General features: G+C 71.3%; 46 protein-coding genes and 1 pseudogene (1 of these 47 running past the window's edge). 26 read left to right on the top strand and 21 right to left on the bottom strand.

Annotated features, from left to right (window positions below; genetic code table 11):
• The 5 genes from ACFP1K_RS08595 to ACFP1K_RS08575 form a co-directional block, all read right to left on the bottom strand.
• A protein-coding gene (locus ACFP1K_RS08595; RefSeq protein ID WP_380748798.1) for a glycosyltransferase crosses the window boundary here: on the bottom strand, nucleotides 1-302 show its start. 694 nt of this gene lie to the left of the window's left edge; 302 of the gene's 996 nt are visible here — the first part of the coding sequence; its start codon is at nucleotides 300-302; its stop codon lies off the left edge, out of view.
• 74 nt (nucleotides 303-376) lie between these two features.
• Nucleotides 377-7,720 carry a hypothetical protein gene (locus ACFP1K_RS08590; protein ID WP_380748796.1) on the bottom strand — a complete coding sequence of 2,448 codons (7,344 nt, stop codon included), beginning with the start codon at nucleotides 7,718-7,720 and terminating at the stop codon, nucleotides 377-379.
• Nucleotides 7,721-7,729: 9 nt separating this feature from the next.
• On the bottom strand, nucleotides 7,730-9,055 hold the full coding sequence (locus tag ACFP1K_RS08585) for a hypothetical protein (RefSeq protein ID WP_380748794.1): 1,326 nt from the start codon (nucleotides 9,053-9,055) through the stop codon (nucleotides 7,730-7,732).
• Between the two features lie 9 nt (nucleotides 9,056-9,064).
• Nucleotides 9,065-10,471, bottom strand: a complete 1,407-nt coding sequence (locus tag ACFP1K_RS08580; protein WP_380748792.1) for a hypothetical protein — start codon at nucleotides 10,469-10,471, stop codon at nucleotides 9,065-9,067.
• Nucleotides 10,472-10,786: 315 nt separating this feature from the next.
• A complete protein-coding gene (locus ACFP1K_RS08575; protein WP_380748790.1) occupies nucleotides 10,787-11,767 on the bottom strand; it encodes a cation diffusion facilitator family transporter in 981 nt (326 codons plus the stop codon).
• Between the two features lie 27 nt (nucleotides 11,768-11,794).
• On the opposite strand from ACFP1K_RS08575, the gene ACFP1K_RS08570 reads away from it, so the two are divergent.
• Together ACFP1K_RS08570 and ACFP1K_RS08565 are read left to right on the top strand one after the other, a co-directional pair.
• Nucleotides 11,795-11,935 (top strand): hypothetical protein, encoded by a 141-nt coding sequence (locus ACFP1K_RS08570; protein WP_380748788.1) that lies wholly within the window; start codon nucleotides 11,795-11,797, stop codon nucleotides 11,933-11,935.
• 2 nt (nucleotides 11,936-11,937) lie between these two features.
• On the top strand, nucleotides 11,938-12,294 hold the full coding sequence (locus tag ACFP1K_RS08565; protein WP_380748786.1) for an ArsR/SmtB family transcription factor: 357 nt from the start codon (nucleotides 11,938-11,940) through the stop codon (nucleotides 12,292-12,294).
• Here the strand turns inward: ACFP1K_RS08565 and ACFP1K_RS08560 are convergent.
• Together ACFP1K_RS08560 and ACFP1K_RS08555 are read right to left on the bottom strand one after the other, a co-directional pair.
• Complete coding sequence (locus ACFP1K_RS08560; protein ID WP_380748782.1) at nucleotides 12,261-13,271, bottom strand: hypothetical protein; 1,011 nt, start codon at nucleotides 13,269-13,271, stop codon at nucleotides 12,261-12,263. The two genes, ACFP1K_RS08565 and ACFP1K_RS08560, sit on opposite strands and share 34 nt — an antisense overlap.
• Before the next feature lie 413 nt (nucleotides 13,272-13,684).
• Nucleotides 13,685-14,317: a class I SAM-dependent methyltransferase gene (locus ACFP1K_RS08555; protein ID WP_380748779.1), complete on the bottom strand. Its 633-nt coding sequence runs from the start codon at nucleotides 14,315-14,317 to the stop codon at nucleotides 13,685-13,687.
• Between the two features lie 85 nt (nucleotides 14,318-14,402).
• On the opposite strand from ACFP1K_RS08555, the gene ACFP1K_RS08550 reads away from it, so the two are divergent.
• The 4 genes from ACFP1K_RS08550 (at nucleotide 14,403) to ACFP1K_RS08535 (ending at nucleotide 20,751) form a co-directional block, all read left to right on the top strand.
• A complete protein-coding gene (locus ACFP1K_RS08550) occupies nucleotides 14,403-14,999 on the top strand; it encodes a helix-turn-helix domain-containing protein (RefSeq protein WP_380748775.1) in 597 nt (198 codons plus the stop codon).
• Between the two features lie 277 nt (nucleotides 15,000-15,276).
• Nucleotides 15,277-18,282, top strand: coding sequence for an AfsR/SARP family transcriptional regulator (locus ACFP1K_RS08545; RefSeq protein ID WP_380748772.1), 3,006 nt, complete (start codon nucleotides 15,277-15,279; stop codon nucleotides 18,280-18,282).
• A 94-nt stretch (nucleotides 18,283-18,376) separates the two neighbouring features.
• The gene (locus ACFP1K_RS08540; RefSeq protein ID WP_380748769.1) at nucleotides 18,377-19,978 is read left to right on the top strand and encodes a hypothetical protein; all 1,602 of its coding nucleotides are present in this window, start codon (nucleotides 18,377-18,379) and stop codon (nucleotides 19,976-19,978) included.
• A gap of 131 nt (nucleotides 19,979-20,109) precedes the next feature.
• Nucleotides 20,110-20,751 (top strand): M15 family metallopeptidase, encoded by a 642-nt coding sequence (locus ACFP1K_RS08535; protein WP_380748766.1) that lies wholly within the window; start codon nucleotides 20,110-20,112, stop codon nucleotides 20,749-20,751.
• Nucleotides 20,752-20,768: 17 nt separating this feature from the next.
• Here the strand turns inward: ACFP1K_RS08535 and ACFP1K_RS08530 are convergent, their stop codons facing one another.
• Nucleotides 20,769-21,725, bottom strand: coding sequence for a glutathione S-transferase family protein (locus ACFP1K_RS08530; RefSeq protein ID WP_380748763.1), 957 nt, complete (start codon nucleotides 21,723-21,725; stop codon nucleotides 20,769-20,771).
• Nucleotides 21,726-21,899: 174 nt separating this feature from the next.
• Between ACFP1K_RS08530 and ACFP1K_RS08525 the strand changes: the two genes are divergently transcribed.
• On the top strand, nucleotides 21,900-25,538 hold the full coding sequence (locus tag ACFP1K_RS08525; RefSeq protein ID WP_380748761.1) for an LGFP repeat-containing protein: 3,639 nt from the start codon (nucleotides 21,900-21,902) through the stop codon (nucleotides 25,536-25,538).
• A gap of 98 nt (nucleotides 25,539-25,636) precedes the next feature.
• Here the strand turns inward: ACFP1K_RS08525 and ACFP1K_RS08520 are convergent, their stop codons facing one another.
• Both ACFP1K_RS08520 and ACFP1K_RS08515 read right to left on the bottom strand, forming a co-directional pair.
• Nucleotides 25,637-26,683: a hypothetical protein gene (locus tag ACFP1K_RS08520; RefSeq protein ID WP_380748759.1), complete on the bottom strand. Its 1,047-nt coding sequence runs from the start codon at nucleotides 26,681-26,683 to the stop codon at nucleotides 25,637-25,639.
• Between the two features lie 147 nt (nucleotides 26,684-26,830).
• Nucleotides 26,831-29,743: an ATP-binding protein gene (locus tag ACFP1K_RS08515; RefSeq protein ID WP_380748757.1), complete on the bottom strand. Its 2,913-nt coding sequence runs from the start codon at nucleotides 29,741-29,743 to the stop codon at nucleotides 26,831-26,833.
• Nucleotides 29,744-29,944: 201 nt separating this feature from the next.
• Between ACFP1K_RS08515 and ACFP1K_RS08510 the strand changes: the two genes are divergently transcribed.
• The gene (locus ACFP1K_RS08510; RefSeq protein ID WP_380748755.1) at nucleotides 29,945-31,624 is read left to right on the top strand and encodes an alkaline phosphatase D family protein; all 1,680 of its coding nucleotides are present in this window, start codon (nucleotides 29,945-29,947) and stop codon (nucleotides 31,622-31,624) included.
• A gap of 54 nt (nucleotides 31,625-31,678) precedes the next feature.
• On the opposite strand, the gene ACFP1K_RS08505 is transcribed toward ACFP1K_RS08510, so the two are convergent.
• The gene (locus ACFP1K_RS08505; protein ID WP_380748753.1) at nucleotides 31,679-32,698 is read right to left on the bottom strand and encodes an FkbO/Hyg5 family chorismatase; all 1,020 of its coding nucleotides are present in this window, start codon (nucleotides 32,696-32,698) and stop codon (nucleotides 31,679-31,681) included.
• Between the two features lie 281 nt (nucleotides 32,699-32,979).
• Here ACFP1K_RS08505 and ACFP1K_RS08500 point away from each other — a divergent pair, with 281 nt between their 5' ends.
• On the top strand, nucleotides 32,980-33,786 hold the full coding sequence (locus tag ACFP1K_RS08500) for a class I SAM-dependent methyltransferase (protein WP_380748751.1): 807 nt from the start codon (nucleotides 32,980-32,982) through the stop codon (nucleotides 33,784-33,786).
• 17 nt (nucleotides 33,787-33,803) lie between these two features.
• On the opposite strand, the gene ACFP1K_RS08495 is transcribed toward ACFP1K_RS08500, so the two are convergent.
• The 4 genes from ACFP1K_RS08495 to ACFP1K_RS08480 form a co-directional block, all read right to left on the bottom strand.
• Nucleotides 33,804-34,130 carry a DUF1048 domain-containing protein gene (locus tag ACFP1K_RS08495; protein WP_380748749.1) on the bottom strand — a complete coding sequence of 109 codons (327 nt, stop codon included), beginning with the start codon at nucleotides 34,128-34,130 and terminating at the stop codon, nucleotides 33,804-33,806.
• Between the two features lies 1 nt (nucleotide 34,131).
• Complete coding sequence (locus ACFP1K_RS08490) at nucleotides 34,132-34,488, bottom strand: DUF1048 domain-containing protein (RefSeq protein ID WP_380748747.1); 357 nt, start codon at nucleotides 34,486-34,488, stop codon at nucleotides 34,132-34,134.
• A complete protein-coding gene (locus ACFP1K_RS08485) occupies nucleotides 34,485-34,811 on the bottom strand; it encodes a PadR family transcriptional regulator (RefSeq protein ID WP_380748745.1) in 327 nt (108 codons plus the stop codon). Before ACFP1K_RS08485 ends, ACFP1K_RS08490 begins: the two co-directional genes overlap by 4 nt.
• A gap of 110 nt (nucleotides 34,812-34,921) precedes the next feature.
• Complete coding sequence (locus ACFP1K_RS08480; RefSeq protein ID WP_380749024.1) at nucleotides 34,922-35,395, bottom strand: metallophosphoesterase family protein; 474 nt, start codon at nucleotides 35,393-35,395, stop codon at nucleotides 34,922-34,924.
• A gap of 123 nt (nucleotides 35,396-35,518) precedes the next feature.
• Here ACFP1K_RS08480 and ACFP1K_RS08475 point away from each other — a divergent pair, with 123 nt between their 5' ends.
• From ACFP1K_RS08475 to ACFP1K_RS08465, 3 genes are read left to right on the top strand one after another with little or no spacing between them, the layout of a single operon-like run.
• Nucleotides 35,519-36,121 carry a sulfite oxidase-like oxidoreductase gene (locus ACFP1K_RS08475; RefSeq protein WP_449329147.1) on the top strand — a complete coding sequence of 201 codons (603 nt, stop codon included), beginning with the start codon at nucleotides 35,519-35,521 and terminating at the stop codon, nucleotides 36,119-36,121.
• Complete coding sequence (locus ACFP1K_RS08470) at nucleotides 36,091-36,846, top strand: ferredoxin reductase (protein WP_380748741.1); 756 nt, start codon at nucleotides 36,091-36,093, stop codon at nucleotides 36,844-36,846. Before ACFP1K_RS08475 ends, ACFP1K_RS08470 begins: the two co-directional genes overlap by 31 nt.
• Nucleotides 36,843-37,112, top strand: a complete 270-nt coding sequence (locus ACFP1K_RS08465) for a DUF6510 family protein (RefSeq protein WP_380748739.1) — start codon at nucleotides 36,843-36,845, stop codon at nucleotides 37,110-37,112. Before ACFP1K_RS08470 ends, ACFP1K_RS08465 begins: the two co-directional genes overlap by 4 nt.
• Nucleotides 37,113-37,124: 12 nt before the next feature.
• Here ACFP1K_RS08465 and ACFP1K_RS08460 read toward each other — a convergent pair whose 3' ends face one another.
• Both ACFP1K_RS08460 and ACFP1K_RS08455 read right to left on the bottom strand, forming a co-directional pair.
• Entirely contained in the window at nucleotides 37,125-38,177 is a 1,053-nt protein-coding gene (locus ACFP1K_RS08460; protein ID WP_380748736.1) for a sulfite oxidase, read from the bottom strand.
• Between the two features lie 83 nt (nucleotides 38,178-38,260).
• Nucleotides 38,261-38,950: a GntR family transcriptional regulator gene (locus ACFP1K_RS08455; protein WP_380748734.1), complete on the bottom strand. Its 690-nt coding sequence runs from the start codon at nucleotides 38,948-38,950 to the stop codon at nucleotides 38,261-38,263.
• A 313-nt stretch (nucleotides 38,951-39,263) separates the two neighbouring features.
• Between ACFP1K_RS08455 and ACFP1K_RS08450 the strand changes: the two genes are divergently transcribed.
• From ACFP1K_RS08450 to ACFP1K_RS08430, 5 genes and pseudogenes are all read left to right on the top strand, one after another.
• Nucleotides 39,264-40,538, top strand: a complete 1,275-nt coding sequence (locus tag ACFP1K_RS08450; RefSeq protein ID WP_380748732.1) for an MFS transporter — start codon at nucleotides 39,264-39,266, stop codon at nucleotides 40,536-40,538.
• 76 nt (nucleotides 40,539-40,614) lie between these two features.
• Nucleotides 40,615-41,367: pseudogene (locus ACFP1K_RS08445) on the top strand (LamB/YcsF family protein); the annotation flags it as partial.
• Nucleotides 41,368-41,663: 296 nt separating this feature from the next.
• A complete protein-coding gene (locus ACFP1K_RS08440) occupies nucleotides 41,664-42,281 on the top strand; it encodes a 5-oxoprolinase subunit B family protein (protein ID WP_380748730.1) in 618 nt (205 codons plus the stop codon).
• A 543-nt stretch (nucleotides 42,282-42,824) separates the two neighbouring features.
• Nucleotides 42,825-43,709 carry a 5-oxoprolinase subunit C family protein gene (locus ACFP1K_RS08435; RefSeq protein WP_380748728.1) on the top strand — a complete coding sequence of 295 codons (885 nt, stop codon included), beginning with the start codon at nucleotides 42,825-42,827 and terminating at the stop codon, nucleotides 43,707-43,709.
• Between the two features lie 1,250 nt (nucleotides 43,710-44,959).
• Nucleotides 44,960-45,739 carry a putative hydro-lyase gene (locus tag ACFP1K_RS08430; RefSeq protein ID WP_380749022.1) on the top strand — a complete coding sequence of 260 codons (780 nt, stop codon included), beginning with the start codon at nucleotides 44,960-44,962 and terminating at the stop codon, nucleotides 45,737-45,739.
• A 54-nt stretch (nucleotides 45,740-45,793) separates the two neighbouring features.
• Here ACFP1K_RS08430 and ACFP1K_RS08425 read toward each other — a convergent pair whose 3' ends face one another.
• Nucleotides 45,794-46,618: an SGNH/GDSL hydrolase family protein gene (locus ACFP1K_RS08425; RefSeq protein WP_380748726.1), complete on the bottom strand. Its 825-nt coding sequence runs from the start codon at nucleotides 46,616-46,618 to the stop codon at nucleotides 45,794-45,796.
• 160 nt (nucleotides 46,619-46,778) lie between these two features.
• On the opposite strand from ACFP1K_RS08425, the gene ACFP1K_RS08420 reads away from it, so the two are divergent.
• The 4 genes from ACFP1K_RS08420 to ACFP1K_RS08405 all read left to right on the top strand — a co-directional run bounded on the left by ACFP1K_RS08420 (nucleotide 46,779) and on the right by ACFP1K_RS08405 (nucleotide 49,787).
• On the top strand, nucleotides 46,779-47,708 hold the full coding sequence (locus ACFP1K_RS08420) for a (2Fe-2S)-binding protein (protein WP_380748724.1): 930 nt from the start codon (nucleotides 46,779-46,781) through the stop codon (nucleotides 47,706-47,708).
• Nucleotides 47,705-48,472: a helical backbone metal receptor gene (locus ACFP1K_RS08415; protein ID WP_380748722.1), complete on the top strand. Its 768-nt coding sequence runs from the start codon at nucleotides 47,705-47,707 to the stop codon at nucleotides 48,470-48,472. The genes ACFP1K_RS08420 and ACFP1K_RS08415 overlap by 4 nt, the downstream gene beginning before the upstream one ends.
• 63 nt (nucleotides 48,473-48,535) lie before the next feature.
• A complete protein-coding gene (locus ACFP1K_RS08410) occupies nucleotides 48,536-49,234 on the top strand; it encodes an MgtC/SapB family protein (RefSeq protein WP_380748720.1) in 699 nt (232 codons plus the stop codon).
• Between the two features lie 37 nt (nucleotides 49,235-49,271).
• Nucleotides 49,272-49,787 (top strand): DUF6789 family protein, encoded by a 516-nt coding sequence (locus ACFP1K_RS08405; protein ID WP_380748718.1) that lies wholly within the window; start codon nucleotides 49,272-49,274, stop codon nucleotides 49,785-49,787.
• A gap of 80 nt (nucleotides 49,788-49,867) precedes the next feature.
• On the opposite strand, the gene ACFP1K_RS08400 is transcribed toward ACFP1K_RS08405, so the two are convergent.
• A complete protein-coding gene (locus tag ACFP1K_RS08400; protein ID WP_380748716.1) occupies nucleotides 49,868-50,131 on the bottom strand; it encodes a hypothetical protein in 264 nt (87 codons plus the stop codon).
• A gap of 176 nt (nucleotides 50,132-50,307) precedes the next feature.
• Between ACFP1K_RS08400 and ACFP1K_RS08395 the strand changes: the two genes are divergently transcribed.
• Entirely contained in the window at nucleotides 50,308-50,517 is a 210-nt protein-coding gene (locus ACFP1K_RS08395; protein WP_380748714.1) for an EF-hand domain-containing protein, read from the top strand.
• 50 nt (nucleotides 50,518-50,567) lie between these two features.
• Here the strand turns inward: ACFP1K_RS08395 and ACFP1K_RS08390 are convergent, their stop codons facing one another.
• Together ACFP1K_RS08390 and ACFP1K_RS08385 are read right to left on the bottom strand one after the other, a co-directional pair.
• Nucleotides 50,568-51,848, bottom strand: coding sequence for a hypothetical protein (locus tag ACFP1K_RS08390; RefSeq protein ID WP_380748712.1), 1,281 nt, complete (start codon nucleotides 51,846-51,848; stop codon nucleotides 50,568-50,570).
• Nucleotides 51,849-51,998: 150 nt separating this feature from the next.
• Nucleotides 51,999-52,643, bottom strand: coding sequence for a helix-turn-helix domain-containing protein (locus tag ACFP1K_RS08385; RefSeq protein ID WP_380748710.1), 645 nt, complete (start codon nucleotides 52,641-52,643; stop codon nucleotides 51,999-52,001).
• 132 nt (nucleotides 52,644-52,775) lie between these two features.
• On the opposite strand from ACFP1K_RS08385, the gene ACFP1K_RS08380 reads away from it, so the two are divergent.
• The 4 genes from ACFP1K_RS08380 to ACFP1K_RS08365 all read left to right on the top strand — a co-directional run.
• Nucleotides 52,776-53,951, top strand: a complete 1,176-nt coding sequence (locus ACFP1K_RS08380; protein ID WP_380748708.1) for a homogentisate 1,2-dioxygenase — start codon at nucleotides 52,776-52,778, stop codon at nucleotides 53,949-53,951.
• Nucleotides 53,952-54,889: 938 nt separating this feature from the next.
• Nucleotides 54,890-56,095, top strand: a complete 1,206-nt coding sequence (gene fahA, locus ACFP1K_RS08375; RefSeq protein ID WP_380749020.1) for a fumarylacetoacetase — start codon at nucleotides 54,890-54,892, stop codon at nucleotides 56,093-56,095.
• Between the two features lie 109 nt (nucleotides 56,096-56,204).
• Nucleotides 56,205-56,636, top strand: a complete 432-nt coding sequence (locus ACFP1K_RS08370; RefSeq protein ID WP_380748706.1) for an NfeD family protein — start codon at nucleotides 56,205-56,207, stop codon at nucleotides 56,634-56,636.
• A 17-nt stretch (nucleotides 56,637-56,653) separates the two neighbouring features.
• On the top strand, nucleotides 56,654-57,671 hold a 1,018-nt coding region (locus ACFP1K_RS08365), incomplete at its 3' end, for an SPFH domain-containing protein (RefSeq protein WP_380748704.1).

Raw genomic sequence — 57,671 nt, 5'->3', positions numbered from 1 at the left:
CCGTGCCAGATCCCGGGGATCCCCGCCCGGCGCGCGGCGACCGCCGCCCCCGGCACCCCCCACCCGTGGACGACGAGATCGGGCCGCAGGCGCGCCAGCTCCGGCGCGAGGTCCTCGGCGTACACCTCGTAGAACGAGTCGGCGGGACGGAACGGCCGCAGCCCGTTCGCCGCGAGCGACGCGTGCACGTCCTCCCCCGCGGCGAAGTGGACCTCGTGCCCGGCGTCCCGCGCGGCGATCGCGAGCGGGACCATCGGGTAGGTATGACCGACCGTGGCAAGACTGACGAACAGCACACGCATGCCGACGAACCTATGCCCGCCGGCCCGGTGCCCTGAGCCTCGTTCGCTCAGGGCACGCGTTCGGCGAACGGCGTTCAGAGGACGCCGTCCGCCTCCGCCGCCGTGAGCACCCCCTGCCCGGTCAGGAGCCCGGCCATGCGGCGCAGCAGGGTCAGCGGCAGGTCGGGAGTGTCGGTGAAGGCCAGCCAGTTCCTGTTCTGCGGGGAGGGCGTGTAGAGCGCGGCCCGGTCCTCGGCGACGCCGAACACCACGCTTCCCCTGGCCCCCGGCAGGGCCGTGCCGGAGAGGTTCGTGGCCGTCCCGAACGCGACGCAGACCAGGGGACCGGTGCCCTCGCGGGCGAACGGGAGAGTGAGGGTGCCGTTGAAGACGTGGTACGGCGCGTTGCTCGTGAGCACGCCCTTGGCGGTCAGCACGCGGTCCAGCCGCAGGATCGCCTCCAGCGCATCGGCCGGTGTCGTGTAGTCGTGGTTCCCGGACGGCTCCCGCATGTCCCCGTCGCGCAGCGCGGCGTACATCCGGGCCTCGGTGACCTGCGGCGTCCTGATGGCCGCCGCCAGCAGCGCGAGCACCGACAGGGGCCCGCCGGGTCCCCGCACCGCCGCCACCCAGCCGGTTCGCGGGTTGGTCTGCTTGGGTTTGTACAGGCCGTCGAGGTCGCGCTGGGAGACCCGTAGCACCGTGGGCTCCTGCCCGCTCAGCGACAGGCAGGTGTACCTGGCCACCGGCACGGCCGCCGACCACGGCTGTGCGACCACCCTGACCTGGGCGGACACCCCGACCCCTGTGATCTCGGCACTGGTCTCGCCGGTCACCACGGACACGACCACGCCTCCCTGGGCGTTGAGCAGCCTGACCCGGTACCGCTCGGCTCCCGGGACGGGAGACCAGGTCAGCCGGACGGCGATCCCGTCGTGGTCGGCGGTCAGGCCCGCGGGCGGGTCCAGCATGTCGAACGTCGCGAGCGGCGAGTCGGCGGAGGCGAAGCCGTCGAACATCGCCGCGACCCGGACGCCGAACCCCCGGCCGCGCGGCAGGTCACCGGCGTCCAGGGCGACCGGGCCGCCGATCTCCTCCTGGACCCTGAGCACCTGGCCGCCGGAGTCCAGCACCGTGACCCGGTAGCGCTGCGCGCCCTCGGCCTCCTGCCAGCCCACGGTGATCTGACCGTCCGCGTACGAGGCGGTCACCTCGGCCGGCGGGTCGATCACCGGGACCTGGGCGGGCGGGTCGCTCCAGCCGCCGACGTCCTCCCCGATGACGGCCCGGACCCGCAGGTCGTGCAGGGCGCCCCGCGTCAGCAGGTCGGCGGCGAACTCCATCGAGGTGTCCCCGGTGGGCACGAGCACGTCGCCCGGCGTCAGCATGACCTCGTACGTCGCGTCCTGGATCGGGTACCAGGACAGCTGGAGGGCCTCGGAGGTGTAATTCGCCGCCAGGACGGACGGCAGCTCCAGCAACCGGCCCTCCAGCGTGGCCCACGGCCCGGCCCGGTCCGGCAGGGTGAAACGCACGCGGATCGCGGTCGAGTTCGCCGCGAGCGTCGCGCCCTCGCCCGTGTCCGGGCCGGTGGACTCGCTCTGGACCACCTCCCAGAAGGACGAGCCGCTGTCGATCACGTTGCCGTTCTCGTCCACGGTCACCCAGCCGTAGCCCATGCCGTAGTACGTCTGCGCCTGGTACGACAGGGGCTCGCTGAAGACCGGCGGCGTCCAGGTCAGATGGAACATGTCGCCCCGCTGGCGCACGGCCAGCCCGGAAGGCGCGGGGATGATCTCGAACCTGGCCGGCGCGCTCCACCCGCCGGGGATCTCCCCGGCGCGCACGGCGTGCACCTCCGCGGTCACCACCCCCGATTCCGGCGCGGGCAGCACCAGCTCCCGCAGGGTTCCCGCGACCTCGGTCACCACCCCGTCGACCCTGACCTGATACCGGTCGGCGTCCACCGCGTCGGTCCAGCCCACCACCAGACCCGCGTCGCCGAGCGTGATGCCGACGGCGGGAGGGGCGGTCTTGACCAGCGGCAACGTCGCCCATCCGCTCAGCGCGGACTCCCTGCGGGCGCGCACCCTGCCGTGGTGCACGCCGGTCGCCAGCCGGTCGGGGTCCACCGGCAGGCTGCCGGTGAGCGCCATCTTGACGTCCTGCGAGCCCAGGCCGACCCCGTCCGGGTCGAGCAGCTCGAACGTGTAGCCGTTGGCCCGCGCGGCGGCGTCCCAGACTGCGGTGACGTTCTCCGCGGCGTACCTGAGGCTCTTGAACACCGGCACCGCCGGCACGGCCGTGCCGGAGCCGCCCCCGGAGCCGCCTGAGTCGCCTGAGTCGTCGTCCGAGTCGCCGGAGCTCGAATCGTCGTCGTCAGAACCGCCGCCACCTCCCGACCCTCCGGACCCCCCGGAGTCGTGCGACCGCGAGTCGGCCAGGGACGCCGTCACCACGGCGAGCACCGCCGCCGCGCTGAGCGCCGCCGCGCCGCCCACCGCGGTGGCGGCGGCGTCGGCCGCGGCCTTCGCCGCCGCGGCGACCGCGCCCTCGACCAGGTCCTCGCAGACGAGTTGGAGCGCCGCCTCCAGGGCCTTCTCGCCGACCAGCATGCCGACCAGGACGGCGACCTTCTCGGGCTGCTTCAGCAGGTCGGCGGCCAGCCGGGGACCGGCGAGCACGAACTCCTCGGCCAGCCGTTCCGGCAGCTGCTCCCAGCGGGTGTCCGTGGCGATCTCCACCCGCAGCGGCGGCAGCGTCACGTCGAGGAACGGTTCCCGCGCGCCGTCGATCCGGAAGGAGTACGTGCCGGTGAGCAGGAAGACCAGTTCGTCCCCCTCCATCGTCACGTCCGGCCGCAGCTGGAACGTCGTGTGGTACCCGATCGTGGGCACGAGCCGGGCCAGCTGCCCGCAGAGCGACGAGCCGCCGCCGAGCGACCTGATCGCCCGGAAGACGTCGAACAGCTCGCGCGCCCAGGTGAACGAGGGCCAGTCGAGGACCGTCAGCTCGCTGTCCCTGCCGGGATGCGTGATGTACACGAACCGGCAGTCCAGCGCCCCGAACGGCGCCAGCTCGGCGGTGAAGTGCCCGTCGAACCTGTTGCCGCCGTCGGCCCCCTTCCGCACCGAGACGCCGGTGGTGAGCAACGGCGCGCCGAGGAAGCTGACCCCCGTGCTGAGCTCGAACGACGGGTTCTCCCCCGTGTCGATCGCGAGCACCGGGCCGCCGGTGAACGCGGGACCGGACAAGGTGATGAACACCAGGTCCAAGGGTTCGACCAGGGAGATCTCCGCGTGCATGCCCACGTACCGGTCGCCACTGCGCCGGAACGTCAGGACGGCGCGCAGGTCGAGCGGGACCAGCAGCATGAGCCGCACCCACGCGTCGACCGTCAGCCCGGCGGTGAACGACGGATCGGCCAGCGCCCCCGCCGCCGTTGCGTACATGATCCGGGTGCCGTCGTGGACCACGACGTCGACGTAGCCGGACGGCCAGCCGGCTCCCCGCCCGGTCACCAGCGACGCCAGCAGGCGGCCGATCGACAGGTCGCGGTCCAGCTCCACCGAGAACAGCGCGGGAGACCCGTCGAGCAGCGCCAGCCGGGCGAGGCACGAGATCCGCTCGTCGGTCTCGCCCGCCTCCGGCACCGGCCCGAGCAGGACATGGCCGGTCAGCGCGTACGACGAGGTGCCCGCGACGGTGCCGTGCGCCCAGACGTACACGATCTCCACGCCGAGGCCGGACAGCACGACGCCGGGCAGCAGGAACGGGTTGGCGATCTCCTGGCTGGTCTGCCCGGCCACGGCGGTCAGCCCGGCGTCGTCCACCACCATCGTCACGGCGAACCGGTAGTCGTCGCCGAACACGCCGGTCAGCGCCAGTTCCCCGGTCAGCTCCAGCCGGTCCCGCCTGCTCGGCCGGTAGGCCAGGTGGACGCCGGTGAACGCGACCGTGTCCAGCACGACGATGTCGGGGAGGTCGGCGGCGAACACCGTGTTCGCGGCGTCGGCCCGGTCGACCAGCGCGGACACCCGGACGGACGGCGGGGTGCCGTCCCGGCCGATCTGGAGAATCCTGGAGAACAGCGCACTGCCGAAGTCGAGCGTCGCGGTCACGTACACACCTGTGGCCAGGGCGAGCGGGTCGGCGTCCAGCCCGGCGAGCGGGGAGACGGCCGGCGGGTCGACCGCCGCCAGCGCGCCCGTCGTGTCCGCGGCGACGGCACCGAGCGTGCCGCCGGGCAGGTCACAGACCACGAGCCGCGCGTCGCGGACCCGCAGGACGTCGTCCACCACGGCCAACGCCGTGAACAGGTCCCCGAACCGGAACCCGTCCGCGAGCCCGAGCGCCACCACGTACGACCACCCCGTGGGGTTCGGCGCGCAGAAGACGAGCCCGCTCGCCGTGCGGCCGGTGCCGTACGAGACGGCGCCGTAGAGGAGTAATCGCCGTCCGGTGAGATCCAGCGCGAACGCCGCGTCGGAGAACCCGAGCCCGGGGAAATCGGACGGCACCACCTCGGCCCAGCCGCCGTCCGCCGCCCCCATCGCGGTGACCGAGGCGACGTCGAGCGCGTCCAGGTCGGCCGGGAGGACGACGCCGGTCAGGACGGTGGGGGTGTCGCCGGTGCCGAGCGTCACCGAGACGGCGGCGCGGATCGTGGCGAAGTCGAAGACGCCGGTCAGCGCGGCGACGAGAGGTTCGTCGCGTGCGGCCACGTCGACGGTGCCGCCGACGGACCTGACCGCGAAGTCCGCGCCGCCGATGGTGAAGTGCCAGTCGAATCCGGCGGTGCCCTCGAAGTGGAACCGCCCGGTGTCCGGGACCGCGAGCACCTCGGCCCGCTCGATCGTGATCTCGGCGGGCAGGCCGTACGTCACGGCGTCGCCCGGCAGCGCTAACCCGCCGGAGATGCCGTTCGCGGCCCCCACGAGGTCGATCGTCAGGCCCTCCAGCAGCGACCCGGTGAACTCCCACGGCCCGTCCGCCGGTTTCACGGCCGTGATCCCGATGTCGACCCCGGCCAGGGTGACGACCCCGCCGAGGACGGCCACGACGCCCTCGGCCCGCACCGGCCAGGGCAGTTGTAACTCCGCCCGGACGCGGGTCAGCGCGAGCTGGTCGCGGACCACCGTCCACAGCTCGGCGGCGTGCAGTGTGAACCCGAACGCGGACAGCGCCCCGGTCTCGCCCGTGAACCGCAGCCAGACCCGCGACACGTCGAACCCGTCGTCGAGCGGTAACCCCACGGGCAGCGCCCGGGTCACCGGGCCGGCCGACAGCCAGTCCTCCAGCCCCCGCCACCCCGGCACGGTCACCCGCTCGCTCCACCCGGCGCGCAGCAGCCAGTCGCCGGCCGGGTCGTTCTTCACCAGCCCCGCGTCGACCGGCGTGCCGCCGACGACCAGCGTGCCCGCAAGGAACCCGGCCGACCCTTCGGGTGTCATCGACAGCGCGGCGGTGAAATCGTCGAGCGCGAGCATCTGCGTCCCCGCGCCGGGCACGATCACCCAGTCGGACGCCTGCTCGATCCGCAGGAACAGGTACGCGACCCGGGTGAGACCCGGGTCGAACGCCACCTTGAACCCGGTGATCTCCAGGTCGCCCAGGTTCCCGATCCCCGCGGGCAGCCGCGGCGCGGCGGTGCCGAACAGGCCGAGCAGGTCGGTGACCGACGGCAGCCGCACGACGGCGTCCTCGTCGAGTTCCAGCATCCACAGCCGGCCGTCGCCCGGCGGGGCCGAGACGGAGATCGCGAAGTCGGCCCCGCCGACGGCGACCGTCCCGGACAGCACCGCCGACGGGCTCCACTCGCCGTCCTTGCCGCGTTCGATGGAGATATCCGCGGCCCAGCCGGTGACCGTGACCAGCCCGCCCGCGATCAGCCACGGTGTGGTCTGCGCGACCGTGAGCTCGACCACGAGCACTTCGGCGGCCACGGGATCGGCCAGCACGGCCGCGTGGGTCAGCGTCAGCGGGAAGCCCTCGAACAGCGCCTGCGGCAGCACGCCGGTGGCCACCGCGGGGGACATCCCGGCCAGCCCGGTCAGGTCGCCGGCCGAGATCCCCTCCTGGTCGATCTCCAGGTACCAGGTCCCGTCCCCGACCGCTCCGGCCCTGACCTCGTACGCGCCGCCGCCCACGGCCAGCGTGCCCGCGAGGACGACCGCGCCGACCGGCTCGTACCCGGCTGCCTGCCGTACGGACGCCTCCAGCCGGAAGCCCGACAGCGTGAGGCCCGGCACCGGCGACCAGTCCGTCGTGCCGAAGTCGAGCACCACGGCCGTGACCGTGGGCTCGATCCCGTCCGGGGAGTACGTGATGCTCAGCTCCCGGACGCGCACCCCGGCCAGGGTCAGCACGTCCGCGGGCAGCCGCGCGCCGACCGCGTCCGCGAGGCCGGCGGCGGCCAGCAGCGCGCCGGAGGTGGTGCCGGTCAGCGGCGGCTCGGTGAGACGCAGCGTCGGCGCCGGAGTGGCCGCGGTCGGGAGGTCGAGCACGGCGGGCACCGCGACCCCGTCCACCGGCACCTCGCCCCGGATCTCCAGCCGGTCCGGGGTGAGGGTCACCAGGCCGCCGGTCAGCGTGAGCGCGGGCCGCCCGATCGGGGTGATCGTCAGCGCGCCGAGGGCCGCCGCCGCGGTCCAGGAGAACGCGGGCCCGTCCTCCAGCGCGCCGCCGACCAGGACCGGCGTGCTCCCCGGCACGGTGATTCCCGCCTGGAACGACAGGCCCGGCCGGACCTCGAAGAAGATCCCCGGCTCCCGGTGCGCGTACGTCGTGGCCACGAAGACCGGCCCGGCCAGGTCCAGGTAGTCGTAGGGGCCCTCCTCGAACGTCTCGTAGGTGTGCGCGAGCAGGTACCCGGGGGCCGGACGGGCCGTCCAGCTGGCCTGGAGCGTGTAGGCGGGTGAGACCGTGAACACCAGCTCGACCGGGGCCTCGATCACCGCCGGCCAGGTGGAGGTCCCGGCGAGGGTCAGCGTGACGGCCTGCTCGTCGAGCACGGGATCGGCCGTGGCCGTGAGCGAGTACGCGCCGATCAGCGCCCGCACGCCGGCCTCGGCCACGACCTCCTCGCCGAAGGTGTGCACGCCCTCGGCGGTCCTGGACGCCGCCAGCCGGTCCCGGAGCTCGCGCAGGAGCGTGATCGCGTCGGGGGTGGTCAGCGTGGCGACCTCGCTCGGCATGCCGAGCACCTCGACCGTGGCCGAATACGTGATCCCGCGCCCGGGGACGAAGTCGCAGACCAGCGGGGGCTCGGCGACCTCGGCGCGGTACTCGGACCCGCCGGCGGCGGCGACAACCACGCGGTAGCCGAAGGCGGCGCCGACCGGCGGCCACGACACGATCAGCCGGTCGCCGGCGAACCTCAGGGTCACCTCGGGCCGGAGCGCGAGCCGTGGATCCGGGTCAGGTGGGGGAGTGCTCATGCCCGTGCCTTAGATGTAGGTGAGTTTGGTGCCGGCCGCGAAGTTCTCCCGGGCCATGGCGGCCTTGGTGAAGTTGCTGACGTCTATCCGGTACTTCTCCCGCAGCGGCGACCTCCTGGCGGCGAGATACGCGGCGCCGGTGGGACCGCCGTCGAAGCCGGTCACCGCGACCGGCTTGCGGATCGCGGAGCACTGCATGATCTGGGAGTCGTCGTTGTACCGAAGCACCGCCGACCAGGTGAAACCGGACAGGAACCTGCCGGACCGCGTCAGCCGCGACTTCGCCGCGCCCACCAGCGTCGTGTACTTCAACTCGATCGCGGCGTCCGCCGGCTTCAGGTCGAACGGGTCGGCGTCCAGGCCGCCGCGGCCCCGTCCCCGCTGGTCCGTCTTGATCGCCTTGTCGAGCAGCTCGTCGCTCAGCAGGCCCTCGTCCTTCAGCCACTCGTAGATCCGCCAGAACGCGGACGTCGCGACCCCCGCGTTGAGCGTCGCCATGTCGTGCTGGGCGACCAGGTGGACGATCACTCGCCTCGTCCCCGACTGGGACAGGCGGATGACCAGCGTCGGCCCGAACCCCTCGTCGGAGGGGAGCGTGAGCAGGACGTACTCCCCGACGACCTTCGCCGACATGTCCGCCTTCTCCACCCCGTCCAGCAGCGGCGCCTCGTCCACGTCGTCGCTGTCCACGTTGTTGTCCGCGAGGTGGGCGATGGCGATCTGGTACGGCTCCCTGTTGTCGCCCGTCACGATCGGGATCTCCACCAGCGGCGGCAGGTCGGCGATGAGGACGCCGATGTCCTTCTCCACGATGAGGTCGGCCGACACCTCGGCGACGATCGACGCGCACCGGCTCACCCGGGTCTCGGGCTTGCACGAGTACAGCGACCCGTTCGGCCGGGGATGGTGGTAGAAGTGCGCCTCGGTGGACAGCCGGTCGTCCCGCAGGACGCCGTTGCGGGCGTAGAACGGCACCTCGATCCCGTTCTCCGCGGCCTCTCTCGGGTCCATGAAGTCGATGAACATCTGCTGGTCGGTGGCGTAGAGCGCCCGGGAGGCCAGCCTGGGGCTGAAGACGTCGGGCGGGATCGGCTGGCTGCCGAAGTTGATCTGCACGTACTGCAGGTAGCCGATGCTGACCCAGCCCGGGTCCAGCGTGAGCCCCGACGGGTCGTAGAACGACCGCATCACCAGCGGGTCGGCGAAGCTGTCGTCGAAGCCGATGTAGTGGTCGCCGACCTTGAAGGCCCTGGTCCCCAGATAGGTCACCGCGTCTCCGGCGGTGACGCCCCGCACGTAGTACTGCCCGCGGTCCTCGAACGACGAGAGTGGCACCGGCGCTCCTCAGCTGGCGGGGTGGTAGTAGGGGCCGATCGGATAGTGGCCCGAGGTGGCCCGCGTCACGCCGGGGAACAGGACGTTCGTGCTGTCCACCGTGTCGGTCCTGTCCCCCGTGCCGTACACCTGGACCTTGACGATCTTGTCCGCCTGCAGGACGGCGGACGCGGCGCGGGCGGCGACGATCGACTCGTCCACCGGGCGGATCACGATGTCGCCCAGCAGCCGTCCGTCGTGCACGTCGGTGTCGTACGTCACGCCCTTGCGCTTCTGGATGACCTCGGTGAGATAGAGGCCCTTGACCGAGTTCGCGATCTCTCGGCTCGTGTCCTTGCGCACTCCCCACTTGGGGGTGAGGGTCTTGTCGAGCCGGTCCAGCACCGGCTGGGTCGGATGGTCGTGCGGCCTGGCCTTGAACCCGCACGAGATGGCCACCACGACGGGCTGGATCGTGGCCAGGAAGAAGACGTCCACGCTCGACGCGCTGGCGTGGTGGCTGGCCTTCATGACGGTGCAGTGACCCGAGTTGGGGTACTTGTCGACGCCCGCCTTGTAGCCCATGAGCGGTGTCCTCGGGAAGCCCTGCTCCAGCGCCGGGCCGAGCACCGACTCGACGTCGCCGTGGCTGCTGGACGCGCCGAGCTTCTTGTTCTTCTTCTTGGTCTTGTACTTCTTGCCCTTGGGCGGGTCGGGCATCGCGTTGGTGCCCTTGTTGCCGCCGCCGATGCGCCCGTCGCCCGCGATGTCGCCGCCGCCGAAATATCGGAACGATCCATACGTGAGGACGAAGCACAGCGAGCGGTCGTTCATGTCCACGGCGTTCTTCTTGCCCTTGGGCGGCACGTCCTCCAGGTAGCCGGTGTCCGGCATGTACACCTTCTGCCCGGAGGCCACCATCCTGATGGTGATGGGGATGGCCACGCCGTTCTTGTCCTCGACCCCGTTCCCGAAGTGGATGCTCAACGGTGTTGGCGTCAGGAACTCGGAATCGAGCCCACCCGGCTGCACCTCGACGATCTCGGTCCGCTCGGTCCCCCTGGACAGGGAGCTGACCTCCTCCAGAATGCGGCGGAACGCCGGAAAGATGGTGTTCTTCGGCACCGACGCCTTGTCGTACAGCGGATTCAGGAAGATCTTCCCCGGAACGAACCGCGGCACGACCGCCGCCTTCTTCTTCTTGACCTTCGACACCTGCTTGACCTGCAACACCCCGTGCAGCCCCGCCTGATGGTCGGCGTGGAAATGGCTGACCATCAGGTACAGGTCCTTGTAGAACCCCCGCCCGGACACCACACCCTGGGTCTTCAGCATCCTGACGACGTCGTCACTGTAGGAGCTGTCGCCCCCGTCGATCAGCAGCGCCTTCTTCACCGTCCCCGCCAGCGGCACCCCTTTGGCCACCGCGAACGGCACGTAATCGATCGGTTCCCCTGGAACGCTCCAACCTTTGCCCTCGATCTTCCCCTTCACCGCTTCCACATCCCGGTGAATGATCAGAACCGAGTCCCCTTGACTGACATTGATGATGTGAATTTCCAGGCACGCGGTAACAGCCATCAAGGCCCCTCACAAATCACCCCCGATGGCGAACTATCCCCATAAGCCCCCCCGCGCCCAGACCATACGTTGGCACGTGCCAACGCGTCCACGTCCGCATCCGGACCTACCCGGCCCCCGGCTTTTCGTGGTATTTACCTGCTCATCCGCACAAAACAGCCGCCTGTGGCGTCAGCGGTGGGTGCTCAGGAGGGCGTGATGGTCGGCGCCGGTGGGGTCGTGCGGGTCGATGTGGACGGTGGCGGCGCGGAGGCGGGGGAGGTCGTGGATGAGGCGGTGCTCGGCCTCGACGGCGACCGCGTGCGCGTCGACCAGGGAGAGGTCGTGGTCGACGAGGATCTCGACCTCGGCGTGCAGGGCGTGGCCGATCCAGCGCAGGCGGATCGAGCCGGCGTGGCGGACGCCGGGGACGGCCAGGAGGATCCGCTCGGCCGCGTCGATCAGCGCGGGGTCCACGGCGTCCATCAGGCGGTGGTAGATCTCGCGGGCGGCGTCCCGCAGCACGAAGCAGATGGCCGCGGTGATGAGCAGGCCGACCAGGGGGTCGGCGAGGGGGAAGCCGAGCGCGGCACCCCCGGCGCCGAGCAGCACGGCGAGTGAGGTGAAGCCGTCGGTGCGGGCGTGCAGGCCGTCCGCGACCAGGGCCGCCGAGCCGATCTCCCGGCCGACCCTGATCCGGTACCGGGCCACCCACTCGTTCCCGGCGAACCCGATCACACCCGCCACCGCCACCCAGCCCAGGGCATGCACGTCCTGCGGGTCGATCAGCCGTTTGACGGCCTCGTACCCCGCCAGCCCGGCCGAGACCGCGATGACCAGCACGATGGCGATCCCCGCCAGATCCTCGGCCCGCCCGTAGCCGTAGGTGAACCGCCGCGTGGCGGCCCGCCGCCCGAGTGAGAACGCGATGGCCAGCGGCACGGCGGTGAGCGCGTCCGCGAAGTTGTGCAGCGTGTCGCCGAGCAGCGCCACCGACCCGGAGACCCCGACGATCACCGCCTGGACCACGGCCGTCACCACCAGCACGGCGAACGAGACCCCGAGCACCCGCAGCCCCCGCTCGCTGGACTCCAGCGCCGCATCGGTCTTGTCCGCACTGTCATGACTGTGCGGCGTCACCACATGCCCCACCTTGGCCAGCAACGCCCCCACCCCCCGCCCCGCCCCACGCCCGTCCGCATGGCCATGCCCGTGCCCGTGGCCGTGATCGTGCCCCTGACCGTGATCGCGTCCATCGCCGGAGTGACCGGAGCCGTGCCCGTGACCATGCATGAGGGTTCCTCGTTTGCCAAAGACGTCGAGGCCGACCAGTATATGTAGTCATGTACGCACGCGACAACGTATCAGGTGCCAACCCTTCGCAGGAGCAACCCACCTCCGCCCAGGTGGACACCGCCGTGGAGGCGTTCCGCATGCTCAGCGACCCCACCCGCCTGCGCCTCATGTGGCTGCTCTCCTCCGGCGAGTACGACGTCGGCTCCCTCGCCGAGGCCGTCGGCGCCCCCCGTCCCTCGGTGTCGCAGCACCTGGCCAAGCTGAGGCTCGCCGGCCTGGTCGACACCCGCAGGGAGGGCCGCCGCGTGCGCTACCGCGCCAGGGACGCCCACGTCCGCGCCCTCATCGCCGAGGCCCTCTTCCACGCCGATCACGAGGTCTCCGGCCTGCCCCGCCACGACTGATCCCGGACGGAACGGCGCGCGACACGAACGGTGACGAACAGGAGCGCGAGCATGGCGACGACCAGAACGGTCTGACCTATCAGGTTGGCCGTGGTCGCGACGCCCGAGAGGTACAGCAACACGTAGCCCGTCCACATATAGGTCAACAGCGCGCCGCCGGCCACGGCGACCCGGTGCACCGCGGTCCACCCCTGGCGTCCGGACCACCGGACGACCAGGACCCCCATCGCCGCGAGCAGCAAGCCCCCCATGACGGCCCCCGCCACGCTCTCGGGCCGCGCGACGAACGCCCCGGTCAGCACGAACATCAGCCCACCGGCCGCCCACGGACGGGGAGTCCGCCGATCGGCCATGGGCCCCTCCCGCCGCCTGACGGCGAACGCGGCGACGACCAGGACGGCCGTCACCACCCCGGCGCCGATCAGCTGCGGGGCGGGCGCGACGAAGCTCCTCGCGTGGTCGTCGAGGATGATCCAGCAGCCGAACAGGAACACCACGCCGGTCACGACCAGCCCGGTCCGCCCGAGCCACGGCGTCGTGCTCCGCCTCGGCACCAGCGCCTCCATGATCGCGATCGGGATCCCGATGCTCCATATCGCGTGCCCCGCGACGAAGGTCTCGGCGTAGAAGGCGCTGAATCCGAGCCCCGGGACGGCGGCGAGACTCGTGAAGTCGTACCGCCCGTCATAGTTGGAGTTGAACAGCGCCTGGTCCAGCAGCCCCGGCTGGAACACGCCGTACGCCGCGGCGAGCAGCAGGATGGCCGTCCACCCGCGCCCGGCCCGCCGCGCGGCCTCCCGCACCAGGATGGCCCCGCCGCCGTACATCGGGGCAAGGAAGATCACCCCGGCGATCTCCGAGGCCGGGACGTTGCCGAGCAGGTACTCCCCGGTCAGCGGCGCCAGGAAGAACAGTCCGAGAGCAGGCGCGACACGTGCCGCCATCCTCGGTCGCACCACGGCGGAGGTCTCGTGCATGACCGAACGCTAGGCACCCACCGTCCACCCGCACATCGGCCATCAGCATCGTCCGAACCGACCGCGGTAGCCCGTGCCACACCCCCCACCCGACCAAAGTAGGCGACCCGCGCGACTTAGGTTCCCCGTCAGGCCATTCGGGTGTGATTAGGCTCGCCGGGTAAGGAATGTCGGGGCGAGCAGAAAAGCACCACCACGTCGCTCAGCATTTCAAACCACTGAACGTGCCCAAGGCCGGGCTCGCCTGATGTGTCGCACAAGTATATTTGCCGGCGACCGCCCCACTGGTGATCGTGACAGCCGCACCCCCGGACCCCGTACATCACAATTGACAATGATGTCCTTTTCCGGACTTATCCCACCCAGAGAATATGAAACCAATTCACTGCGGACGCGTACGGCTACTGGTGCGATCAGTGGAGGCGGGTGGCGCGTACGACGACGTCGTGGAGGGGGACCGTTCGGCCGTCGGGGGCGGTGGGTGTGCGGAGGTGCTCTTCGGCGGTGGCGATGGTCCACTGCGTGTGGTCCAAGCGTGCGGTGATGGCCGCGGGGGTGGCGGACGCCTCGGCGGGAGGGTGGTGCGCGTGGCCGGTGGCGTCCGGGGTGTGCAGGTGGCCCACGATGAGCAGGGTGCCGCCGGGTGCCACCCAGCCGGCGATGCGGTCGTAGAACTCCAGCTGGGGCATGGCGGGGTGGGCGTAGTGGGTCGTCACCAGGTCGAACCGCGTGTCCGGGCTCCAGACGCTCAGATCGGCCTCGACCCACCGCAGGCGCTCGGGGGTCGAGGTCGACCTCGCGCGCTCGGCGGCGCGGGCGAGGGCCTCGGACGAGATGTCGGCCGCGGTGACGTGCCAGCCGCGGGAGGCGAGCCAGATCGCCTCGGCGCCGCTGCCGCAGCCCGCGTCCAGTGCCGTGCCCGGCGTCAGGGCGCCGGTCTCACTGGCGAGGTACGGGTTCGGCGGGTTGCCGTCCATGGATCCGGGGCCCCCGGCACGCCCCTGCCAGTGCCGCTCCCAGTAGTCCTTGTCGAATTCGTGCGTCATAGGTCGTCCTCCCCGTTTCGTGCTTCATGGTGCCGACGGAGAGGGCTGATGTGCAAACGTTGTTGCCGAATGGCAAAATGGCGGGGTGGACGAAGCCATCGATCGCACCCTTGACGCCGTCGGACCGAGGTTGAAACGCCTCCGGCTGCATCGCGACGTCACCCTCGCCCAGCTCGCGGAGGAGACCGGCATCTCCACCAGCACCCTGTCCCGGCTGGAGGCGGGCCTGCGACGCCCCACGCTCGAACAGTTGCTTCCGCTCGCCCGCGCCCACAGAGTCACCCTCGACGAGCTGGTAGACGCGCCACCGACCGGCGACCCCCGCGTCAACCTGCGTCCCATCCCCTCCGGCGACGGCTCGGTCATCCTGCCCCTGACCCGTAGCCCGGGAGGAATCCAGGCCTACAAGTTCATCCTCCCGACCGGAACCGACGACGCCGAACCCGGCCTGCGCACCCACGAGGGCTACGACTGGGTCTACGTCCTCAACGGGACACTCCGCCTGGTACTCGCGGAACACGACCTGATCCTCAAACCCGGCGAGGCCGCCGAGTTCGACACCCGCACCCCGCACTGGTTCGGAGCCACCAGCGCCGGCCCCGTCGAATTCCTGAGCCTCATCGGCAAACAAGGCGAACGCGCACACCTCCGCGCGGCCCCGAGACCGGGCCCGGCCGAGTAGGAAGGCTCAGCCACAGGCCGAAGTCGCCGGAATCCGCCACACCGCGATGCCTGTCCGAGGGGGATGCGGGCGATCGGCCGGGCGGGTACCGGCTCGGCCGGTGAGATGGCACACTGGGCCACGACGAGGCTCCGCGCGAGTGTTCCGTGAGAAGACCCTTGCCGGCGGGAGTCTCGTCTCAGGGGGAAACACCTCAAGCGTGATCAGGTCGCGGTCTCGCTCGCCAGGCCTTCCGCACGCGCACACGCACGATCCTTGAACGGCCGTGGGGTGAACGGTGACGGTGGAGTTTCGGCTGCTGGGGCTGGTCGAGGTCGTATCCAAGGGTGTAGCCGTCCCGCTGGGCGGGTCCAAGCCGCAGACATTGCTCGCCACGCTCTTGTTACAGCGCGGGCAGGTGGTTCCCACCACGCGATTGGTCGATGTGATCTGGCCGCACCACCCGCCGGAAACCGCACGGGCGGTGATCCAGACCTACGTCAAGTCATTGCGCCAGGCATTGGCCCGGCACGGTCTGCTCGAGGTGATCGTCACCAGGGCTCCCGGCTACATGGCCCAGGTTTCCCCGGGAGAGCTGGATCTGGAGATCTTCGAGCGGCTGGTCGGCGAGGGCCGGCATGCGGCGACGCCGCAGGTGGCGGCCGACCGGCTGGAGGCGGCGCTGGCGTTGTGGCGCGGTCCGGCGCTGGCCGGGCTGGAGGATTCGCTGCTGGCCGGTGAGGCAGCCCGGTTGGAGCAGTTACGCCTGACCGTCACCGAGGAACGTATCGCGGCCGACCTGGAGCTGGGCCGCCAGGAGCGGGTGGTGACCGAGCTGGCGGCTCTGGTGGCCGGGAATCCCGCCAACGAGCGGCTGCGCGGGCAGTACATGGTCGCTTTGTATCGGCTGGGGCGGCAGTCAGACGCGCTGGCCACCTACCGGGAGGGCCGGAAGGCGCTCATCGACGAGCTCGGCGTGGACCCGGGCCCGGAGTTGTCAGGCATCCACACCTCGATCCTCCGCGCCGACACCGGCCTGCTGGGCAAGCCCGCCGAACCAGTGGCGCGCGACGTCATGCCGGCGCAGCTGCCGGTGGTGCCGGCCGACTTCACCGGCCGCGCCGCTCAGATCGCCGCTCTGGCCGAGGCGCTGATGCCGCGTCCCGGCAGCTGGGCGGGACCCGTACAGGTGGTCGCCGGGCAGGGCGGGAGCGGCAAGTCCACGCTGGCCGCCCGGGTCTGCCGCCAGCTCGCCGCGAGCTTTCCCGACGGCCAGTTGTACGCCGAGCTGCGCGGCACGAGCGAGGCGCCCGCCGATCCGGCCGAGGTGCTCGGCAGGCTGCTGAAGGCACTGGGGATGGACACGGCGCGACTGCCGGTGAGCCTGGAGGAGCGCACCGAGCGTTACCGGAGCATCCTGGAGGGCCGCCGGGTGCTGGTCCTGCTGGATGACGCCGCTTCGGCGAGCCAGTTGCAGCCCCTTCTGCCCGGCAGCCCCGCCTGCGCGGTGCTCATCACCGCCCGGGATCGGCTGGGTGACCTGGCCGGAGCCGGCCATCTGGATCTCGACGTCCTGGATCTCGAAGAGGCCGTCGAGCTGCTGGAGCGGATCGTCGGCGCCGGCCGGGTACGCGCGGAACAGGGCGCGGCCCGTCAGATCGTCGAGTATTGCGGGCGGCTTCCTCTGGCGATCCGGATCGTCGGCGCCCGCCTGGCCACGCGGCAGCGCTGGCCCCTGCGGCTGCTCGCGGATCGGCTCGCCGGCGAGCACCGCCGCCTCGACGAGCTGGTCCTGGCGGATCTGGCCGTACGGGCGAGCCTGCACCTCAGTTACCAGGGCCTGGAGCCCGGTGCGCGGAGCGCGTTGCGGCGCCTGGGCTATCTGGGCGTGCCCGCGTTCGGCAGGTGGATCGTGGCCTGGCTGCTGGACTGCGGTGAGGAGAAGGCCGAGGAGCTCATCGAGTGCCTGGTGGATGCCCACCTGGCGGACATCAGCAGCGTCGACGATCTCGGCGTGGTGCGGTACCGGATCCACGACCTCGTACGGATCTTCGCCAGGGAGCGCGCCGAGGAAGAAGATCCGGCGGCGGTGCAGACGGAGGCCGTGGCCCGGGTGCTGCGTAACTGGCTGGGCATCATCGACCAGGCGGTGGCCGACTCGCCGCCGGATGAGATCCAGTGGCAGCGCCCGGCGGTCGACGTCCTGGGTACCGGCACGGTGCCCGCGACCCCGGACTGGTTCGAGGCCGAGCAGCCGGCCCTGGTGGTGGGCGTGGAACGGGCGGCTTCCCTGGGGTTGCACGACCTGGTGTGCCACTTCGCCTCGGCCCGGCTGGGTCCGTCGTTCCTGGGTGTCAACCGCTTCGAGGCGCGCGAGCGGATCAACGCCGCGGCCCTGGCCGCGGCCCGACGCGCCGGCGACCTGCGCGGCGAGGCCATCCTGCTGGCCGAGCTGGGCCATCTTCGCTACCTTCAGGACCGCTTCGTCGAGGCGCAGCGCCACTACACCCAGGCGCTGGACGTCTTCCGGCAGCTCGGCGAGCCCCACGGACAAGCCGTGGCGCTGGTCGGCCTGGGGACCACCTGCCGCGAACCGGGCCGCCTGCCAGAGGCCTCCTACTTCCTGGAACAGGCGAGTGCCCTGGTACAGGAGATCGGGGACAAGGCCGGGATCGCCTATGTTCAGCGCCTGGCCGGCTCGGTGCGGCTGGAACGCGGTGACTTCCCGGGCGCCTGGACCAGGCTGGCGGAATCCCTCGATGCGTACCGGCAGCTGGGCAGCAGGCGCGGAGAGGGAACGACGCTGCGGACCATGAGCCTGTACCATCGCGCGGTCGGCGAGCTCGATGAGGCACTCACGACGGCCGGCGCGGCCCTCACCATCTTCCGGCAACTGGGCGACCGTCTCATGACGGCCTATGCCGTACGCACCAAGGCCAAGGCCGAGCTGCGGCTGGGCCGGGTGACCGAGACGCTGGAACCCCTGGAGTGGTGCCTGTCGGTCTGTCAGGCCATGGGCGACCGCTGGGGTCAGGCGATCAGCCTGCGCACCCTCGGCGAGCTGCATCTGGCCGCCGGCCGGCTGGACGACGCCGAGGACTGCCTGACCTCCGCGATCGAGCTGTGGGAGGAGATGGACGCACCCCTGTGGCGAGCCCGGGCCGAACGAGATTTGGCGCTTCTGCTGGAGGCACGTGGTCTCGGCGCGGCCGCCGCAGACGTACACGCCCGAGCCCTGAAAACCTTTTTCGACCACGGAGCCCGCGAGTACACCGAGCTCACCGCCGTGGGAAAAGCGCTGTAAACGGCCGCTCCACGCACTTACAGAGAGGTTTCAGCGGCAGCCTCGATTCTTTCCGGTGTCAGCGAAAACAAGCGCTCACCGGAAGGAACCCGTCATGAAGAGCTTGCGCCTCGCCCTCGGCGGCATCATCGCGATCACGGTCGGCCTCATCGGAGCCGTGGTGACGACCACCCCTGCCGACGCCTCTGCCGTAGGGGGCCAGATCTCCCGCTCCGAGGTGCTCGACCGGGCCCGTCACTGGTACAACCAGGACCCACCGCGCTACGACGGTTCGGATACCAGCCAGTGGCTCGCCGACGTGGACGGCGGCCATAGATACCGGCGTGACTGCTCCGGGTTCGTGTCGATGTCCTTACATCTGGCGTCGAGCCCGAGTTCATTCCAGCTCAGCACCTCCACGTACGGGGTGCCGATCAGCTGGCAGGACCTGCGACCCGGCGACTACCTGACCGTCGACGACGGTGTGGTCGGCGACTTCGAGGACGGCCACGTGATCCTTTTCGAAGGATGGGCGCCCGCCTACCCGAAGTTCACCTACTACGGATTCGGCGGCACCGACGGGCAGCGCAACGGCTTGCGGCACCGGAGGGGCGACTTCAGCGGCGCGGCGACATCCGCCCTCGGCGGCGCATGGCCGCAGTCGGATGACGGCGGCAACGGCGCCGGCAACACCGACGGCCACCCCACCGCTAAATACAAGGCGTACAAGTACAAGAACATCGTCGAGGACTCGGGGTCGGGGATCGCGACGCTCTACAACCCGAACAACCACAACATCGAGGTCTACTACAACTCCGGCGGCGTACTCACCGAGAGCTACTGGAACCCCACGTCCGGCTGGGTGGGTTCACACACCGTAGGCGGCCCCATCACCGGCACCCCCTCCGCGCTGATCAACCCGAACAACGGCAACGTCGAGATCTACTACAACTCCGGCGGCGTACTCACCGAACATTTCTGGTCGCCGGTGAACGGCTGGCAGGGACCCGTCTCCCTGGGGAACATCACGGGTAGCCCCACAGCCATCCACAACCCGAACAACGGCAACATCGAGATCTATTACAACTCCGGCGGCACGCTCACCGAACATTTCTGGTCGCCGGTGAACGGCTGGCAGGGACCCGTCTCCCTCGGGAGCATCACGGGCAGCCCCACAGCCGTCCACAACACGAACAACCACAACATCGAGGTCTACTACAACTCCGGCGGCGTACTCACCGAGAGCTACTGGAACCCGACGTCCGGCTGGGTCGGCTCACACACCGTAGGCGGCCCCATCACCGGCACCCCCTCCGCGCTGATCAACCCGAACAACGGCAACGTCGAGGTCTATTACAACTCCGGCGGCACGCTCACCGAACATTTCTGGTCGCCGCTGAACGGCTGGCAGGGACCCCTCCCCCTCGGGAACATCACGGGCAGCCCCACAGCCGTCCACAACACGAACAACCACAACATCGAGGTCTACTACAACTCCGGCGGCGTACTCACCGAGAGCTACTGGAACCCGACGTCCGGCTGGGTCGGCTCACACACCGTAGGCGGCCCCATCACCGGCACCCCCTCCGCGCTGATCAACCCGAACAACGGCAACGTCGAGATCTACTACAACTCCGGCGGCACGCTCACCGAACATTTCTGGTCGCCGGTGAACGGCTGGCAGGGACCCGTCTCCCTGGGCGCCGTCACCAGCTGATCTCTCGCGGACAAATGCCCGGCCCTGGCTTATGCAGGGCCGGGCCTTGTCGCAGCGACCATTTCCGGTCCGAAGACCGGGACGAAACGATCAGCGCCGAACGCCGGCCGGTCCAGATGGGAAGTCAATCGATGTCGAATTTCATTTTGCTGTCCGATCACGTCATTCTCCGGCTGCCCGTCGTCGAATCCGGCGAACCGCTGGTGGACCTGCGAGTCATCGACGCGTTGCGCGTCGACCCACGCCTGGCCGACGCGGCGGGGGCGTACGCTCACCTACGGGTCGGAGTCGCCGATCGACTGGTCGCCGCACAGACGTTTCTTCCCCGGGCCCTGCGGTTTCTCGTCATCGAAGGGTTCCGCCCGCTGAAGTTGCAACAGCAGTACTTCGATTCCCACGTCTCCCGGCTGCGCCAGTCGGAGCCAGGGCACGATCCGGGGTGGTACCACGAACGTGCCAGCGCTTATATCGCCCCGCACGAGGTCGCACCGCATGTCGCCGGCGCAGCGGTGGATCTGACGCTGTCCAGCACCGACGGGACAGAGGTGTGGATGGGCACCGAGGTGAACGACACCGACACCGAGGCGTGCCACACGGCCAGTACAGCGATTTCCGCTGAAGCCATGGAGCATCGCAGAACTTTGAGCCGGGCACTGAGTGCCGCGGGAATGATCAACTATCCCACCGAGTGGTGGCATTGGTCCTACGGCGACCGTTATTGGGCTTATGCCACCGGCGCGGCTGCCGCCCGCTACGGCCCGACGACCCTCTGATGGCCGGCGCGCTCCGGTTACCAGGTGAGGATGGGACCCAGGGGGACTATCCGGGAGGGGTTCAGTTGGGGGTGGGTTCGGTAGTAGTGGGTTTTGATGTGGGTGAAGTCGGTGGTTTCGCGGAAGGCGGGGATTTCGTAGAGGTGGCGGGTGTAGGCCCACAGGGACTTGTAGTCGGTCAGGCGGTGGAGGTTGGTCTTGAAGTGGGTGTGGTAGACGGTGTCGAAGCGGACGAGGGTTACCCAGAGGCGGATGTCGGATTCCGTCAGGTGGTCGCCGAGGAGGTACTGGGAGTCGGCCAGGCGGGTTTCCAGGGTGTCCAGGGTGGCGAAGAGGGTGGTCACGGCCTCTTCGTAGGCGCTTTGGGTGGCGGCGAAGCCGGCGCGGTAGACGCCGTTGTTGATGGTTCTGTAGATGAGGTCGTTCAGGGTGTCGATTTCGGGGCGGAGGGGCTCGGGGTAGAGGTCCAGGGAGGTGTCGGACCACTGGTTGAACTCGGTGTTCAGGTCGATGGTGATGTCGGGGAAGTTGTTGCTGACGATTCTCCCGGTCTCGCGGTCCCAGAGGACGGGGACGGAGACGTGGCCGTCGTAGCCGGGCTCGGTCGCCTCGTAGGCCTCGCGGAGGAGGCGGAAGCCGTTCACCGGGTCGGGGGTGTGACCGTCGCCTTCCCTGAAGGCCCAGCCTCGGCCGTCACGGAGGGGGTCGACGGCGGACAGCGTCACCACGTTCTCCAGCTTCTTGAGGGAGCGGACGATTATGGCGCGGTGGGCCCAGGGGCAGGCGTATGAGACGTAGAGGTGGTAGCGGCCGGGTTCGGCTTTGTAGCCGCTGGAGCCGTCGGCGGTGATCCTGTCTCTGAAGCGGTACACGGGGCGGTTGAAGGCGCCAGTGGGGGCGGTGGAGGCCTTGACCACGTAGTCGCCGTAGGTGTCGAAGTCGACGGGGGTCGCGACGGCCGATGGGGTGCTCATCGGGAGTACTCCTTCGCAGGGGCTGGGCCCGCCGGAGGTGGCCGGGGCCTGGTATCCACCTCTACACCATGGCGCGTCCGAAATGAGTAGGGGGCTACTCATGTCCCGGGATGCGGCCCGGCCCATAGTGAGGCCAAGACCTTTCACGGCGGGGATCACCACGGGGTGTGGGCATTGAGCATGCGTTCGCGGCTGATCGCCGTGTTATGTGTCTTCGTCTGTATGGCCTCCGGTACGGCGCTCGGCGCCGCCGGGGCCGAGACGACCAGAGCTGCCGGGATCGCCACCGCCACGGGGGGCGGGGCGGTCCCGGCGAAGACGGCCGCCGCGGCGGCCGCCCCGGCCGGGATGACGGCCGGGGCGGGGGGAGCCCCAGCCGGGACGTTCACTGGGGAGAGTACGGTCCCGGCTGGAACCACCACCGGCACGAGGGCGGCCCCGGCCGGCACCACAGCCGGCCCGAGGGCCGCCCCGGCCGATGCCAAGAGGGCGGCCGACTGTGAGACCACGCCCACCGGGGTGTTCGAGAAGCGGTGGAAGGAACTGGACGCGCGGCGGGGACCGATGCGGTGCCCGAAGGGCGAACCGGTAGGGGTGCCGGGGGGCACCGCGTTGAACTTCGAGAACGGGCAGATGGTGCACTCGCCTGGACAGGGCGGGGAGATGGTCGTGGCGGCGTACTCGCAGGACGACAACATCATCGTCAACTGGGGACCCACCACGCCGTTCCACTACGACAAGTTCCTGGTGCGGTGGGATCGCGGGGACGTCAACCTCGGCCAGGTCACGGTGGACTCCTACATCGACCGGGACCGGGGCTTCTACGCCATCCCGGTGTCCGCCAAGGGCCGGTACCGCATCGTCGTAGAGGGCTGCGACAACAAGGGCGGCAGCACCTGCCGCCAGAGCTGGACCGCCCCGGCGTTCGTGGACCACGAGGTGCCCGTCCCCCGCTTCCGCTGCCACACCGACCCGCCCACCGGCGCGATCGGCCAGCGCTGGGCGTACGTCGGCGGCGGCGAGGGGGCCATCGGCTGCCCGACGGGGGCGGAACGGGACGTCACGGGCGGCAAGGCCATGTCGTTCGCGCACGGGGAGATCGTGCACAGCCCGGCGCAGGGGCCGGACATGGCGGTCGCGGTGTACCAGGACGGCGGCACGCTGCACGCCGACTGGGGCGACACACGGCCGTTCCACTACGACAGGTTCCTGGTGCGCTGGGATCTGAACGGCCGCAACGTCGGGCAGACGGACGTCGACGCGGACACCTACGCCAAGAGCTGGTCGGGTCACTGGAGCACGCCGGTGGGCACGCCCGGCAGGTACACCGTCATCGTGGAGGGCTGCGACGGGCGGACCCTCCAGTCGTCCTCGTGCAAGCAGAAGTGGACGATCCCGGCGTCGGTGCAGGTGACGTTCCCCGACCCGAAGCCGCCGTCGCAGGACTGCCCGATCAGGCCCGTCACCAAGCTGCTGCTGGACCGCTGGGTGATGACCGGCGCGAAGACCGGCCCGCTCGGCTGTCCCACGGGGGAGGAACGCGTGGTCCAGGCCGGCCGGTCCATGCCGTTCCAGCACGGCACCATCGTCACCAGCCCCAAGCAGGGCACCAACATGACGGTGGCCGTCTACCAGCGGGACGTGGACCTGGTGGTGGACTGGGGCGACACCTACCCGTTCTCCTACGACCACTTCCTGATCCGGGTCGACCGCGCCGGCCGCAACCTCGGGCAGGTGGAGGTCGACCCCGACGACGACGAGAAGGAACGGTGGGGGTCGCGGGCGATCCGTCCCCGGCACTACGACGACAAGGACGAGGACGACCCGATCGTGGACAGCGTCGGGACGTACTCGGTGATCGTGGAGGGCTGCGACGGCGGCGGCCTCGGCAGCGACGACTGCAACCAGGGCTGGACCGTCCCGGCCGAGGTGCCGTACATCGCCAAGGGCCACCTGGACTTCTCCAAGATCCCCGTGCCACGCACCGCGCAGGAGGCGTACGCGGTCGCCCCGGAGCGCAGGGCGGGCTTCGAGCGCACGTACACCGAGGAGCGGGTCAGGGTCGCGGCCGCCCACATCGCCTGCCCGGGGCCGATGCCCCTTGAGGTGTTCAACAACGAGGACAACTTCGTCACCACGGCCCTCGCCAAGCTGTACATGCAGTACGACGACCACCTCAGCGACTCGCAGCTCCGGTGCGACGGCATCAGGTTCCGCTGGGGCACCGAGGTCAACAACGCGCTGCGGCTCCAGACGATCAAGAGCAACGCGGGCACCGAGTCGGGCTTCCCGTGCAAGCGGGAGGGCGAGTACGACGTGGCGCTGAAGGGCTACGTGCTGCTCGCCTACGCCTTCGAGTCCGCGCTGGACCCGGACGTGCGCTACCGGCTGCTCCACCTGCTCAACAAGCGCGGCCCGCACAACCCGGGCGACGACACCATCTGCGGCCTGCTGAACGTGGACGAGAGCGAGAACCACCGGCTGCTCATCGAGACCTCCCGGTACCTCACCAACCAGCTGCTCGCCCGCACCGACAAGAGCAGCAGGTACGACAACGCGCGCAACGGCATGAACACCTTCATGCTGAAGTGGCTGCAGAGCTTCCTGAAGAACGACTTCATCGAGTACAACGCCCGCCCCTACCAGCGCTACAGCCTGGCCGGCATCCAGAACCTGTACGACATGGCCGAGGACAAGCGGGTCAAGCTGGCGGCCCAGATGGTGCTGGACTACGCGAGCGCCAAGTACGCGGTGTCCGCCAACGACGGCCGGCGCGACAGCCCGTTCCGCAGGCTGACCACCGACTGGCACCCCGACCTGTTCCACTCGCAGAGCGACGCGCTTCGCGACCGGATGATGGCGTACTTCGGCCCGACCGCGGCGATGGGCGACCTGGACCCGCCGGGGTTCGTGCCGGCGTCGTCGGCGGGTGAGATCCTGCTGGCCGGGATCAGCCAGTACCGCCCGCCGGAGATGATCGCCGACCTCGTCCTGAACCACGAGCACCGCAGCTTCTTCCAGCGGATCACGCACGCGGGCATCGAGGTCTACTCCGCCGAGCCCGACTTCCTGATCACCGCGGGCGGGGCGTACACCGGGCCCGCGTACAAGGTCGCCGGCCGGGGCCGGAGCGTCGACTCGGGCACGGTGGTGCCCACCACGCTGATGCCGACCGGTCACCTGGTGAGCACCGAGCAGATGATCCGCATCTCCACCTTCCTCGGCAACGGCTGCGTCGCCCCTGGGTTCGCCTGCGGCGCCGGAGTCGTGATCCCGGACCACTACCTGCGGGCCGACCGGCCGCAGTGCTGGATCAGGAAGGGCCAGTGGGTGTTCGTGGACGCGGCGACCGCCGGCTGCACGGACTCCGGCCGCGGCTTCTACGTGGCGGCCCGCAGGAGCGCGAACGGCAACGAGATCGGGTTCTTCGAGGCGGTCCCCAAGACCGTGATCGCCGGGGTGCCGCTGGCCGACTTCGCGCGGCGCACCCTGGACCGCAACGAGAAGCGCTCGTTCGGCATCGCCCGCTCCGAGTACACCAAGTGGGACGGCACCGTGGTGGTGTTCGCCAGGGACACCGCCACCCCGCAGGCCAACACCTGGAACTACTCGGTCGTGCGCACCGGGGTGCCGCAGATCGACAAGGTGCCGTGGTCGGCGCGCGGTGCCGGCCCGCTGGCCGCGGGGACCGTCATCAACAGCCGGGGCCACACGGGTTACGTCACCGTGGACAACCCCGCGCTCGGCACCCGCCTGACGCTGGACTTCACCAGGGCGCTCGATCCGGCGCGGACGGAGGGCCGCGGCCCGTAGGCCCTCCGTCCACGCTCCTTCCGAGAGGCGCCGGCATGCGCCTCACGGATCCCCGATGGGCACCGGCCCGACCGCCGGTGCTCATCGGGGCCGTCGGGTCACCGTCTGGGCTTGCCGTAGTCCATCGGCAGCGCCTGGAGGCGCTCCACCGGGATCTCGCCCAGGACCACGTACTTCTCCGAGCCGTCCGGGACCAGGTCGTCGGGGTCGAAGAGCTTGGTGTAGGGGTCCACGCCGCCGTTGCGCGCCATCTCCAGGCGGGGGTCCTCGGCGTAGGTGACGAGGGCGCCGGCCTTGTCGGTCATGATCAGGCCGTATTCCTGCATGGCGCGGGCGATGGTACGCGCGGCGGGGCTGGTGAGGGTGCGGATGTCGAAGGCCGGGTCGAGACGGAAGCGCTGGCCTTCGCACGGGATGTCCGCGCCCTCGACGTAGCCGTCGTCACGGGTGGCGGGCCAGGAGTGGCAGTCGAGCCGGGTGCGCACCGTGGCGATGTTGACCGCGTGGTCGATGTACCCCCGGCGCAGCTCGTCGATCCGGATGGCGAACGCCCCCATCGGCAGGCCGGTGGCGGTGGCGCCCAGCGGGTTGTCGAAGATGCCCGGGTTGCGGGAGTAACGCTCGATCTTGCCGCCCCAGCAGGCCGACCAGTTGCCGGCCGCGTCCTTCTCCGCCCGCCAGAAGTCCCAGTAGGTGTCGGTCGACGGCTGGTAGATGGTGACGGCCGAGTCGGTCCCCATGGACGTGATCATGTCCGGCGGGGTGGGCACGGCGGCCAGGCTGTCGGCGATCACGGGGGCGAGTTCTGGAAGATTCAGGCAGTCGGAGAACGTCCAGCGCTTGCGCGGCGTGTGGCGGCCGACGTAGTAGACGGGCGTCGAGTAGGTGTCGGTGTTGATCGCCCAGCTGCCGTAGTTGTTCTCCTTGTCGAGTTTGATGTTGTTGACGATGGCCTGCGAGTTGGGAGCCAGCGGGACGTGGCGGGGCAGCTTGGTGTTCCACGGGCCGGTCCGCGAGAAACCGTTGGTCGGCGTCCCTTGACCGTTCCCGTGACCGTGGCCGCTCGCCAGCGACGGGGCCGCCGCGACGACGCCACTCGTCATCGTCAGCACGCCGGCCGCCAGCACGGAAATCACGTACCTCACGCTTGTACGCATGACAGATCGTGCCTTCCAGTGGTGATTGGGGGGCGCGCGCCAGCGTAGATCGGGTGGTCCCCTGCATGCTTCGGGGTCGGCCCCGGGACATTTCGGCATCCCACCCTGGGAGTCCGCGCCCGTCACCCTGGGCGGTCACTCGTCCTCGGCCACCACCCGCCGCAGATCGGCCCGCGTGGTGATGTCGAGCCTGCGGAACACGTTGGTCAGGTGGAACTCGATCGTCTTGCGGCTCAGCACCATGCGTTCGGCGATCTCCCGGTTGGACAGCCCCTCGCAGACCAGCGCCACCACGGCGCGCTCGGCGGGGGTGAGGGTGCCGAGCGCGGCGGGCGGGCCGTCCAGGCTCAGCCCGGCCCGCTCGGCGGCGTGCCGGGTGCGGGCCGCGTACGCGGCGGCGCCCATCGCGGTGAACCGGTGATGGGCCGCGCGCAGCGCCCGCTCGGCCGCCGCCCGCCGCCCGGCGGAGTCCAGGTAGCCGCCCATCAGCAGGTCGATCCGTGCCATCTCCAGCCGCAGCCCGGCGGCGCGGGCCAGCGGCATCGCGCGGCGGCAGTGGCGCAGGGCCTCCTCCATGTCGCCGGACGCGGCGGCGATCTGTGCGCGCACCCGTGCCACGCACACCTGCACCGACAGCCGCGCGGGCGGCATCGGCCGGCGCAGGAACTCGTCCAGCGCCTCGCACGCCTCGGCGGGGTGGCCGAGCAGGGACAGGGCGTCGGCGCGCAGCGGGCCGAGCAGGTGGGTGCCCGGCTCGGGGGACGGGTACTCCTCCGGCATGTCCTCGGCGACCGCCAGCAGCCGGGGCGCGTCGTCGTGCGCCTGGGCCAGGGCGGCCTCGGCCGCGGCGGCGTAGGCGAGGCCGGCGGGGGTGCCGACGTGGCGGGCCCAGCGGGCGGCCTGCGCGGCGTGCGCCTCGGCCCGGTCCCATACCGCCTGGGCGGCCAGCGGGTACGCGGCGAGGGCGTGCACCAGGGCGTAGTCCCAGATCCGGTCGTTCTCCTCGGCGTCCCCCACGGCGGACTCGGCGTGCAGTACGGCGTCGGCGAGCGCGCCCATGCGGTACTCGGCCTCGGCGAGGAAGGCGAGTGCCTGCCCGATGCGCAGCGACTCGCCGCGCGCCGCGCGGTCCACGGCGGCGGCGAGGTCGTCACGGGCGCCCGGCAGGTCGTCGGCCCATAATCGGATCATGCCGCGCGCCACCAGGCCTTCCAGCCCGGACGGCGCGCCGGGGGCGTCCGCGCGGGCCAGCACGGACAGGGCGCGCGGCGCGTTGCCGGACAGCGCGAGCCCGACGCACTCGGCGAACCACCCGAACGCGGCCACCCAGGGTTCCCGGGCGGCCGAGACCGCGACCGAGCCGTACTCGATCATCTCCGAGGGCGTGGCGGTCAGCACCGCCATGATCGCCAGCTGGGTCGCCACCCGGGCCTCCAGGTCGCGGGGCCGGCCGGGCTCGGGCGGGGTGTCGTCCCTGATCGCCGCCAGGGAACGGAGCAGCAGCCGCCGGGCGTCGCCCATGCGGCCGTTCAGCAGGTGCTGGTAGCCGGACACGTAGTCCGGCCAGGCGCCCGGCACGACCTCGGCCACCTCGGCCTGGTACTCCCGCGCGGTGGCGGCGTCCCCGGCGACCAGCAGCGCCTCCACGGTGGTGAGCAGCCGCGGCACGCGGGCGGGCCCCGCGGGGGTGAGGTCCAGGGCCTGGCGCAGGTAGACGGCGGCCAGGGCGGGACGGCCCCGGGTCCGCTGGGCGCGCGCCTCGTCCTCGACGTCCGCGGCGAGCTCCCCGTCCGGGCCGTCGGCCGCGGCGATGCGGTGCCAGATCTCGGCGGGGCCGCCGCCGAGCGACGCGGCGCGGCGGTGCAGGGAGCGCCGTACCGCCATGTCCAGGTCGTGGTACGCCACCCCGCGCACCAGGGTGCCGGTGAACACCAGCTCGTGGCCGGCGGAACCGGGCACCTCCTCCAGCAGCCCCGCGCGGATCGCCTCGGCGGCGGCCCCGGTGAGGTCCGCCTCGCAGGTCATCTCGCGGATCCTGGCCAGGCCGAACCGCCGCCCGAGCACCGCCCCGGCGGCCACCAGGTCCCGGGTGGCCGGGGCGCAGGACACCAGCCGGGCACGCACCGCGGCGGACACCCCGCGCGGCGCGGGCAGCGGGCCGTGCCCGAACGCGATGGAGTGCATCGGCAGCTCGTCGAGCAGGTGCCGGACGTGCAGGGGGTTGCCGCCGGTGTGCTCGTGCAGGCGGGCGGCCCCCGACGGGGACAGGCGGGGGTGGCCGCAGACGGCGGCCAGCCGCACCAGGTCGGAGGCGGGCAGGCCTTCCAGCCGCAGGCGGGTGCCGCGCCCGGAGTCGAGCAGCCGCTGCCAGCCGTCGCCGAGCTCGGGGAACGGGCGGCCGGAGAACTGGTGGGACAACTCCCCCGGCGTCTGGTGGATCACGACGACCAGCACCATGGCGTCCGCGAGCCGCCGCACGGCGAGGCGCAGCGCGGTCATGGACGACGGGTCGCCCCAGTGCGCGTCGTCCACCACGAGAATGAACGGTTCACGTTCGCGCAGCAGTCTGGCCAGCGACCGGCCGACCTGACCGACGTCGGCCTCCCCGGTCTCGGGCACCGCCCGGGTGATGGGCGGCGCCTGGTGCCCGAGCAGGATCTGCGGCGCCCCGCCCATCTGCCCGAACACCTCCGCCCCGGCCTGGGGGACCGGCAAATGCTCCAGGTGTTCGAGCCGGACCATCCCCAGGGGCGCCGGTTGCCTCGGCTGCCGCGCGGCGCGGCCCGCGCTCTGGGAGATCTGGGTGAGCAGGGTCCAGGGGTAGGCGGCCTCGTCCTCGTCGGCGTCCGCCCAGATGACGGCGGCAGGGCGGGCGCGCAGGAGGAACCGCCGGACCAGGGTGGTCTTGCCGATGCCGGGATCGCCTTCGACGCCGACGACCCGGGGCAGCCCGGCCGACGCCTCCTCCCAGGCCTCGTCCAGTACGGCTAGTTCGCGTTCCCTGCCGACGAAGCCGTCGGCCGCACTCGTGCCCGCGCTGCCACTCACGCGTGCCCCTTTTCTCTCTCGCCCGCCCGGTGCGCTCCTGGTCGCTTACCCGTACGGCCGTCCGGTCCCGTGGTGGCGACGAATACGGACGGTCTCAAAGGAGTATGTCGCCTTTTCCATGACTTTTGGGGTTAACCAGATGGTCACGAAACTGAGCAAGGCTACCGGCGTTTCCATCCTTGATCGCCTGGGAGTCCCCCCATGCCGCACCTCGACCGCCGATCTTTCCTCGTGACCGGGCTGGCCGCGGGCGCGGTCGCCGCCGTTCCCGCGACCGGCGCCCTCGCCGACCCCGACCCCACCGCCGAGACCGCGCAGAGCCTGGCCTCCCGGGGGCTGCGCACCGACCCCTTCACGCTCGGCGTCGCCTCGGGCGACCCCGACCACGGCGGCTTCGTCATCTGGACCCGCCTCGCACAGCAGCCGCTCGCCGAGGACGGCATGGGCGGCATGCCGCTCCGTCCGTTCACCGTCCAGTGGCAGATCTACTCCGACGAGCGGTGCCACCGCGTGGTGCGCGCCGGGGTGAAGGTGGCCGCGCCCGAGTGGGGGCACAGCGTCCACGTCGAGGTGGACGGCCTGCGCTCCGACCACGAGTACTGGTACCGCTTCCGCGTCGGCCCGTACGTCTCCCCGGCCGGCCGCGCCCGCACGGCCCCGCACCCGCTGTCGTACGGCGCGCCGCTGGCCATGGCGTTCGTGTCCTGCGCGCAGTTCGAGCACGGCTACTTCACCTCCTACCGGCGCCTCGCCGAGGACCACCCGGACCTGGTGCTGCACCTCGGCGACTACCAGTACGAGTACACCAAGGACACCTACACCATCCCCGGCGGCAACATCCGCGACCACGAGGGCCCGGAGACCGAGACGCTGGCGGGCTACCGGCAGCGGCACGCGCAGTACAAGGCCGACCCGGACCTGCAGGCCGCGCACGCCGCCGCGCCGTGGCTGGTGGTGTGGGACGACCACGAGGTGGACAACAACTGGGCCGACGAGGTCCCCGAGCGGCCCGAGGTGCCGCAGCCCAACTTCCTGGCCCGGCGCGAGGCCGCGTTCCGCGCCTACTACGAGAACATGCCGCTGCGCCGCTCCTCCATCCCGCGCGGCATCGACATGCAGCTCTACCGCCGCGTCCGCTGGGGCGCCCTCGCGACGTTCCACATGCTCGACACGCGGCAGTACCGCGACGACCAGGGCTGCGGGGACGGCTACGACGACTGCCCGGCCGCGGTGGACCCGGCGCGCTCCATCACCGGCGCCGCGCAGGAGGCGTGGCTGCTGGACGGCTTCCGCAAGTCGCGCGCCCGGTGGGACGTGCTCGGTCAGCAGGTGTTCTTCGCCCAGCGCGACAACAACGCCGGCCCGGCCAAGGTGACCAGCCAGGACGCCTGGGACGGCTACGTCGCCTCCCGGCAGCGCATCACGCGGGGCTGGGTGGACGCCAGGGTGCGCAACGCGGTGGTGCTCACCGGGGACGTGCACGCGCACTGGGCCTCGGACCTGAAGCTCGACTACGACGACCCGACCGGCCCGTCGGTGGGATCGGAGCTGGTCGCCACCTCGATCAGCACCGGCGGCGACGGGGCGGACTCCGACCCGGCCACCCACCCCTACCTGGCGATCAACCCGCACCTGAAGTTCTACAACAACCAGCGGGGCTACGTGCTCACCAAGATCGAGCGCGATCTGATGACCGCGGACTTCAAGGTGGTGCCGCGGGTGACCGAGCCCGGCGGCGAGGTGTACACGCGGGCGACGTTCGTCGTCGAGGACAAGGTGCCCGGGGTGCGGCAGACGTACCTGCGGCCGATGGACCCGGCGCTGCGCTCCCGCCAGGTCACCGTGGAGGAGACCGTGGACTGGGAGACCAAGCGTCCCTGACCTCCGTGATCCCCAGGGAAGGCGGTGCCCGTGCCCGGGTGCCGCCTTCCGGCGTCAGGAGGGGTGGACGCGGGAGGCGACCGCCTCGATCTCCACCAGGAGGTCGTCACGGCAGATGTCGACGTTCACGTACGCCACGCCGGCGTCCTCGGCGAAAACGTCCGCGCAGATTCTGCGGGCCATCGGAATATCGGCCTTGTGTTTGACATAGACTTTCACGGCGTCAAGGTCACGCAGGGTTAAATCGGCGTTAATTCCATATCGGGAAAGATTTTCCCGGCCCACCAGAATGGCGATGTTCTCAAGCGTCGTCGTCGTTTGCCGGGTCATGTCGCCCTTGTGCACGGTCTCGCTGCCGATGATGCTGGCGGTGCCCGACACGAACATGCGGCCCGTGCCGTCCGGCTCGGCCAGGTACGTCGCCCGGGCGAAGCTCGGCGCCTTCACGCCGTACTTCGGGGGGTAGCGGTAGGCAGGGGTCTGCCGGGGGTTCTCGATGTGCGTCGCCCGCGGGGTGCGGCAGGCCAGCAGGTAGAACGCCACCCCGCCGCCGTGGCTGCCCACACAGGTGGCCGCGGGCAGCAGCTCGGCGGGCACGCCGCCGCGCTCGAACGCCAGCGCACGTCCCTTGCAGAACCGGCCGTACACGTCGCCGCCCCGCTCGTCGGGCTCGTTGATGCGGTGCACCATGTTCCACATGCGCGCCAGGTGAGGGTAGCCGAGCAGCCTGACCACCTCGAACGCCGCGAGGTACGCCTCCTCGGTGGCGGTCACCAGGTCGGCGTCCTCCTCGGTGCGGCCGCACAGGAACAGGTACTCGCCGTCGCACGCGTAGGCCAGGCCCCGGTGCTGCCCGGTCACCACGCCCGTGGTGGTCCGCCAGACCTCGGCGAACGGCGTGACCTCGTCGTCTCCCATCGGCATCGCCATGAACGGGTGCCCGTCCCGCACGATCGGCCCGGCGACGCGGCTCGAGTACTCGATCGCGCCGAGGAGCCCGCCGTCCCGCCCGGCGCCGGTGACCGCGTGCTCGAATCCGCATTCGAGGCCGGCCAGGGAAGTCGCACTGATCATGATGGCTCCACGTCTGCCGGAGATGGTCCTGATCTCAAGCATCGTGGGGAATGACGGCGGGCTCATCTTCCAGAATGCGGCCGGCTCGTGTATTCGGATAACCGGATATCGGATCGGGGCGGCCGGCCGTAACAGACCGTTGAGAAATGCGCGCGCATATCCGCGCGCATCCATGTGAAACGGCTCTTTCGAAGAAGATTGGCCATGGCGCTTTTGCGAGGCTGGGCGGAGCGCATGAGGACCTCCCGCAGGAAACCGCCCCCCACACGAAGGTCTCAGTGATGACGCAGCAGCTCGCCGAACGTTACGGCGACAACATCTTCAACCACGCCACCGCCTCCGAGGACGAGCGCCTCGCCGCGCTGGCCGCCGAGCTGGACCCCGCCTCGTTCCGGCGGCTCGGCGCACTGCCGATCCAGCCCGACTGGCGCTGCCTGGAACTCGGCGCGGGCACCGGGACCGTCGCCCGCTGGATGGCCGCCCGCTGCCCCGACGGCGGCGTCGTCGCCACCGACCTGGACCTGGAGCTGGTGCGCGGCCACGACGGCGAGCACGGCGACGTCACCTGGACGCACCACGACCTCACCCGCGACGACTTCCCACCCGGGTCGTTCGACCTGATCCACGCCCGCTACCTGTTCTGCCACCTGCGCACCCGCGAGCAGGACCTCGCCCGGGTGGCCTCGTGGCTGGTGCCCGGCGGATGGCTCGTGCTGGAGGAGCCCGCCAAGTTCCCCATCGAGTCGTCACCCCACCACGCCTACCGCGAGACCAGCATGGGCGTCTTCACCGCCCTGGCCGAACGAATCGGCACCGACTGCGACTGGCCCCGCGCCCTCCCCGACCACATGAGACGAACCGGCCTGACCGAGCTGGACATCGACATCGCCTACTCGATGGTCGGCGGCAACCGCCCCATGGGCCGCTTCTGGGAACTGACCGTGGAACAACTCACCCCCACCCTGTGCACGATGGACGGCATCACCCCCGACATGGTCGCCGACACCCTGGTGAGCCTCCGCGACCCCGAGTTCCGCGAACTCGGCATGGCCACCCTGGCCGTCACCGGCCGCCGGCCGGTCTCCTAGCCCGGAGCAGGCCTTTGTTACTTCCCGGCCGTGCCGGGTCCCCCGCCGATGGACTCCTGATAGATGTCCGCGTAGGTGCGCGAGTCCTTGATCAAGTCGTCGCAGAAGGCGGCGACGTCGTTTCCGATGAGTTCCAGGACTCCCTTGCCGGCCGCGACGCCCTCCTCGAAGAAATCGACGATCCCTGAGAGCAGGGACCCGGCGAGCAGTTCGATCGGTCCGACCTTGAAGAGGTACCTCTGCATCTCCTTGTAGACGATCTGGTAGTCCGGCGGGAGCGCCTTGACCCGCGCCAGGTGCGCCCGCCACTGCTTCTTGCCCTCGATGATGTCCTGGATGCCCATGTCAGCCTCCTAGCCGGCCCAATTTCCTGGCGACGTTCCTGTTCAACTGATCGCGCCACCGGTCGCGAAAGGTCCGGGCCCCTTCTCCGCCGGCCAGCGCCGCGCAGAAGCCCCCGATGTCGTCACCCAGCACGTCCTGAACGCTCTGCCCATCGGCCGCTGTCTCTTCGAGCAGCCCCAGAGCACTGTCGAGAATCGGCATCAGGTTTCGACCGGTGAAGTCCCCGTAGGCGAAAAGATGCCCCTTGATCTCTTCCCACGCCGCCCGATGGCCGGCCGGCAATACTGCGGCCCGGACTTCGAACGCCTTCCATTCCCTGGTGAGATCGCTGCCTGTCATGGTCTCCCACAGGTTCATTCCCCGCCCTCCTTGAGCTTGTCGATCCGCGATGTGATGTACTCCCATTTCGCCCAGAACGTCGCGAGTACCTCGCGCCCCGCGTCGTTGAGCGCATAGAACTTGCGCGGCGGGCCCAGTCCGGACGGTCGTTTCGTCACCTGGACGAGCCCGTTCCTCTCCAGCCGCAGCAGGATGGCGTAAACCGTCCCCTCGACGACGTCGGCGAAGCCGAGTTCGTGCAGCCGGCGCGTGATGGCGTACCCGTAGGTCTCCTCGCTGCCGATGATTTCGAGCACGCAGCCCTCAAGCGTGCCCTTCAGCATCTCCGTCAGGTCGTCCATGGTGGGTCCCCTTCGGCGCTCCCGGTACTCCGTAGTACCGAGTACCACTATACGGTACCACAGAGTAGTTCGGACACATGACGACCAACTGAGCTCGTCCGTGCGGGGGGTCAGGTGACGGGGACGATGTGAGCGGCCACCAGGTGGCCGGTGGAGATGTCCAGCAGGCCGAGGGTGCCGTGGGGCTGACGGCGGCGGTCGGTGGGGGAGCCTGGGTTGAAGAGGCGGAGGTTTTGTTCCTCGTGGTTCAGGGGGATGTGGGAGTGGCCGAAGATCACTAGGTCGGCTTCGGGGAAGCGGCGGCGCATGCGGAGCCAGCGGCCCTTGGCGGGGCCGCTGTCGTGGATCATCGCGACGTGTAGACCGTCCAGGGTCAGTTCCAGGGTTTCGGGGGCCGCGACGTCGGGGCCGTCGTTGTTGCCCTTGACGGCGTGGACGGGGGCGTAGGCCGCCAGCTCGTCCAGGACGGCGCCGGTGCACACGTCGCCGGCGTGCAGGATCAGGTCGGCGCCGCGCAGGTGCTCCGCCACCGCGGGCGGGCAGGACTTCCACCGGCGCGGACCATGGGTGTCCGCCAGCGCCACGACCCTCAATGCCGCTCCCCCTTCACAGCTCCCCCTACCCCACACGAAACAATGGTGTCCTAGCCTTGGATGGCCGGGCGCCGATCTTCGGCCCCCGGCCCCGCACCAGCGAACAGGACGGTGATGGCCGTGAGCGTGATCTCCCGCGGCTTCCGCGGCCGAGGGCGTCCCGATGTGAACCTTCCGCCGGGGCAGTATCTGACCAAGGACTTCCCGGTGCTGTCCGCCGGGCCGACGCCCCGGATCGACCTGGACCGGTGGAAGTTCACCCTCACTACCGAGTCCGGCGAGCGGCGCGAGTGGAACTGGGAGGAGTTCCTGGCGCTGCCGTCGGAGAAGGTCACCGTGGACCTGCACTGCGTGACCAAGTGGTCCAAACTGGGCACCACCTGGGAAGGCGTGCCGCTGGAGGCGCTGCTCGACGAGGTCGACACCGCCGCCGACCACGCCCTCGTCCACTCCTACGGCGGATACACCACCAACCTCCCCGTCGAGGACCTTCTGGACGGCAAGGCGTGGGTGGCGTACCGCTACGACGGCGAGGACCTGGAGCCCGAGCACGGCGGCCCGGCCCGCCTGCTGGTCCCCCACCTGTACCTCTGGAAGAGCGCCAAGTGGGTGAACGGCCTCCGGCTGAGCGACGAGGACGAGCCCGGCTTCTGGGAGAGCGTCGGCTACCACAACTACGGTGACCCATGGCGCGAACAGCGGTACTGGGGCGACTGACCTGGCGCGCCGCCACGGTGGCGGCCGTCAGGGAGGAGAACTCCACAGCACGCACCCTCGTCCTGGACGTCCCCGGCTGGCCCGGCCACACCCCCGGCCAGCATGTCGACGTCCGCCTCACCGCCCCCGACGGCTACTCGACCCAGCGCAGCTACTCCATCGCCTCGGCCCCCACTCCGGGCCGGCTGGAGCTGACCGTGCAGCGGGTCGACGACGGCGAGGTCTCGTCCTACCTGGTGGACATCGCCGAACCGGGCGACGCGTTCGAACTACGCGGCCCGGTCGGCGGCTACTTCACCTGGTCCCCGGCCAACCCCTCCCCCGTCCTGCTGATCGGCGGCGGCTCCGGCGTGGTCCCGCTGATGTCGATGATCCGCACCCGGGCGGCCGCGGTGGACGGTGTGGCGCCGTTCCGGCTGGTGTACTCGACGCGGTCCCCCTCCTCCGTGTTGTACGGCGGTGAGCTGGACGGGGCCGCCGTGCCCGGTGTCGAGATCGTGCTCGCGTACACCCGGGAGGCGCCGCCGGGGTCGGCGCGGCCGGCCGGACGGGTCGACGGTGCGTTGCTGGCCGGTCAGGGCTGGGGGCCCGAGCGTATGCCGTTGTGCTTTGTCTGCGGGCCCACCGGGTTCGTGGAGGCGGTGGCCGATCTGCTGGTCGACCAGGGGCATCCCGCCGATCGCATCAGGACCGAACGTTTCGGACCCACTGGAGGCGCATCATGACCGACCCACGGGTCGACGGCAACGAGCTCGCCGGGCCGCTGCGCGAGGTCTTCGCCGTCGACATCACCGCGGCGCTGTGCCGGTGCGCGGGCTGCGGCAGGGCGGGCGCCGTCGCCGAACTCCAGGTGTACGACCGTGCGCCCGGCCTGGTCGGCCGCTGCCCGGAGTGCTCCGCGGTGGTGCTGCGCCTGGTCCGCGGCCCCGGCCGCGCCTGGCTGGACCTCAGCGGCCTGTCGTACGTCGAATGCCCCATGCCGGACAACTGACCGAGGCACGGGTCACTCCCGGCAGGTGACCGTGACACGGTGCCAGGAGGTGTTGGCATAGCCCTTGGGGTTCCACACGCTCCGGGGTGACTCGGGCTGGGTGGCGGCGGCGTCGTCCCAGGCGCGGACGGCGATGGTGGTCTCGCCCGCCGGGAGGCGGGCGGTGGCGCGCCAGTGCCGCCAGGCCCAGGGGCCGGCGGGAGAGCCGAGGTCGGCCCGTTGCCAGGTGGTGCCGCCGTCCAGGGAGACCTCGACGCGAGCGACCGCGCGTCCGCCGCCGGTGTAGGCGTAGCCGGCGACCTCGGTGGGCCCGGGGGCGAGGCGGTCGCCGTCGCCGGGCCGCAGGATCGCCGAGTTGAGCGGGACCGGGCCGAGGGGGATGCCGTCCGGGTCCGGGCCGGGGACGGCGGGCAGCATGCGGTAGGCGATGGCCTGGTAGTAGTTGCCGGACGGCTCGGCCAGCGCGGTGATCCGGGTGAGCCATTTGACGCTGCGGGCGCCGATCCACCCGGGCACCACGACCCGCAGCGGCGCGCCGTGGACGGGCGGCAGCGGCTCGCCGTTCATCTCCCAGGCCAGCAGCACCTCCGGCGCGACGGCCTTGGCGAGCGGGACGGACCCGCCGTACGGCTGGGGCGGCGACACCTCCATGGAGACGTCGCACCCCTGGAACGCGATGTGCGCGGCACCAGCCCGCAGCCCGGCGCGGGTCAGGACGTCCGCGAGCCCGGTGCCGCTCCAGACCGCCGTGGACGTGGCGCCGGGCCCCCAGGGATCCTCCCCCGGGATGTCCCGCACGCCGAGCAGCCCGGCGCGCCGGTTGCCCGCGCACTGCAGCGTGGCCACCACCGTCCGCTCGGGGAACCCGGTCCGCAGGTCCGCTAGGGAGAGCTCCAGCTCCCGCTCGACCAGGCCGTCCACGGTGAGCCGCCAGGCGCCGAGGTCGACGGCGGGCACCGCGGCGTGGTCACGGACGTAGAAGGCGTCGACGGGCGTGATCACCTGCTCGGCCAGCACGGCCGGCGGCGGCTCGGCGTTGTACGGGTGCGCGTGATGCACCCGCATGTCATCCCTTTTGCCCCATTTGTCCACACCGCCGGGATTCCCGCCCCCGGGAGTGCCGACACCTGGGCATCAGCCCTCAGGGCTCAGGCGTACGCCTTCAGTAAAGTCGCCTCGGCGTCGTCCAGGTAGTCGGTCAGCGCCGCGCGGGCGCCCTCGACGTCGCCGGCCTCGATGAGCCCGAGGATCCTGCGGTTGCGCGGGAGGTAGCGCCCGTGGAAGGCGCGCGGGTCCGTCACCACGAGGAACCCCAGGCGCAGCTCGGCGAGCACCTGCGACATCAGCTCCGTCGTCCTCGGGCTGCCCATGAGGTCGACGACGGCCTGATGGAACTCCATGTTCGCGGTGCCCACGTCGCCCCAGCGCTCCTCCTCGGCAGCCTTCTCGGCGGCGCCCACCGCCTCGCGCAGACCGGCCAGCCCCTCCTCGGCGGGAGGTGACGCGTCGCCCACCGCGGCGCACTCCACGAGACGGCGGATCCGGTAGAGATCCCGCACGTCGGCGGCGGTAAGAGCCCGGACGAAGACACCGCGGTTGAGCTTGTGCACGAGCAGCCGCTCGTGGGAGAGCAGGCGGAACGCCTCGCGCAGCGTGTTGCGGGAGACGCCGAGGGCGTTGCCGATGACGTCCTCGGCGAGCCGGGCGTCCGGCTTGAAGAGACCCTGGGTGATGTGCCGGCGCAGGATGGCCGCCGTCCGCTCGGCGGTGCTGCTGTGCTCGAGCAGCCCACGGTCCCGTCCGAGGCGTTCGGCCGCCTCCGCCACACCATCAACCACGACCGCGTGGCCCTTCCCTCGACTGCCGTTTCCCACCACGAATCACCAGCTCAGCGGGGAGCCGCCGACCGGCGGGCACACCCTCCCGACCGTGGTTGCGGGCATCGTAGCACGCATGGGGTATTGCTCCCATGATTGAGGATCTCTATGTTGAATGGAAGGATCGCCGTATTGCCGCCTGTGACTATCGTACTACAAAAGTATTGTCAGATCGTTCAACGATCGCTATCGTTCAGCACATGGGCCCCGCCGGGGCTCGGGAGACGTGGGTGTGTCGTCTCCGATCAGGCAGATACCGGCAACGAGGTGTGACATGACGACATCGAGCACGCCACAACCAGCCATCACCGAGGACCGGGGACCCCGGGCCTTCGCCTGGTACACCACGCTCGGCAAAGAGGGCCAAAAGGCCTTCAAGGGAGCGTTCCTGGGGTTCAGCCTGGACTCCTACGACTTCTGGGTCCTGCCTCTCGGCCTGGTCGCGATCGCGGCGACCTTCGGCCTCGGCACCGCCGAGACGGGGCTGCTCGCCACGGCGACGCTGGTCTGCTCGGCCGTCGGCGGCATCATCGCGGGGGTCCTCGCCGACCGGATCGGCCGGGCCAACACCCTGATGATCACGGTCGTCACCTACGCGGTCTTCACCGCGCTGTGCGGCCTCGCGCCCAACTACGAGATCCTGCTGGTCTTCCGCGCCCTCCAAGGCGTGGGCTTCGGCGGCGAATGGGCCGCCGGGGCCATCCTGGTCGCCGAGTACGCCACCTCGCGGCATCGCGGACGGGCAGTCGCGGTGATCCAGAGCTCATGGGCGGTCGGCTGGGGCGTCGCGGTCGTCGCCTACACGCTGGTGTTCCAGCTGGTCGACCAGGACCTCGCCTGGCGGGTGCTGTTCTGGACCGGAGCGCTGCCCGCGCTGCTGGCGATCTGGGTGCGGCGCAACGTCGTCGACGCGCCCGAGCACGCCGAGCGGCGCAGGCGGGCCGGGCACGCCTCCCTCTTCGCCATCTTCGGCGACGGCCTCGGCCGGACCACCTTCTTCGCCACGATGCTCGCCACCGGGGTGCAGGGCGGCTACTACACGCTGGCCACGTGGGTGCCCACGTACCTCAAGAGCGAGCGCGGGCTGACGGTGATCGGCACGGGGGGCTACCTCGCCTTCCTGATCACCGGGGCGTTCATCGGCTATCTCACCGGGGGGCACTTCACCGACCGCATCGGGCGCAGGGCGACGTTCGCCGTCTTCGCGGTGCTCAGCGGGAGCCTGATCGTGCTGTACACGCAGCTGCCGGCGGACGCCAACACGTACGTGATGTTCCTCGGGTTCCCGCTCGGGTTCTGCTCCTCGGCCATCTTCTCCGGCTTCGGGGCGTACCTCGCCGAGCTGTACCCGGGGCACATCCGGGGCAGCGGGCAGGGCTTCACGTACAACGTCGGGCGGGGGCTCGGGGCGTTCTTCCCGGCGATCATCGGGTACCTGGCCACGAGCTATAGGGTTGGCGGTGCCATGGCGTTCGGCGCCCTGGCGTACGGGCTCGCCGTGATCGCGCTCCTCGGGCTGCCCGAGACCCGCGCCCGGGACCTGTCCTGAAGGCACGGTCACACCGGCCTTACTGAAACCATTACACCGCCGCACGGACACGGAGCAGATGGTGCCTGAACCGACCATACGCATCGACCTCAACTCCGACCTCGGGGAGGGGTTCGGCCGCTGGGAACTGGGCGACGACGACGCGTTGCTGTCCATCGTCACCAGCGCCAACGTGGCCTGCGGCTTCCACGCCGGCGACCCGACGATCATGCGGCGGGTCTGCGGGACCGCGGCGGGCCTGGGCATCGCCATCGGCGCCCAGGTCGGCTACCGGGACCTCGCCGGCTTCGGGCGGCGCTTCATCGAGATGCCGCCCGAGACGCTGGCCGACGAGATCGTCTACCAGATCGGCGCCCTGGACGCCTTCGCCCGGCTGGCCGGGACGCGCGTCTCCTACGTCAAGCCGCACGGCGCCCTGTACAACGCGATCGTGCACCACGAGGCCCAGGCGGGCGCCGTCGTGGCCGCCGTCCAGGCGTACGACCCGCTCCTGCCGGTGCTGGGGCTGCCCGGCTCGGCCTGGCTACGCCTCGCCGCCGAAGCGGGCCTAACCACCGTCGCCGAGTGCTTCGCCGACCGCGCCTACACCCCCCAGGGCACACTCGTCCCCCGCGACCGCCCCGGCGCCGTACTGCACGACCCCGGCGAGGTGGCGCGCCGCACCGTCCGCATGGCTCTAGGCGAGCCGATCGAGGCCGTAGACGGCTCCCCCCTGATCATCCACGCCCGCTCCATCTGCGTCCACGGCGACAGCCCCGGCGCCGTCACCATGGCCCGCGCGATACGCACAGCCCTCACCGCCCACGGCATCGAACCGACTCCCTTCGCCGCACCGAGAGGTCCAGCACCGGCCGCCCCAGCACCAGGTGGCCCAGCACCAGGCGATCCGGCATCAGGCGCCCCAGCACCAGGCGCCCCAGCACCAGGCGATCCGGCACCAGGTGGCCCGGCACCAGGCGATCAGGCACCAGGCGATCCAGCATCAGGCGCCCCAGCACCAGGTGGCCCGGCACCAGGTGGCCCGGCACCAGGTGGCCCGGCACCAAGTGGTCCTGCGTCCGCGCCGGACCCGTCCGCTCATACGGCCGCACCGGCCCCCTCCGCCCCGGCGGGCACGGAGGAGCGGTGAACCCCCGGCTGCGGCGGTGCGGGGACGGCGCACTGCTGGTGGAGGTGGACAGTGTCGACGAGGTGGTCGCGTTGTACGACGCGGTCGCGGGCGAGCCGCCCGAGGGGGTGACCGATCTGCTTCCCGCGGCGCGCACGCTGCTGGTGCGTTTCGAGCCGCCCGCGCGGCCGGACACGGTCGGCGCGGCGATCCTCGCCGCAAGGCCACGGCCCGGCCGGCGAGCCGAGGCCGGGGAGGTGACGATCCCGGTGACGTACGACGGGGCGGACCTCGCCGAGGTGGCCGGGCTGACAGGACTGACCGAGCGCGAGGTGGTGGCCGCGCACACCGGCACCCCGTGGGTCGTGGCGTTCTGCGGCTTCGCGCCGGGTTTCGGGTACCTAGTCGGCGGCGACCCCCGGCTGGAGGTCCCGCGCCGCACCGAGTCCCGGATCCGGGTCCCCGCCGGTTCCGTAGCGCTGGCCGCCGGATTCAGCGCCGTCTACCCCCGTGAGTCCCCCGGCGGCTGGCGCCTCATCGGCCGCACCGCCCTCCAAGTATGGGACGTCACCGCCACCCCACCCGCCCTCCTCCGCGCCGGCACCCACGTCCACTTCACGGAGGCCACACCGTGACCGACCTCGCTCCTTCCCGGAGGCGCACCGTGGATGACCTCGCTCCTTCCCGGAGGCGCACCGTGGATGACCGCGCTCCTTCCCGAAGGCGCACGGTGGATGACCTCGCTCCTTCCCGGAGGCGCACCGTGGGTGACCGCGCTCCTTCCCGGAGGCGCACCGTGGTTGACCGCGCTTCTCCCCCGAGGCGCATCGTGGTTGACCGCGCTCCTTCCCGGAGGCGCACCGTGGATGACCGCGCTTCTACATGGAGGCGCACGGTGGGTGAGCTCGCTTCTTCCCGGAGGCGCACCGTGGATGACCGCGCTCCTTCCCGAAGGCGCACCGTGGATGACCGCGCTTCTACATGGAGGCGCACGGTGGATGACCTCGCTCCTTCCCGGAGGCGCACCGTGGATGACCGCGCTTCAACATGGAGGCGCACGGTGGATGACCTCGCTTCTTCCCGAAGGCGCATCATGGCTGACCGCGCTTCTTCCCGGAGGCGCACGGTGGGTGAGCTCGCTCCCCCGGGCGTCCCCACGACGGCGACGGAGGCCCGCCGTGGGTGATCGTGCGGTGCTGGAGGTGCTCACACCCGGGCCGATGACCACGGTGCAGGACCTCGGCCGTCCCGGGCTGGGCGACCTCGGCGTGGGCCGGTCCGGTGCCGCCGACCGGGACGCGCTGCGGCTCGCCAACCGGCTGCTGGCGAACCCGGAGGGGGCGGCGGCGCTCGAGGTGACGATGGGGGGGCTGGCGGTGCGGGCGCACGGGCACCTGCTGGTCGCGCTCACCGGCGCCCGGTGTCCGGCCACGGTCACCGACCCGGCCGGACGGACCCGGGGGATCGGCCACCGCGCCGTGGAGTGCCTGCCCGCCGGGGGCGTGCTGCGGCTCGGCCACCCGCCGCGCGGCCTGCGCACCTACCTGGCCGTGCGGGGTGGCCTGGCCGTCGAGCCGGTTCTGGGCTCCCGGTCCACCGACACCATGGCGGGCCTCGGCCCACCCCGTCCCGTCCCCGGTTCCCTGCTCCCCATCGGCCCCCCACCGGAGGCGTTCCCCCTGGTCGACCTGGCCCCCGCCCCCGAGCCCCCGCCCGGAGACACCGTGCTGGAGGTCCTGCCCGGTCCCCGTGACGACTGGTTCGCCGGCGACGCGCTCGACGCGTTGTGCTCCGAGCCGTACGAGGTGACCCCCGACAGCGACCGCGTCGGCATGCGCCTGCGCGGTCCCAAGCTGACCCGCACCCGCGACGGCGAACTCCCCCCCGAGGGCATGGTGCCGGGAGCGCTCCAAGTCCCCCCCTCCGGCCAGCCCACCCTGTTCCTAGCCGACCACCCCGTAACTGGCGGCTACCCCGTAATAGCCGTAGTCCGTACCCACCACGTCCCCCAAGCCGCCCAGGCCCGCCCAGGCGACCGGATCCGCTTCCGCCTGACCCGATGAAACCCACCAAGGAGGGCCGGAAACACAACCCGAGGACGACCGCCTGACGGCGGACACGTATAGCGAGGTCGGGAGGAGGCTGGACCTGCGGAAATGGACAGAACCATCGCAGTCGAGCACGGTGAGCCCCGGCAGGCCCCGGGGCTGCGGGGGTGTCCCCCGCATAAGAACAGCCCTCGCGGCTCTCGCGCGGAGCGCGGCCTCCGCGAGGACCGTTTCACCGGCACCACACCTATCACCGGTTACCCGCCATACGGCGGCGCCGGATTCGCCGTACAACATCCCACCGCCGCGGCGCCGATCGAGAGAACTCCCGGGGCAGACACCTCCCGGGGCAGACACCTCCCGGGGCAGACACCTCCCGGGGCAGACACCTCCCGGGGCAGACACACCTCCCGGGGCGAACACCTCCCGGGGCGAACACCTCCCGGGGCGAACACCTCCCGGGGCGGACACACCTCCCGGGGCGGACACACCTCCCGGGGCGAACACCTCCCGGGGCGGACACACCTCCCGGGGCGGATTACGGGTTTTCCGCCATACGACGGCGCCGCCGGAGCCCCGTCGCCTCGTCGGGTTTGTCTTTGTCCGGCGCCGGGTCGGCGGGAGGGTGGGCAGCGAACACGGCGCCGTCATACGGCGGGACACCGGCCCGGTGGGACGCGTCGCGGTGGACCACCATGAGCCCGGCAGGGCCCGGGGGCGCGGGGGTGCCCCCCGCACAGGCACAGCCCTTGCCCCCTTTCGCGCGGAGCGCGGCCTCCGCAAGGACCATTTCACCGGGCGCCGTGCGCACCACGGGTTATCCGCCGTACGGCGGCGCCGGATTCGCCGTACAACATCCCACCGCCGCGGCGCCGATCGAGAGGACTACCGGGGCAGACGCCTCCCGGGGCGACGCCTCCCAGGGCGACGCCTCCCGGGGCGACGCCTCCCGGGGCGACGCCTCCCGGGGCGACGCCTCCCGGGGCGACGCCTCCGGGGGCGGACACACCTCCCGGGTGGACACACCTCCCGGGCGGACACACCTCCCGGGCGGACACACCTCCCAGGGCGACGCCTCCCGGGGCGGACACACCTCCCGGGTGGACACACCTCCCGGGGCGGATGCCCGCCGGGGATGCCGCTTCAGGTGGACACTCCCGAGAGCGAATCAGCCCCCGGGGCAACGGAAAGGGTTGTCGAGATGACTGGCTCTGCCGGAGTGGCAGAGGGCATGAGGAGAGGACGAGGGCATGGGTGCAGCGAGTATGGATCCGAGAGGGCTTACGCCGGGGGAGGCGCGGGGGTTGTTTCGGGGTGGGGTGGTCGCGCCTACGGCGGGGTGGGCGGCGGGGTGGGCGCAGGCGAACTTGCTGGTGTTGCCGGAGGAGAGGGCTTATGAGTTCTTGCTGTTCGCGCAGCGGAATCCTCGGGCCTGTCCGGTGCTGGACGTCACGGAGGCGGGGGAGGTCTCGGCGTCGATCTTCGAGGGGGATCTGCGGACCGATCTGCCGGCTTACCGGGTCTATCGGGACGGGGAGCAGGTGGCGGAGGTCGGTGACGTGCGGGAGTACTGGCGGGACGATCTGGTGTGCTTCCTGATCGGGTGCAGCTTCACGTTCGAGGCGGCGCTGCTGGAGGCGGGGGTGCCGGTGCGGCACATCGAGGCGGGGACGAACGTGCCGATGTACCGGACGGCGCGGGAGTGCCGTCCGGCGGGGCGGCTGTCGGGGCCGTTGGTGGTGTCGATGCGGCCGGTGCCCGCCGAGCTGGTGGCCGAGGCGGTGCGGGTGACGGCGCGGTATCCGGCGGTGCACGGCGCGCCGGTGCACGTGGGCGACCCGGCGGCGCTCGGCATCACGGACCTCGACCGGCCCGACTTCGGCGAACCGGTCGAGATCCGCGCCGGGGAGACACCGGTGTTCTGGGCCTGCGGCGTGACGCCGCAGGCCGCGGTCATGAGGTCGCGACCGCCGTTCGCGATCGGTCACGCGCCCGGCCACATGGCGGTGACCGACGCTCGCGACAGCGCGTACCTCGTGCCCTGACGGCGTCCCCGCCCGGGTCCCGGCAAGCCGGGGCCCGGCGGTCCTCTCCTCTCGTCACCAGCCGAAGCCGGTGGGGTAGGTCACCTCGGCGAGCAGCCGCTGGCCGGTGGAGTTCGGGTGGAAGTAGTCCCAGGTGCTCATGTGGGACAGCGTGAACGGGAAGTTGAAGACCGCGCCGCCGTCGTACCGGCAGTTGGCCTGCTCGGCGCACACCCGGGACAGCACCGCGTTGTAGTCGGCGACCCGCTGCCGCACCCGGTCACGCCGCTGGACGTCGGCCTGGTCGGTGGAACGGGGCCTCGCCAGCATGGACTGGCAGATGCTGAGCAGGGCCCACGCGGTACGGGCCGAGGAGCTGTCCTTGCCGACCTCCCACAGCCGCTTGATATCCGGGATGCTGGCGACGAAGACCGCCGCGTTCGGGAGGCCGCCGACGATGGTGCTCATCGCGGCGCGGAACCTGGACTCGAAGTCGGCGACCGAGGTCATCCCGCTCTCCGAGGAGGCGCAGGCGTCGTTCGCGCCGATCAGGATGGTGACGTAGCCGACGCCCTGGGAGACGGCCTGCTGCGCCTGCCCCGCCATGTCGGCGACAACGGCACCGGAGCGGGCGTCGTTGTGGGTGGTCAGGGACGGGTTGACGGCCCGGATGCGGGTGGCGTGGCTGTTGACGCTGGAGGTGGAACCGGTGGACCAGGACCGTGCCGTGCAGTCGACGTAGAAGCCGCAGGCGTTGAACCCGCGGGTGATGGAGTCGCCCATCGACGCCATGGAACTCGGGACGGGCGGCGCCTGGGCGAATGCCGTGGCCGGGGCGAAGGCCACCGGCAGGGCGGAGATGACTGCTGCGAGGAGGACGAGGGTGCGGCGGATGTGCAAGCGAGCCTCCAGGGATCTTCCCCCGATCGCCGATACTGCGCATACTGTCAGCCCGCTTGACTGATTTGACAAGCTAACATTACGACTTACTTACCTGTGAGTAACCTGCGCCCCGAAGCCCCGCGAAGGCCACCCGCGCCCCACCGGGCATCATGGAGGCGTGACCGCACCCGCCGACCTGCCCCCCTCCGAGGACGGCCTCGGCGGCCCACGTCCCGCCCTCCCCGAGGAAACCGTCCGGGCTCTGACCGAGGTGTCGGCCTTCGGGCCCTACTTCGCCGTGTCCACCGGCGAGCCCGCGGCGGAGGACGGCGGCGCGGCCGACATGCACGACCGGGATCCGGCGGAGGACGGCAGCGCGGCGGCCACGCACGGCCGGAGCCCGGTGGCGGATGCCGACACGGCGCCGGGACACGGCTCCGGCTGGCGGCCTCTCGGTGACCTGGCCGCGGACACGGCCCTCCTGCGGGCGCGGATCGCCGACCACGGGCGGCGGCTCGGCACCGGTGAGGAGCGGGTCGCGGCGTCGATCCTGTACCAGGGGCTCGCCGCCCGGCTATGGTCCCCGGTCGTGGGCATGGCCGCCGCGGCCGGCCTGGTGCCGGCGACGGCGGGCGACCTGCGGTGGCGCCCGGCCGCCACGGGCCCGCTCCCCCTCTGGTCGCCTCCCACGGCACGGTGGCTCGCGGTTCCCGGCGGGGCGGCGCGCCAGGCGGAGGCGGTGTACCGGGTGGTGATGGGCGAGGTGCTCGAACCGCTGGCCGCGGCCGTCGGGCGGCTCACCGCGATCGCCCCCGCCCTGCTGCGCGGCAACGCGTCCGCCGCCCTCGCGGGTGTGCTCAAGACCGTCCCGCCCGCGCTCGGCGGCCGTTCGGCCCAGCTGGTGCGCGAGCTGCTCGCCATCGGCGCGCTGGACGGCACCGGGGAGCTCGCCGAGCCCGCGCCGGGCGCGTACTTCTTCGTCCGGCGCAGCTGCTGCCTGTACTACCGCGTCCCCGGCGGCGGGCTCTGCGAGGACTGCGCGCTGCTGCCCCAGAAGGACCGCGACCTGGCGTGGGCCCGCGCGTCCGGCCGGGAAGGAGCGCGATGACCGGCGTACGCGACGACCTCGGGCTGCCCGTGGAACTGCCCGCCGAGGTGCGGCGGGTCGTGTCGCTCGTACCGTCGCTGACCGAGTCCGTGGCGGCCACCGCACCCGGGCTCCTGGTCGGGGCGACCGACTGGTGCTCGCACCCCGCCGAGCTGGACGTGACCCGGGTGCGCGGCACCAAGAACCCCGACCTGGACGCCATAACGGCCCTGCGGCCCGACCTGGTCCTCGCCAACGAGGAGGAGAACCGCGTCCCGGACCTCGACGCGCTGCGTGCCGCCGGGATCCCCGTCTGGGTCACCGTCGTCCGCACCCTCGACGACGCCCTCACGTCGCTGCGCCGCATGCTCGGCACCGCCCTGTCCCTCGACGAGCCCGCCTGGCTGGCCGCCGCGCGAGACGCCTGGGCTCCGCACGCCGCCAGAGAGGAACGGCGCGCGGTGATCCCCGTGTGGCGCAAGCCGTGGATGGTGGCCGGCCGCGACACCTTCGCCGGCGACCTGCTCCTCCACCTCGGCGTACGCAACCTCTACGCGGGCCACCCCGACCGCTACCCGAAGATCCCCCTCGCCGACCTCCTGGCCTCCGGCCCCGACCTGGTCGTCCTCCCCGACGAGCCGTACCGCTTCACCCCCGGCGACGGCCCCGGCTTCTTCCCCGGCGTGCCCGCCGCCCTGGTCAGCGGGCGCCACCTCACGTGGTACGGCCCCTCCCTGGCCGAGGCGCCCGCCGTGCTGGCCGGCGCCCTCGACCGGGCACGCTAGGACCACGTCCGTCACTTAAAGCGACACCTGGTCTACGCTGGGCCAGATGAGGGTGCGGGCGAGGTGAACGCGCAGGTCTGGGGACAGTTGGGGTGCCTTGGGCTGGCGTTCCTGCTGTCCGCGGTCATCGGGCTGGAACGGGAGGTCCGGCAGAAGGCCGCGGGGTTGCGCACGCACACAGTGGTCGGGTTCGCGGCGGCACTGATCATGATCGTGTCGAAGTTCGGGTTCGGGGACGTGCTGGGGCAGCACGTGACGCTCGACCCCTCCCGGGTGGCGGCGCAGATCGTGTCGGGCATCGGCTTCCTCGGCGCCGGACTGATATTCGTGCGGCGGGACGCCGTGCGGGGGCTCACGACGGCGGCGGCGGTGTGGCTGACGGCCGCGGTCGGGATGGCGGCGGGCGCGGGGCTGTGGATGCCGGCCGTGGTGGTGACCTTCGGTTACCTCGTGGCGATGCTGCTGCTGACCCCGCTGGCGGATCACCTCCCGCGTTCGAAGTACGCGCCGTCACGGTTGCGGATGACCTATCTCGACCGGCGGGGGGCGCTGCGGCGGGTGCTGGAGGAGTGCACGCGGCGGGGGTTCACCGTCAGCGAGTTGTCCATCGAACATCCCCCGGACCAGCGGCGGCCGCTCGCCGTCTCGTTGCTGATGACCTTGCAGGGCGCCGGGCATCTCAACGAGCTGACGGCCGCGCTGTCGGCCGTCGACGGAGTGCTGGTCGTGGTCGCCGAGGACACCCACGCCACCCTGGGCTGACCAGCGGTTTCACCCCCGAGGCCCCGGGCAGGATCCGATGATGACGCGTGATCTCGTACACGGAGCGGTCAGCGGGGCCCTGGCCACCGTCGCCATGAGCGCCGCGATGGTGGCGGGCGACCAGGCGGGGATGATGAAGGGCGGGCATCCGCCGAAGCACATCGCCCGTGCCGTGCTGCCGGGCCACAAACGGCGGCCGAAGCCGGGCGAGGGCGTGCTCGGCGCGGTCGCGCACATGGGCTTCGGCGCGGCGGCCGGGGCGCTGTTCGCCATGATCGCCGACGGCGGGCGGGCCCGGGTGTCGCGCGGCGTCGCCTACGGCCTGACGATCTGGGTGGTCAGCTACCAGGGCTGGGTGCCGCGCCTCGGCATCCTGCCGCCCGTCCACCGGGACCACCCGGAGCGGCAGACCGTCATGGCCGCCGCGCACGTCGTCTACGGCGCCGCGCTGGTGCTCGCCCTGAACCGCCTGCGCTCCCGCGCGACGGCGAAAGCCTCCCAGCCGTCGAGCCCGATGCCGCTCCCGGCCGGCGAGGCCATCCCCGCCCACTGACCGGCGACGCCGTACCCCCGCTCACCGGCGGGCGCCGTCACGACGCTCTGAGCCGGCGCCGTCACGACGTTCTGAGCCGGTCAGTCGGCACCGAGGCGCCGCAGCAGGCTCTCCCTCCGGGCCTCCAGGGTCTCCACGAGCACTTCCTGCTGCTCGGCCATGGTGATCATCGTGGACATCTCGGCCGCGTCGGTGGGCGCGTCCGAGCGGTCGCCGATCCGCTCGCGTATCTCCTTGGCCGACTGCCGCAGCCGGGTCAGGTCCTCCTCCACCTCGCGCAGTTTCTCCCTGAGCGACAGCTCGCCCGGCATGTCGTCGACGTGCTCCCCGGTCTGCCCGGTCATCGTCCGCTCCCCCCTCGTGCGGTCAATCCCCTACCGCGCCCATACCCCCATGCCGGGGACTAACCCCGTGCCCTCCGGTCAGTGGGTTGATGACCAAGAACACCGTCCAGCAAAAGCCGATAAATGGGACAAGGACCGGCTAAGGTGCTGGGCGACCGATCACGCGAGGAGTGGCAATGAGCGAGTACGCGGTGACCTTCGACCTGGTCGACGCCGACAAGGACGGGCTCATCTCCGCCGAGGAACTGCTGCACCTCATGGAGGTGCTCGGCCAGCCCGTGACGCGGGAGGCCGCCGATGCGGCGGTCGGACAGCTCGATGTGGACGGCGACGGCCTCATCTCGCTCGAAGAGTTCTCCCGCTACCTGAGCTCCACCGGCAACTGAGACACCGAACCCGCCCGGCACGGCGCCGGGCGGGTTCGTCGTGTCTCGGATCAGCCGGTGATGTAGATCTGGCTGAAGACCTCGGACAGCTTCTGCACGTCCTCGGTCACGCCCACCAGGGGGGCGGACGGGTCGAAGATGGTGGAGAGCCGCCGCTGCAGGGGCTCCAGCTTGTCGAGCTGCTCCCACGCGGGGGTCGCGGCCAGCTGCGCGCCGAGCACCTGGTAGGTGCTGCCCTTGCCGTCCTGCCAGCGGGTCCACAGGTTGACCGTCGCGGCGCCGTCCTTCAGCGGGGAGGCCACCCGGTCCTGCGCCACCGCGGCGGCCTGCTCGGCGTTCAGCGGGGCGTCGGACTTGCCGGCGAGGCTCGCGTCCTCGGCGCCGATCTGGGCCAGGGTGTCCCAGGCCAGGGCCTTGACCTTGGTCCACTGGTTGCGCTGGGCGTCGGCCAGGCCGATCTTCCAGGCGGCGTACGACCCGCCGAGCAGGCCGCTGTCCAGCACGAGCTGGTCGACCGAACCGGAGGTCAGCAGGGGCTCGATGTTCTCGGCGGTGAGCAGCGGGTACCGCTTCTTCATCTCCGCCGAGCACAGCTCGTTGGCGCCGCAGCCGAACTCCGGCACCACCGTGTGCACGCCGAGCTTCTTGCCGGGGGCCACCTGGTGCAGCGCCGCGGCGGCCGCGGTGACGAACTTGCCCATCTCCTCGGGGGTCTTCACCGCGCCGTTGTAGCCGAGCTGCGAGGCGAAGCGGATGCCGACGACGCCGGGCTGCGCGGCCAGCGCACCGACCTTCTTGGCGGCGGCGGCCAGCGCGGCGGCCCCGGCGGCGTAGTCGTCGACCAGCTCGGTGTCGATCCACACCCGCATGCCCTTGGCCGTGGCGGCGGCGACGGCCTGCCCGGCGGCGGTCCGCGCGGCGGCGGCGATCTCCTCGGGCGTCACCGAGCAGGTCTCCCCCGCGGTCTGGCAGGTCGGCGGGGTGTCGTCCTCCACGTAACCCTCGGGGGCCGGGTCCCCGTCGCCGTGGGCCTCACCGTCACCCTCGCCGTCGGCGTTGCAGGTCTCGACCGTGCAGTCGATCCAGCCGACCGGGTACTCGGTGGCCTCCTTCAGCTTCGCGCCGTCGTCCTTGGCCCAGAACCGGACGATGTCCAGCGCCTCCTTGGGCGTCGGAGCCATCCAGAAGCACTGCGGGTCGGTCTCCTTGGCCCCGTTGGTGACGTTCTTGCAGTCGCCGTCGCCGTCGTCGGAGAACGCCGATGCGGCCGGAACTCCCACCGCGATGACGGTGAGGGCGGCGCCGAGGGCGAGGGCTCTCCTGATTCGCATCAAGCGTCTCCTTGTGCGGCACTATGGCGATTAGCGGTGATCGTCCGTAAACGAGCGTAACGACTGTATCGGCCGTATCTTTACTCGGCCAGTGACTCACAGGGATTGTTCACCCTAGGCCTGCTCGGCAGGGAACCGTTCACCGACCGCTCAGGTGAGCGCCTCGCCGACCTCGGCCGCCACCGCCACCACGCGCGGCCCGAGCGTGGCGGCGTCCAGGGCGCCGAAGGTCACCAGGCCCACCGACGCCTCCAGCCACGGCACACCCGCCAGCGGAGCGGCTATCCCGCGCGCCCCCTCCTGAAGCTGCCCTTCGGTGACGGTGTACCCGGTGGCGCCCTCGCGCGAGGCCAGGATCGCCAGCCCCGCCGCGCCACGAGAGAGGGGATGCCTGGCGCCTTCGCGGTAGGCGACGTGCATGTCGGTCCACGTCGGCTCCACCACGGCGATGGCGAGCCCCTCGTCCCCCTCGGCCACCGTCAGATGCGCGGTGGCCCCCGCGTGCTCCGCCAGCCGCCGCAACGCGGGCAGCGCCGCGGCCCGCAGCAACGGCTGCACGGCCCGCGCCAGCGCCAGCACCCCGAACCCCAGGTGCACCCGCCCGTCCGCGTCCCGCCGCGCGAACCCCTCGTTCTGGAGAGTGGTGAGCAGCCGATACACGATCGGCCGGCTCAGCCCCAGCTCCTGCGCGAGCTCGGTCGGCGTACGCCCCCGGTGCCCGTCCGCGAGCAGCCGCAGCAGCCGCAGCCCCCTCTCCAGGGTCTGCGCCGACTCCGGCCCCGCCTTGTGATCCACCTTCCCGATTATCCGCCGCTCCCACGCCGCGTTCACCTGCTCCGGCGGGAAGTTGACATCGTCTGGAGGATGGCGGATCGTCGTACGTATAGAGGACAATGGCGTCCGATATGCGTACGGAGGGAGTGGGCCATGCCGTACTACCGCAGTGTTGGCGAAGTGCCTCGGAAGCGGCACGTGCAGTTCCGGCGGCCGGACGGTGGGCTGTACGCGGAGGAGTTGATGGGCGAGGAGGGGTTCTCCTCGGACTCCTCGCTGCTGTACCACCGGCATCTGCCGACCGCGATCGTCAAGGCCGAGGCCGTCACCGAGGGGGTGCGGGCGGGGCTATCGCCGAACATGCCGTTGTCGCCTCGGCACTTCCGGACCTCGCAGCTGCCGGTGGGCGGGGACATGGTGACGGGGCGGCAGCCGCTGGCGGGGAACGGGGACGTCCGCATGTCGTACGTCGCGGCGGACCGGGCCAGTGAGCTGTACCGGAACTCCAAGGGCGACGAGTGCGTCTACGTCGCGTCGGGGCGGGTGCGGCTGGAGACCACCTACGGGGCGCTGGACGCGGGGGAAGGCGACTACGTCGTCATCCCGACCGGGACCATCCATCGGTGGGTGCCGCTGGACGGGACGACGGTCACGGGGCTGGCCATCGAGGCGGCGGGGCACATCCGGCCGCCCAAGCGGTACCTGTCGCAGTACGGGCAGTTCCTTGAGCACGCGCCGTACTGCGAGCGGGACCTGCGGGCACCTACCGAGCCGCTGATCACCGAGGGGTCGGAGACGCCGGTGCTGGTGCGCACGCGGGGCGGGCTGACCAAGCTGACCTACGCCCACCACCCGTTCGACGTGGTCGGGTGGGACGGGTACCTGTATCCCTACGCGTTCAACATCGCCGACTTCGAGCCCATCGTGAAGCGCACGCACGCGCCGCCGCCCGTGCACCAGACCTTCGAAGGGCCCGGGTTCGTGGTCTGCTCGTTCTGCCCACGACCGCTGGACTTCCACCCGGACGCGGTGCCGATCCCCTACAACCACCACAACGTGGACTCCGACGAGTTCATGTTCTACGCGGGCGGCGACTACACCGCGCGCAAGGGCTCGGGTATCGACGTCGGCTCCATCTCGCTGCACCCCGCCGGGTTCACCCACGGCCCGCAGCCGGGCGCGGTGGAGGCGGCCGTGGAGGCCGTGCGGCAGGGGCACAAGGTCACCAGCGAGCTGGCGGTCATGGTCGACACCTTCCGCCCCCTGGACCTCGGCGACGCCGCGCTGTCCTGCGAGGACCCCGGCTACGCCTGGACGTGGGCCCGATGATCACCCCTGACCTGCCCTCCGCCGGCCCGCCGCCCGGTGGCGGCGCCGACCCGGCCACCAGCCGCTCCGCCGCGCCCGGTCGAGGCGCCACCGCCGGCCCGGCCGCGCCCATCACCCACCCCGACGCCGGCCCGCTGCTCACCGCCCTGGTGGACGACGCGGGGCTGTTCCCGCCGTCCCTGCTGCCCATGTCGGCGGCGCTCGCCCGGCACGCCGCGGACGAGGACGCCGGGAGCCCCGTGCTCACCCACCGGTTCCTGTGCCCGTCCGGGCGCCTTTCCGAGCTGCGCGCCTCGGTGACACGGCCGCTGCGGATCGGCCTCATCCTGGAGTCGCCCGAGCCGCCCCGCCTCGACACGCTCGCCGGGGAGCCGCGGATCACCGTGGACCTGATCGAGGTCCGCCTGCCGGACGGCGCCACCGTGGACGAGGTGGTGCGCCGGGTGGGCGCGCCGGACGGCACACGGCTGTTCGTCGAGGTCCCGGCCGTCGAGCCGCACCACGCGCCCCCGGGCGTGGGATTGAAGGTGCGCTGCGGCGGCCCCACGGCCGCCCAGACCCCCACCGCGCACGAGCTCGCGGCGTTCATCACGCACTGCGTCGCGAACGGCATCCCGTTCAAGGCCACCGCGGGGCTGCACCACGCGGTGCGCCACCCCGACCCGTCCCTCGGCACCTACCGGCACGGCTTCCTCAACCTGCTGCTCGCCGTGTGCGCCGCCGTCGAGGACCGCGACCCGGTGCCCGTACTGGAGAGCATGGACCGGCACGAGCTCGCGCGGCACGCCCGCGAGGTGACACCCGCCACCGCGCACCGCGCCAGGGAGCTGCTCGTGTCCTACGGCTCGTGCAACACGCACACGCCCGGCGACGACCTGCGGGCGCTCGACCTGGTGGACGGCCAGCGGGCGCGGGTCGCCGAGCACCCGTCCACCTGGGTGCCCGGCGCCGACGGCTCCGGCTTCACCGCCGCCAACCTGCCCTACGGGATGTTCTCCCTCGACGGCGAGACGCCGAGGGCCGGCGTGCGGATCGGCCACCACGTGCTCGACCTCGCGCCCGCGCTGCACGACGAGGTGTTCGCGAGCGGCAGCCTCAACGCGTTCCTGGCCAGGGGCCGCACGGCGTGGCACGACATCCGGCGGCGGATCCAGTGCCTGCTCGACGCGGACGCCCCCGAGGCGGCAGCCAACCGCGCGGCGCTGGAACCGCATCTCGTGCCGCTGGAGCGGGTGCGCATGCATCTGCCGGTGGAGATCGGGGACTACGTCGACTTCTACTGCTCGCTGGAGCACGCGACCAACCTCGGCCGCATGTTCCGCCCCGACGAGAACCCGCTCAAGCCCAACTGGCGGCACCTGCCGGTCGGGTACCACGGCCGGTCGGGCACCGTCGTGGTGTCCGGCACGCCGATCGTCCGGCCGCGCGGGCAACGGCCGCCCGCGCCGGACAGCAAGCCGCCCCGCCCGGTGTTCGGGCCGTCGGCGAAGCTCGACATCGAGGCCGAGCTGGGGTTCGTCGTCGGCACACCCACCCGGCTCGGCGAGACCGCCGGGGACCTCGCCGACCACGTGTTCGGCGTGGCACTGGTCAACGACTGGAGCGCCAGGGACATCCAGGCGTGGGAGTACGTGCCGCTCGGCCCGTTCCTCGGCAAGTCGTTCGCCACGTCGATGTCGGCCTGGATCACCCCGCTCGAAGCGCTCGCGCACGCCCGGGTGCCCGGCCGCGCCCAGGACCCCGAGCCGCTCGACTACCTGCGCAGGCGGGAGCCCTGGGGGCTGGACATCACCATGGAGGTGCTGCTGGACGGCGAGCGCGTGTCCCGTCCGCCGTACCGCGAGATGTACTGGACGCCCGACCAGATGCTCGCGCACATGACGGTGAACGGCGCCCGGCTGCGCACCGGGGACCTGTTCGCCAGCGGCACCGTGTCCGGGCCCGACGCGGGGCAGCGCGGTTCGCTGATCGAGCTCACCTGGAACGGCAGCGAGCCGGTGAAGTTGTCCGACGGGCGCACCCGGGCGTTCCTCGAGGACGGCGACACCGTCACCGTCACCGCGACCGCCCCCGGGCCGGACGGCACCCCGATCGTCCTCGGGGAGGTGACCGGCACGATCAGCCCGGCGCGCACCGCTCCGTGACCCCGCCCAAGGGGTTTCTCGCCCTGCGCGTTGCGCCCATATGGGGTTACGGTGGAGGAGGGAACCATCCGCGCCTCGGACGCGTTTTCCTCTTAGGAGGGCCGGTGCGATGGACTCGTGGATCTTCTGGTTGATCCTCGCGGCGGCGCTGGGCGTGGCGGAGATATTCACGCTCACCGCGGCACTGGGGCTACTTGGTGCCGCCGCGCTGCTCACGGCGGCGGTGGCGGCGATCGGACTGCCGACAGGCGTGCAGCTCGCGGTGTTCATCCTCAGCGCGGTGTCCAGCCTGATGGTGCTGCGTCCCATCGCCCAGCGGCACATCAGCCAGCCTCCGTCGCAACGGTTCGGGGTTTCCGCGCTCGTCGGGAAGTCCGCCTACGTCACCCGCGAGGTCACCGGCCGTGAGGGCCGGGTGCGCATCGGCGGGGAGGAATGGTCCGCCCGCGCCTACGACGAGACGCTCGTCATCCCGCCCGGCACGACGGTGGACGTCATCGAGATCGAGGGGGCCACGGCCCTTGTCTATCCCCGGGAGTAGTTCAGGGAGTTGATCCAATGGACGCCGCACTCATCGCCGGAATCCTGATCGTCCTTCTCGCGGTGTTCACCGTCCTACGCGCCGTGCGGATCGTGCCGCAGGCCCGCGCGGGCAACGTCGAGCGCCTCGGCCGATACTCACGGACTCTCGGGCCTGGCCTGAACTTCGTGATCCCGTTCGTGGACCGGGTCCGTCCGCTCATCGACCTGCGCGAGCAGGTGGTGTCGTTCAAGCCACAGCCCGTGATCACCGAGGACAACCTGGTGGTCGACATCGACACGGTCCTGTACTTCCAGGTGACCGACCCGCGCGCCGCGGCGTACGAGATCGCCAACTTCATCCAAGGTGTCGAGCAGCTCACCGTGACCACGCTGCGCAACGTGGTCGGCGGGATGGACCTGGAGAAGACCCTCACCTCACGGGACACCATCAACAGCCAGCTGCGCGGAGTGCTGGACGAGGCCACCGGCAAGTGGGGCATCCGGGTCAACCGCGTGGAGATCAAGGCCATCGACCCGCCGAGGAGCATCAAGGAGGCGATGGAGAAGCAGATGCGCGCCGAGCGTGACAAGCGCGCCGCGATCCTCACCGCCGAAGGCTTCCGCCAGTCGCAGATCCTCACCGCCGAGGGTGAGAAGCAGAGCTCCATCCTGCGCGCCGAGGGCGAGCGCACCTCCGCCATCCTCAAGGCCGAAGGCCAGTCCCAGGCCATCGACGAGGTCTTCCAGGCCGTCCACCGCAACGACCCCGACCCCAAACTCCTCGCCTACCAGTACCTCCAGGTCCTCCCCCAGCTGGCCCAAGGCCAAGGCAACACCTTCTGGGTGATCCCCAGCGAGATAACCTCCGCCCTCCAAGGCATCTCCAAAGCCTTCACCGAATCCCTCCCCCCCTCCCAAGCCACCCGCGACACCACCCCCCACCGCGACAAGGCCCACTCCGAAGCCACCACCGCCGAAAAAGCCGCCGAAGCCGCCATAGCCGACGCCGAATCAACCTCCCCCCGCCAACTGAACCCCGCCCCCCAACCCTTCG

The sequence above is a fragment of the Sphaerisporangium aureirubrum genome (genome assembly GCF_042658925.1).
GTDB lineage: Bacteria > Actinomycetota > Actinomycetes > Streptosporangiales > Streptosporangiaceae > Sphaerisporangium > Sphaerisporangium aureirubrum.
Note: the sequence above shows the minus strand (reverse complement) of the source record. Positions and strands in the feature narration are given on the sequence as shown.

Coding starts and splice junctions, on each gene's coding strand:
- ACFP1K_RS08460 (WP_380748736.1), bottom strand. CDS start 38,177: ATGCGGGTGCATCACGCGCACCCGTACAACGCCGAGCCGCCGCCGGCC.
- ACFP1K_RS08470 (WP_380748741.1), top strand. CDS start 36,091: ATGGCGCGAACAGCGGTACTGGGGCGACTGACCTGGCGCGCCGCCACG.
- ACFP1K_RS08465 (WP_380748739.1), top strand. CDS start 36,843: ATGACCGACCCACGGGTCGACGGCAACGAGCTCGCCGGGCCGCTGCGC.
- ACFP1K_RS08415 (WP_380748722.1), top strand. CDS start 47,705: ATGACCGGCGTACGCGACGACCTCGGGCTGCCCGTGGAACTGCCCGCC.
- ACFP1K_RS08505 (WP_380748753.1), bottom strand. CDS start 32,698: ATGATCAGTGCGACTTCCCTGGCCGGCCTCGAATGCGGATTCGAGCAC.
- ACFP1K_RS08405 (WP_380748718.1), top strand. CDS start 49,272: ATGATGACGCGTGATCTCGTACACGGAGCGGTCAGCGGGGCCCTGGCC.
- ACFP1K_RS08370 (WP_380748706.1), top strand. CDS start 56,205: ATGGACTCGTGGATCTTCTGGTTGATCCTCGCGGCGGCGCTGGGCGTG.
- ACFP1K_RS08400 (WP_380748716.1), bottom strand. CDS start 50,131: ATGACCGGGCAGACCGGGGAGCACGTCGACGACATGCCGGGCGAGCTG.
- ACFP1K_RS08555 (WP_380748779.1), bottom strand. CDS start 14,317: ATGACGCACGAATTCGACAAGGACTACTGGGAGCGGCACTGGCAGGGG.
- ACFP1K_RS08380 (WP_380748708.1), top strand. CDS start 52,776: ATGCCGTACTACCGCAGTGTTGGCGAAGTGCCTCGGAAGCGGCACGTG.
- ACFP1K_RS08430 (WP_380749022.1), top strand. CDS start 44,960: ATGGATCCGAGAGGGCTTACGCCGGGGGAGGCGCGGGGGTTGTTTCGG.
- ACFP1K_RS08530 (WP_380748763.1), bottom strand. CDS start 21,725: ATGAGCACCCCATCGGCCGTCGCGACCCCCGTCGACTTCGACACCTAC.
- ACFP1K_RS08490 (WP_380748747.1), bottom strand. CDS start 34,488: ATGAACCTGTGGGAGACCATGACAGGCAGCGATCTCACCAGGGAATGG.
- ACFP1K_RS08560 (WP_380748782.1), bottom strand. CDS start 13,271: ATGCACGAGACCTCCGCCGTGGTGCGACCGAGGATGGCGGCACGTGTC.
- ACFP1K_RS08390 (WP_380748712.1), bottom strand. CDS start 51,848: ATGCGAATCAGGAGAGCCCTCGCCCTCGGCGCCGCCCTCACCGTCATC.
- ACFP1K_RS08475 (WP_449329147.1), top strand. CDS start 35,519: ATGGCCGTGAGCGTGATCTCCCGCGGCTTCCGCGGCCGAGGGCGTCCC.
- ACFP1K_RS08565 (WP_380748786.1), top strand. CDS start 11,938: ATGTACGCACGCGACAACGTATCAGGTGCCAACCCTTCGCAGGAGCAA.
- ACFP1K_RS08485 (WP_380748745.1), bottom strand. CDS start 34,811: ATGGACGACCTGACGGAGATGCTGAAGGGCACGCTTGAGGGCTGCGTG.
- ACFP1K_RS08450 (WP_380748732.1), top strand. CDS start 39,264: ATGACGACATCGAGCACGCCACAACCAGCCATCACCGAGGACCGGGGA.
- ACFP1K_RS08570 (WP_380748788.1), top strand. CDS start 11,795: ATGGCCATGCCCGTGCCCGTGGCCGTGATCGTGCCCCTGACCGTGATC.
- ACFP1K_RS08395 (WP_380748714.1), top strand. CDS start 50,308: ATGAGCGAGTACGCGGTGACCTTCGACCTGGTCGACGCCGACAAGGAC.
- ACFP1K_RS08495 (WP_380748749.1), bottom strand. CDS start 34,130: ATGGGCATCCAGGACATCATCGAGGGCAAGAAGCAGTGGCGGGCGCAC.
- ACFP1K_RS08500 (WP_380748751.1), top strand. CDS start 32,980: ATGACGCAGCAGCTCGCCGAACGTTACGGCGACAACATCTTCAACCAC.
- ACFP1K_RS08535 (WP_380748766.1), top strand. CDS start 20,110: ATGTCGAATTTCATTTTGCTGTCCGATCACGTCATTCTCCGGCTGCCC.
- ACFP1K_RS08540 (WP_380748769.1), top strand. CDS start 18,377: ATGAAGAGCTTGCGCCTCGCCCTCGGCGGCATCATCGCGATCACGGTC.
- ACFP1K_RS08590 (WP_380748796.1), bottom strand. CDS start 7,720: ATGAGCACTCCCCCACCTGACCCGGATCCACGGCTCGCGCTCCGGCCC.
- ACFP1K_RS08510 (WP_380748755.1), top strand. CDS start 29,945: ATGCCGCACCTCGACCGCCGATCTTTCCTCGTGACCGGGCTGGCCGCG.